This is a genomic window from bacterium (assembly GCA_024742285.1).
Classification (GTDB): domain Bacteria; phylum Myxococcota_A; class UBA9160; order UBA9160; family UBA4427; genus UBA4427.
The window spans coordinates 171771-229159 of record JANSYR010000010.1 but is presented as its reverse complement, the minus strand read 5'-3'; the positions used below and the strand labels follow the sequence as shown (position 1 = coordinate 229159).

Annotated in this window: 49 protein-coding genes and 1 pseudogene (2 of these 50 cut by a window edge); 23 read left to right on the top strand and 27 right to left on the bottom strand. The window is 69.6% G+C overall.

Translation table 11 applies throughout. The features are described 5' to 3' along the window. From NXI30_18740 to NXI30_18725, 4 genes are all read right to left on the bottom strand, one after another. Window positions 1-1913: the 5' portion of a glycoside hydrolase gene (locus tag NXI30_18740; GenBank protein MCR9096269.1), read on the bottom strand. 187 nt of this gene lie to the left of the window's left edge; only the first 1913 of its 2100 coding nucleotides appear in the window; the start codon lies at window positions 1911-1913; its stop codon lies beyond the left edge, outside the window. 129 nt (window positions 1914-2042) lie between these two features. Beyond that, entirely contained in the window at window positions 2043-2963 is a 921-nt protein-coding gene (locus NXI30_18735) for a TauD/TfdA family dioxygenase (protein ID MCR9096268.1), read from the bottom strand. Window positions 2964-3009: 46 nt separating this feature from the next. Next, window positions 3010-4011: an alpha/beta hydrolase gene (locus tag NXI30_18730; GenBank protein ID MCR9096267.1), complete on the bottom strand. Its 1002-nt coding sequence runs from the start codon at window positions 4009-4011 to the stop codon at window positions 3010-3012. Continuing rightward, window positions 4008-4856, bottom strand: a complete 849-nt coding sequence (locus NXI30_18725) for a metal-dependent hydrolase (GenBank protein ID MCR9096266.1) — start codon at window positions 4854-4856, stop codon at window positions 4008-4010. The genes NXI30_18730 and NXI30_18725 overlap by 4 nt, the downstream gene beginning before the upstream one ends. 137 nt (window positions 4857-4993) lie before the next feature. Here NXI30_18725 and NXI30_18720 point away from each other — a divergent pair, with 137 nt between their 5' ends. Beyond that, complete coding sequence (locus NXI30_18720; GenBank protein ID MCR9096265.1) at window positions 4994-5581, top strand: TetR/AcrR family transcriptional regulator; 588 nt, start codon at window positions 4994-4996, stop codon at window positions 5579-5581. Between the two features lie 21 nt (window positions 5582-5602). Here the strand turns inward: NXI30_18720 and NXI30_18715 are convergent, their stop codons facing one another. The 5 genes from NXI30_18715 to NXI30_18695 all read right to left on the bottom strand — a co-directional run bounded on the left by NXI30_18715 (window position 5603) and on the right by NXI30_18695 (window position 10633). Continuing rightward, the gene (locus NXI30_18715) at window positions 5603-6832 is read right to left on the bottom strand and encodes a hypothetical protein (protein ID MCR9096264.1); all 1230 of its coding nucleotides are present in this window, start codon (window positions 6830-6832) and stop codon (window positions 5603-5605) included. An 84-nt stretch (window positions 6833-6916) separates the two neighbouring features. Beyond that, the gene (locus NXI30_18710) at window positions 6917-7198 is read right to left on the bottom strand and encodes a hypothetical protein (protein ID MCR9096263.1); all 282 of its coding nucleotides are present in this window, start codon (window positions 7196-7198) and stop codon (window positions 6917-6919) included. 52 nt (window positions 7199-7250) lie between these two features. Next, the gene (locus NXI30_18705) at window positions 7251-7841 is read right to left on the bottom strand and encodes a TetR/AcrR family transcriptional regulator (GenBank protein ID MCR9096262.1); all 591 of its coding nucleotides are present in this window, start codon (window positions 7839-7841) and stop codon (window positions 7251-7253) included. A 19-nt stretch (window positions 7842-7860) separates the two neighbouring features. Continuing rightward, on the bottom strand, window positions 7861-10119 hold the full coding sequence (locus NXI30_18700) for a molybdopterin-dependent oxidoreductase (GenBank protein ID MCR9096261.1): 2259 nt from the start codon (window positions 10117-10119) through the stop codon (window positions 7861-7863). Beyond that, window positions 10112-10633, bottom strand: a complete 522-nt coding sequence (locus tag NXI30_18695; protein ID MCR9096260.1) for a (2Fe-2S)-binding protein — start codon at window positions 10631-10633, stop codon at window positions 10112-10114. The genes NXI30_18700 and NXI30_18695 overlap by 8 nt, the downstream gene beginning before the upstream one ends. A gap of 198 nt (window positions 10634-10831) precedes the next feature. On the opposite strand from NXI30_18695, the gene NXI30_18690 reads away from it, so the two are divergent. After that, a complete protein-coding gene (locus NXI30_18690) occupies window positions 10832-11236 on the top strand; it encodes an FHA domain-containing protein (protein ID MCR9096259.1) in 405 nt (134 codons plus the stop codon). Beyond that, the gene (locus tag NXI30_18685) at window positions 11233-12321 is read left to right on the top strand and encodes a serine/threonine protein kinase (protein MCR9096258.1); all 1089 of its coding nucleotides are present in this window, start codon (window positions 11233-11235) and stop codon (window positions 12319-12321) included. The genes NXI30_18690 and NXI30_18685 overlap by 4 nt, the downstream gene beginning before the upstream one ends. Here NXI30_18685 and NXI30_18680 read toward each other — a convergent pair. Continuing rightward, the gene (locus tag NXI30_18680; protein MCR9096257.1) at window positions 12318-13175 is read right to left on the bottom strand and encodes an LLM class F420-dependent oxidoreductase; all 858 of its coding nucleotides are present in this window, start codon (window positions 13173-13175) and stop codon (window positions 12318-12320) included. The two genes, NXI30_18685 and NXI30_18680, sit on opposite strands and share 4 nt — an antisense overlap. 69 nt (window positions 13176-13244) lie before the next feature. Between NXI30_18680 and NXI30_18675 the strand changes: the two genes are divergently transcribed. Then, a complete protein-coding gene (locus tag NXI30_18675; protein ID MCR9096256.1) occupies window positions 13245-13799 on the top strand; it encodes a hypothetical protein in 555 nt (184 codons plus the stop codon). Window positions 13800-13849: 50 nt separating this feature from the next. On the opposite strand, the gene NXI30_18670 is transcribed toward NXI30_18675, so the two are convergent. The 6 genes from NXI30_18670 to NXI30_18645 form a co-directional block, all read right to left on the bottom strand. Beyond that, window positions 13850-14488, bottom strand: coding sequence for a TetR/AcrR family transcriptional regulator (locus NXI30_18670; protein MCR9096255.1), 639 nt, complete (start codon window positions 14486-14488; stop codon window positions 13850-13852). A 47-nt stretch (window positions 14489-14535) separates the two neighbouring features. Further along, entirely contained in the window at window positions 14536-15942 is a 1407-nt protein-coding gene (locus NXI30_18665; GenBank protein ID MCR9096254.1) for a hypothetical protein, read from the bottom strand. A 164-nt stretch (window positions 15943-16106) separates the two neighbouring features. Then, window positions 16107-17144, bottom strand: coding sequence for a dihydrodipicolinate reductase (locus NXI30_18660; GenBank protein ID MCR9096253.1), 1038 nt, complete (start codon window positions 17142-17144; stop codon window positions 16107-16109). An 18-nt stretch (window positions 17145-17162) separates the two neighbouring features. After that, on the bottom strand, window positions 17163-17975 hold the full coding sequence (locus NXI30_18655; protein MCR9096252.1) for an SDR family oxidoreductase: 813 nt from the start codon (window positions 17973-17975) through the stop codon (window positions 17163-17165). A 40-nt stretch (window positions 17976-18015) separates the two neighbouring features. After that, complete coding sequence (locus NXI30_18650; protein ID MCR9096251.1) at window positions 18016-18459, bottom strand: nuclear transport factor 2 family protein; 444 nt, start codon at window positions 18457-18459, stop codon at window positions 18016-18018. A 35-nt stretch (window positions 18460-18494) separates the two neighbouring features. Beyond that, the gene (locus NXI30_18645; protein ID MCR9096250.1) at window positions 18495-19019 is read right to left on the bottom strand and encodes a nuclear transport factor 2 family protein; all 525 of its coding nucleotides are present in this window, start codon (window positions 19017-19019) and stop codon (window positions 18495-18497) included. A gap of 71 nt (window positions 19020-19090) precedes the next feature. Between NXI30_18645 and NXI30_18640 the strand changes: the two genes are divergently transcribed. The 6 genes from NXI30_18640 (at window position 19091) to NXI30_18615 (ending at window position 28337) form a co-directional block, all read left to right on the top strand. Continuing rightward, entirely contained in the window at window positions 19091-21175 is a 2085-nt protein-coding gene (locus tag NXI30_18640) for a molybdopterin-dependent oxidoreductase (protein MCR9096249.1), read from the top strand. 53 nt (window positions 21176-21228) lie between these two features. Beyond that, window positions 21229-23193, top strand: a complete 1965-nt coding sequence (locus NXI30_18635) for an NAD(P)/FAD-dependent oxidoreductase (protein MCR9096248.1) — start codon at window positions 21229-21231, stop codon at window positions 23191-23193. 139 nt (window positions 23194-23332) lie between these two features. Beyond that, window positions 23333-24553, top strand: coding sequence for a succinylglutamate desuccinylase/aspartoacylase family protein (locus NXI30_18630; protein MCR9096247.1), 1221 nt, complete (start codon window positions 23333-23335; stop codon window positions 24551-24553). Between the two features lie 9 nt (window positions 24554-24562). Further along, entirely contained in the window at window positions 24563-26137 is a 1575-nt protein-coding gene (locus NXI30_18625) for a UUP1 family membrane protein (GenBank protein MCR9096246.1), read from the top strand. Continuing rightward, complete coding sequence (locus tag NXI30_18620; protein MCR9096245.1) at window positions 26134-27081, top strand: alpha-L-glutamate ligase-like protein; 948 nt, start codon at window positions 26134-26136, stop codon at window positions 27079-27081. The genes NXI30_18625 and NXI30_18620 overlap by 4 nt, the downstream gene beginning before the upstream one ends. Next, on the top strand, window positions 27078-28337 hold the full coding sequence (locus NXI30_18615) for a hypothetical protein (protein MCR9096244.1): 1260 nt from the start codon (window positions 27078-27080) through the stop codon (window positions 28335-28337). The genes NXI30_18620 and NXI30_18615 overlap by 4 nt, the downstream gene beginning before the upstream one ends. Before the next feature lie 22 nt (window positions 28338-28359). Here the strand turns inward: NXI30_18615 and NXI30_18610 are convergent, their stop codons facing one another. From NXI30_18610 to NXI30_18580, 7 genes are all read right to left on the bottom strand, one after another. Next, window positions 28360-28722, bottom strand: coding sequence for a DUF4156 domain-containing protein (locus tag NXI30_18610; protein MCR9096243.1), 363 nt, complete (start codon window positions 28720-28722; stop codon window positions 28360-28362). A gap of 83 nt (window positions 28723-28805) precedes the next feature. Continuing rightward, the gene (locus tag NXI30_18605; protein MCR9096242.1) at window positions 28806-30146 is read right to left on the bottom strand and encodes a serine/threonine-protein kinase; all 1341 of its coding nucleotides are present in this window, start codon (window positions 30144-30146) and stop codon (window positions 28806-28808) included. Continuing rightward, window positions 30146-30949, bottom strand: coding sequence for a protein phosphatase 2C domain-containing protein (locus NXI30_18600; protein MCR9096241.1), 804 nt, complete (start codon window positions 30947-30949; stop codon window positions 30146-30148). The genes NXI30_18605 and NXI30_18600 overlap by 1 nt, the downstream gene beginning before the upstream one ends. A 10-nt stretch (window positions 30950-30959) precedes the next feature. After that, window positions 30960-32303 carry a magnesium transporter gene (mgtE, locus tag NXI30_18595; GenBank protein ID MCR9096240.1) on the bottom strand — a complete coding sequence of 448 codons (1344 nt, stop codon included), beginning with the start codon at window positions 32301-32303 and terminating at the stop codon, window positions 30960-30962. Between the two features lie 7 nt (window positions 32304-32310). Beyond that, window positions 32311-32826, bottom strand: coding sequence for a RimK/LysX family protein (locus NXI30_18590; GenBank protein ID MCR9096239.1), 516 nt, complete (start codon window positions 32824-32826; stop codon window positions 32311-32313). Window positions 32827-32902: 76 nt separating this feature from the next. After that, window positions 32903-33781 carry a protein phosphatase 2C domain-containing protein gene (locus NXI30_18585; protein MCR9096238.1) on the bottom strand — a complete coding sequence of 293 codons (879 nt, stop codon included), beginning with the start codon at window positions 33779-33781 and terminating at the stop codon, window positions 32903-32905. A gap of 500 nt (window positions 33782-34281) precedes the next feature. Further along, on the bottom strand, window positions 34282-35187 hold the full coding sequence (locus NXI30_18580) for a universal stress protein (GenBank protein ID MCR9096237.1): 906 nt from the start codon (window positions 35185-35187) through the stop codon (window positions 34282-34284). Between the two features lie 126 nt (window positions 35188-35313). Between NXI30_18580 and NXI30_18575 the strand changes: the two genes are divergently transcribed. The 4 genes from NXI30_18575 (at window position 35314) to NXI30_18560 (ending at window position 40169) form a co-directional block, all read left to right on the top strand. Beyond that, on the top strand, window positions 35314-35661 hold the full coding sequence (locus NXI30_18575) for a hypothetical protein (GenBank protein ID MCR9096236.1): 348 nt from the start codon (window positions 35314-35316) through the stop codon (window positions 35659-35661). Window positions 35662-35790: 129 nt separating this feature from the next. Further along, window positions 35791-37209 (top strand): 30S ribosomal protein S6--L-glutamate ligase, encoded by a 1419-nt coding sequence (rimK, locus tag NXI30_18570; GenBank protein MCR9096235.1) that lies wholly within the window; start codon window positions 35791-35793, stop codon window positions 37207-37209. Further along, window positions 37206-38228, top strand: a complete 1023-nt coding sequence (locus tag NXI30_18565; GenBank protein ID MCR9096234.1) for a succinylglutamate desuccinylase/aspartoacylase family protein — start codon at window positions 37206-37208, stop codon at window positions 38226-38228. Before rimK ends, NXI30_18565 begins: the two co-directional genes overlap by 4 nt. 519 nt (window positions 38229-38747) lie before the next feature. Then, the gene (locus tag NXI30_18560; protein ID MCR9096233.1) at window positions 38748-40169 is read left to right on the top strand and encodes a sigma-54 dependent transcriptional regulator; all 1422 of its coding nucleotides are present in this window, start codon (window positions 38748-38750) and stop codon (window positions 40167-40169) included. Here the strand turns inward: NXI30_18560 and NXI30_18555 are convergent, their stop codons facing one another. Continuing rightward, window positions 40170-41282 (bottom strand): DUF21 domain-containing protein, encoded by a 1113-nt coding sequence (locus NXI30_18555; GenBank protein ID MCR9096232.1) that lies wholly within the window; start codon window positions 41280-41282, stop codon window positions 40170-40172. 430 nt (window positions 41283-41712) lie between these two features. Here NXI30_18555 and NXI30_18550 point away from each other — a divergent pair, with 430 nt between their 5' ends. The 3 genes and pseudogenes from NXI30_18550 to NXI30_18540 all read left to right on the top strand — a co-directional run bounded on the left by NXI30_18550 (window position 41713) and on the right by NXI30_18540 (window position 46859). After that, window positions 41713-45021 carry a transglutaminase family protein gene (locus NXI30_18550; GenBank protein ID MCR9096231.1) on the top strand — a complete coding sequence of 1103 codons (3309 nt, stop codon included), beginning with the start codon at window positions 41713-41715 and terminating at the stop codon, window positions 45019-45021. Further along, window positions 45018-46166 (top strand): annotated as a pseudogene (locus NXI30_18545) (class II glutamine amidotransferase). The gene NXI30_18550 and the pseudogene NXI30_18545 overlap by 4 nt, the downstream one beginning before the upstream one ends. A gap of 102 nt (window positions 46167-46268) precedes the next feature. Continuing rightward, a complete protein-coding gene (locus tag NXI30_18540; protein ID MCR9096230.1) occupies window positions 46269-46859 on the top strand; it encodes a transglutaminase family protein in 591 nt (196 codons plus the stop codon). Here NXI30_18540 and NXI30_18535 read toward each other — a convergent pair. The 3 genes from NXI30_18535 to NXI30_18525 form a co-directional block, all read right to left on the bottom strand. Further along, a complete protein-coding gene (locus tag NXI30_18535; GenBank protein MCR9096229.1) occupies window positions 46838-47836 on the bottom strand; it encodes an alpha-E domain-containing protein in 999 nt (332 codons plus the stop codon). The genes NXI30_18540 and NXI30_18535 overlap by 22 nt on opposite strands. After that, window positions 47833-49332: a circularly permuted type 2 ATP-grasp protein gene (locus NXI30_18530; GenBank protein MCR9096228.1), complete on the bottom strand. Its 1500-nt coding sequence runs from the start codon at window positions 49330-49332 to the stop codon at window positions 47833-47835. Before NXI30_18530 ends, NXI30_18535 begins: the two co-directional genes overlap by 4 nt. Before the next feature lie 217 nt (window positions 49333-49549). Further along, window positions 49550-51652 carry a mechanosensitive ion channel gene (locus NXI30_18525; GenBank protein MCR9096227.1) on the bottom strand — a complete coding sequence of 701 codons (2103 nt, stop codon included), beginning with the start codon at window positions 51650-51652 and terminating at the stop codon, window positions 49550-49552. A gap of 335 nt (window positions 51653-51987) precedes the next feature. Between NXI30_18525 and NXI30_18520 the strand changes: the two genes are divergently transcribed. From NXI30_18520 to NXI30_18495, 6 genes are all read left to right on the top strand, one after another. Beyond that, window positions 51988-52800: a hypothetical protein gene (locus NXI30_18520; GenBank protein MCR9096226.1), complete on the top strand. Its 813-nt coding sequence runs from the start codon at window positions 51988-51990 to the stop codon at window positions 52798-52800. A gap of 59 nt (window positions 52801-52859) precedes the next feature. Beyond that, window positions 52860-53723, top strand: a complete 864-nt coding sequence (locus NXI30_18515) for a mechanosensitive ion channel family protein (GenBank protein ID MCR9096225.1) — start codon at window positions 52860-52862, stop codon at window positions 53721-53723. Further along, complete coding sequence (gene corA, locus NXI30_18510; GenBank protein ID MCR9096224.1) at window positions 53720-54781, top strand: magnesium/cobalt transporter CorA; 1062 nt, start codon at window positions 53720-53722, stop codon at window positions 54779-54781. Before NXI30_18515 ends, corA begins: the two co-directional genes overlap by 4 nt. A 26-nt stretch (window positions 54782-54807) precedes the next feature. Then, entirely contained in the window at window positions 54808-55821 is a 1014-nt protein-coding gene (locus NXI30_18505) for a hypothetical protein (protein ID MCR9096223.1), read from the top strand. Between the two features lie 10 nt (window positions 55822-55831). Continuing rightward, window positions 55832-57016 (top strand): diadenylate cyclase, encoded by a 1185-nt coding sequence (locus tag NXI30_18500; protein ID MCR9096222.1) that lies wholly within the window; start codon window positions 55832-55834, stop codon window positions 57014-57016. A 121-nt stretch (window positions 57017-57137) separates the two neighbouring features. Further along, on the top strand, window positions 57138-57389 hold the beginning of the coding sequence (locus NXI30_18495; GenBank protein ID MCR9096221.1) for a BamA/TamA family outer membrane protein. It continues 1668 nt past the right edge of the window; only the first 252 of its 1920 coding nucleotides appear in the window; its start codon is at window positions 57138-57140; the stop codon falls past the right edge of the window.

Here is a 57389-nt window from a genome sequence, read left to right as displayed (position 1 = left end):
GCCGGCGCGAGCGCTTGTTCCGTCGAAGCCGGCGAGTCGGGGATCAGTCGAAATACGCCGTTCGGATTGCTGATCAGGAGCGACTCGTCGTCGGCGAACCACGATCCGACGGGCGAGTCACTCGCTTCGGGGCTGGCGACCGGAGTCCACGTCGTGCCCTGGTCCGTGGACTCGAAGATCCTGTCGTCGCCCTGGTCCCGGCCGAACACGAAGAATCGTCCCGACGGCGACGCCCTGAAATCGGGGAAGTTGTCGTCGATGCCTGGGCTCACGCCGACGCCCGACCACGTCGCCCCGGAATCCAGAGAGCGGTACACGCGCTCGTCGGCTCGGTTCCAGGCGTAGAACGCACCATTCGCCCAGATCAGCTGCTCGACCCCGCCGGTCGGAACGAAGCCGCGCTCGCTGTTCCAGGTCTGACCGCCGTCGAAGGTTCCGTAGACGCCGAAGTTGGTCACGGCGAGGATCACGCCGGGGCCCGAGACCAGCTCGTCGACGTCGAGCAGGCTCGGTGTGAAGACGGGCGGGCTGGGGATCGGAGACCAGGTGTCACCGGCGTCGTCCGAACGGAGGAACGCCGCTGGCGGGATCCCCGTGAAAGACGCTGGCGGGGCCAAGGGCGTCACGTTGGTCGTTTCGACGGCCGCCACGAGTCCTCCCGCCGGATCCTCGACGAGCGCGATGACCGAAGGTGTCTCGTGGGCCGACGGTCCCCACGTCGCGCCGCCATCGACGGATCGGTACACGCCCCCGGATCCACCGGCGAAGACGTCCCCTCCGGCCAGCTGGACGATCGACGTGACCTCTGAAGAGGGGAATCCGTTGCTCGACGCGGCCCAAGGGAGTCCACTTCCCGCCGAAACGGAGACGCCCGCCGTCGTACTGACGACCCTCGTCCCGTCCGCTCGCTCGAGGAGCGCCGAAGCGCGCCAACCGTCCGGCTGATCGGCCGCGTCCGACCAGCTCGTGTCGGTGGCGGCCCGAAACTGGAGAGGCGCTCCGTCGATCGAGACGTACGCGTCGCCATTCGAGGACGGGTGGATCGCGAGGACCGCCCCCGACGGCAGCCCTGCGGAATCGGGGGACCAGGTGAGCCCCCCGTCGCTCGAGAAGAAGACGCCGGACGCGCGAGAGCCCGCGAGCAGGGACGCGTCCGCCTGGAGCGCGATCCGGGTCACCTCGACCCCGGCGAGACTCGACACCGGATCGAAGGTCCCGCCGTCGTCGGCGGACCGGAGGAGACCGTCGAGGTAGGTGGCGGCGAGGACGACACCGCCCGGAGCGACCGCGAGGTCGTGGAACCCGACCAGGAAGTTCTCGACGAGCTCCCAGGTCCAGAGCGTCGGATCCTGGACGAGCTCGGAGGCCGCGGCGCGATAGATCCGCGGCCCCATGGTCGCAACCAACGCGCCGCTGTCCGTGAATCGGATGCGGGACGGCGTCCGATGGGGATTCGTCGGGATCGCGATGGACTCCCAGCTCTGGCCCCCGTCGAGGCTCCGGGAGAACTCGGGGAATGATTCGGAGCCGAGGTAGAAGTCTCCGGCGGGCGAGACCTCGAACGCCGTCACCTCGAGCTGGAACGGCGTCGCAGCCTCCGGACGCAGGTCTTCGACCCATACGCCGGCGAGGTCGTCGAAGCGCTGGAGGCTCCGCCGCGCCCCGGGTACGGCGGCGAACATCGTGCCGTCCGGGACCTCCACGAGGTCGCGTGCGAGCGCGCCCTGCGGCCCACCTGTGCTCTGCCAGAACGATCCGAATTGCGCCTGCGCGCTGCTCCCGTCTCCCAACACGAGCAGTGCCAGGAACGCGACCGCCCATCGCAGCCGATATGACGGTTTCGCGGCGCGCACCGCCTCGGATCGGGATCCTCTATCGGTGCGACCGGTCGCGGGGGAGCTTCGCAGCTTCATGAACGGCTCCTCGAGTCGGAGCCATCCTATCACGCTTTCGACGCGCGCCGACGTCGATCTTCCATCGCTTCGCAGCGCGAGCGGCTGACATCGTCCGCCGAGCGGATTCCCGATCGGAAACGGGACGTGCTAGGCCGTCGCCGCCTCGCCCTCGAATAGCCGACCCGTCGGCTGCGGCCCGGCGAGGGTCGCGCGCTGGATCATGCGGTTGTCGTCGACCCCGAATCCCTCCGCGGTGTGGAGCGTGCGTCGGTTGTCCCAGAGGACGACGTCGTTCTCGGCCCACGAGTGCTCGTAGCAGAACTCCGGACGGGTCGTGTGGGCGACGATCGTCTCGAAGAGGTCGTCCGCCTCGTCTTCCGGGAGGCCGAGAATCGTCAGATAGCCGAGCGGGCTCAGCAGGAGCGCCCTCTTCCCGCTCTCGGGATGGGTCACCACCATCGGGTGCGCGACGTGGGGGAAGTCCGGAACCTCGACCTCGCTCTGCGGACCCTCTTCGGGGGTCGCGTAGCGCAGCTCGTGGCCGGGCATGCCCCACGTCCGACGGGGCATGTCGGTGTAGCACTGGAGCGTCTCGAGCGTCGCGATCCGCTCGGCCAGGTCCTTCGGGAGTGCCTCGTAGGCCTTCGCGGTATCGGCCCAGGTCGTTCCCCCCGCCCGCTTCGACGGCTCGATCATCCGAAGCATCGAGCCCCGGCAGATGTCGGGGGTGTAGGCCGTGTCCTGGTGCCAGTAGACCTGACCGATCCGGACGTCGCCGTCCATGACGCGTGCGCCGCCGGAGTTCTTGCCGTGGCCGCCCAGGAAGATCAGCTCGTCGTTCCCGGGAACGAGCAGCGACTTGACCGGGTGGATCTCGAGCTCGCCGAAGACCTTCGCGAGCTTCACGTGGGTCTCGGGATCGGAGGCCGCCTCGCGGAAGAGGAGCACGCCATACTCGAGCCAGGTCGCGTAGAGATCGCGCTTGACCTCGTCGGTCATGGCCTGGATGTCGAGACCGACGATCTCGGCGCCGATGTGATCGAGGGGAGAAATTTCGAATGCGCTCATGTCGAAGGGTCCTCCGGGTTGACGCTGTCGCGCTCGCAACAGGGCATCAAGGTAGCGACTCGCGTGTCGGCGCGGGACGCGAGGGGCGATTGGTGGGTCTCAGATCACTGAAGTAGAAGCGGGCCACTTCGTTCAGGACGTCCGCCCGCTCCCACTGCAGGAAATGGCCGGCCTCGGGCACGATCAGGGGGCCCGTCCGGTTCGGAAAGGCGATCTCGCACTTCTTGGCGAAGTCTTTCGGAACGACGTGGTCGTCGGGTCCGTAGAGGATCAGCGTCGGCGTCTCGGTCTTCTGCATGACGAGCGGCATCTCCTTCATCTCGCGCCCGTAGCCCAGCTGGTAGACGGCCCAGCTCGCCTCGAGATGATCGATGTCCTCGAAGGGCTCGCACATGAAGGCGTAGTCCGCTTCCTCGAAGGCGCCTTCCGACGCCCAGAGCCGCGCCTCGTAGAAGTCGCGCACGTAGCGGTGGCAGCGCGCCGGCGTGTCGAGCTCCGCGCGGAGGGCCTTCGGGTCCCTGCCCTGCCGCACGCGGTAGTCGCCGGTCGGACCGTCGTCGAGAGGCGCCATCGAGAGCCCGTTCGCGGCGTACCATTCGGCTTCTTCCGGCACGACCGGCGGCGACGTGTTGAAGAAGATCATGCGGTCGACGAAGCCGGGGTTCCGGTTCGCCAGGTCGACGATCACCATGCCGCCGACGTCGCCGGCGACGAGGCCGACGCGCTCGTGACCGAGGACGTCGTGCGCGAGCGTGTAGACGTCACGGGAGTAGTAGACGAGGTCGTACTCGTCCTTGGCGGAGAGATCCGAATCGCCGTAGCCACGAAGATCCGGCACGATCACTTCGTAGCCGGCCTCGACGAGCGGTCGGATGTTGCGCCACCAGATCCGCTTCGTCTCGGGATAGCCGTGAACCAGGACGAGCGGATAGCCGCCGACGCCCTCGCGGACGTAGGCGATCCGCAGGCCGGGCTCGACCTCGGCATGGTGGATCTCTAAGGCGTCCGCCGGCGGCGTCTCCGGTTGAGGCGGCCGCGGCGCGCTCAACCGGCTTCCCCAGCGACGACCGGCGGCTGACCGTAGAGCCGCATGACGTCGTCGCCGCTCGTGTACTTCCCGATCCACTCGTCGTAGTAGTCGGGGAGCGGCTGATGGGCCGGATCGTGCCAGGGCGTCTGGGACGCGAACACGCCGACCGCAGAGCGCAGCGTCGCCGACCGCGGCACGCTCGCGAAGGGATTCCCCTCGTAGACGTTGTGGGGCACGTCGGGCACGTGCTTCTTGAACTCCTCGATCGACATCTCGAAGAGCGCGCGCACGTGCTTGCGCATCGGCCCCGCGTTCTTGAACCGGTACCAGTAGCTCCCGACGACGTGGTCGAAGACCATGAGCGCGGAGCTGCGGTGCTCGATCTCCTCGCAGAAATGCCAGAGGAGCATCGAGGACAGCCGCTCGTCCCCGCCCTCGAAGAGGATCTCGCGGTTGTCGAGGACCATCTTGAAGAAGGGCGTGAAGATCGCCTCCATGCTTCCGGCGTAGGCGAGGTGGTATTCGAGCGACTCCGCCTCGAACTGCGCGTCGTAGCTCTCCTGGCACTTGTCGAGGATCGACTGCAGGCCCGGGTACCGGGCGATCAGGGCGCGGGCATGCTTCATGTGCGCAGCGGCGTGGACGCCCTCCTGCTGACCGAAGAGCCGCGCCTCGAGCCGGACCTCGTCGTCGGTGATCCGGGACTCCGCCTCGCGCATCGCCTTCGTGATGTACCGCTCGAAGCTGATGATCACGAAGGTGATCTGGTTCATCAGCACGGAGAATCGCGGCTGCTGGGGGTTCCAGATGAAAGGGATCCCTTCGAAATCCCAATCGAACTTTCGGACTTCCAGATTCGACATCGTCTCTTTCTTCTCTGACTCGTCAGTCGCCGGACACGGGCCGATCCGACCGATCCCGGATCCTCCGCGGATCCGTCGGTCGCTCCGCTTCCCACTATATACAACTTTACAGCCATCGTATGTTGTAAAGTCGAGCCATGAGCCGACGTGGATCCTGGAAGGGAGCGAGCCCGGAATCGAGCGCCGAGGCGCGGCAGCACCTGCTCGCCGTGGCGCAGACCTGCATCGAGCGCCACGGCTTCTCCAAGGTGACCCTCTCCGACGTCGCCGCCGCCGCCGGCGTCACCCGCCCCACGGTCTACCGCTACTTCCAGAGCGCGGAAGAGCTCTTCAACGCGGCGGCGGTCACCGCCAGCGGTGGCTTCCTCGAGCGGATGCGGGCGCGCACGGCACGCCTCGAAGACCCCATCGACCGCGTCGTCGAGACCCTCGTCATCCTGATCACCGAGGCGACGGACGATCCCTACCTGATGGAGCTCTTCCGGATGCGGGACGTGATCTCCGTCCACGCCCAGAGCCGGAACCGCTTCGTCTCGAACGAGCTGCGCCTCTATCTCGGCGACCACTGGACGGCCGATGACGACGAGCTCGAAGAGTTCGCCGAGATCCTGCTCCGGCTGCTCAAGAGCTTCGTCGACGATCCCGGCCCCGACCGCGATCTCGACGATCTCCGACGCACCCTGGCGCGCTGGCTGACGCCGCTCCTCGAACCACGACTGCGCTGAGATCGCGCGGATGATCGGCGCTCACGCCGGCGCCGATACGTGCGCGAAGAGCTCGCGCCGGACGGCGGGGTCGCGAAGCTTCCAGAGCACACCGTCGGTGATGTAGTGATGGAGGCTGAGGAACGCCGAAACCGTCGTCCCGAGTCGAAGCAGCGATTCGTTCGCGCCCAGGAGCTCGACCGCGCCGAGCGCCACCGCGGGGGCCAGGAACCAGTCGGCGATCCCACCCGCGACGAGGAGCGCAATCCCGACCGAAAGCAGGTGGACCAGCGAGAACGTCTTCTCCCCCCGTCGCGCGATCACGAAGAGCACGAGCGCCAGCGGAACCGCACACGCGGCGATCGCGGCGGGCTGGAGGCCCACCCAGAGCGGTAGCGGCGTCGGGTTGATCCAGTGCGGAAGCAGAAAGAGGCAGAGGCCGCCTGCCGCCAGGAAGGCCGCCGCCTGACCGACCGCCTTGCGCACCACCTCGGTCGGCGGCTGCGCATCCGCCCGGTTCTTCTCCACCCGGATCACGAAGGGGAGGTACTGGAGCGCATGCGCCACCTGGACCGCGGGCGCGGCGGCCGGAACGACCGCCATGAGCAGGTACCAGACGTGATTCGCGAGCCACGGCACGACGATCCTGGCCGGCGGACGGCGTCCGTGGCGACGTGCGTGCCGGACCAGCAGCCAGGCGCCCGCCGCCATCGAGATCGCGAGCCCCGCCGTCATCGCCTCGTAGATCCATTCGACGAGTGCCGACTCGTTGAGCACGGGCACGAAGTGACGCGCGACCCAACAGAGGTGCCAGGCGAGGATGTACCGAAGGCTCCACCGTAGATCCCTTCGCTCGTCCGGCGAGAACGGAACGCCTTCGAGCTGCGCGAAGGACGCCATCATCCCCCAGGTCTGACCCACGTAGTGAACCGCGAGATAGCCGACGGCGGCCAGGTGGACGACGTTCAGTGGAACGAACGACCGATTCGTCGCCGCGGCGACCGTCGCGACCACGCAGGCGATCGCGAGCAGGCCCGGAAACCAGACCGCGGCGAAGCGGTGGCGAGCCACGAGCGCCCGCGACGTGTAGAGCAAGCGGTACGAGCCCATGATGTGCGGGACGTTCACCAGGACCGTTCCGATCACGACCCACTCCAGCACGTCGTCGACGACGAACGAAGAGGCAAAGACGAGCGGCAGGAGCACCACGATCGAGAGTCCGCCCGTCAGGACGACGTCGGCGGTGGGCGTCAGGATGGCGGACCGGGGCATGGTCGGCGAAGCATGCCGCCCGAGTGCTGCGCTGTCGAATCGATCGGCAACACGCGGGGGCAACACACGGGAAGGGAACACGTCTCAGGCGAGCAGACTCTGCGCCCCCTGCCCCGTCAGGATCCGGCCGTAGTCCGCGTAGCGGGACTCGCGATCGAAGAAGACGTGGTTCGAGGCGGTCTGGATGTCGCGCAGGGCGCGCTGGATCGGACTGTCGAGGCGCGATCCGCTCGCCTTCACGGCCTCGATCACGTCGTCCGGGGCGCGACGAGCGAGCTCGGCCTCCCTCGCCTTCGCGCGGAAGAGCGGTGCGAGCTCTTCGGCCGCCTCGACCAGTTCTTCGTGGCTCATCGGATTCGCGGACATGGATCGAAACTCCGGCTGGGGCCGACGGACTGGCAGCCAAGCCAGGGACGATCTAGCCCAGCGCGTCGAATCCGGCGAGGAAGACGCGGACGAGTCGACGCGTCCGCTTGCGGTAGTCGCGCGCATTCCCGGCACCGTATTTCAGTCCGGTCGCCGAGAGTCGGAGCATCTCGGCGGCGGCCGGGGCGGACAGTCCCGACCCCGCGAGCCGAAGCTCGCCGGCCCGGACGGCCGCTGCGAGCGCGGAGGCCAGAACCTTCTGGAAGCGCTCGCTCGAGGCGAGCACGATGTCTCCGCAGAGCCGACTGCTCTCGTCCACGATCTCGTCGCCGTGTGGCGAGTCGGCGACCACGTCGAGCAGCCGCCCGACCTTCGCGACCAACGCGTCCTCCAGCCGTGAGGCCAGCGGTGCATCGCTCGCGAGCGCCGCCTCGGCCTCGTCGACCGCCTCGCCGTGCACCCGCTCGCAGAGCGCGCGGAAGATCTCTTCCTTGTTCGCGAACTGCAGGTAGAGCGACGCGCGGGACAACCCGGTTCCGCGGGCGATCTCCTCCATCGACGTCCGACGGTATCCGTAGAGGGCGAACGCCTTGTAGGCGGCTTCGAGGATCGTGGCGCGACGCGGGTCGGGAGCTTCGGGCATGGCGAACGACCGGACGGCCCTAGACGGCCGTCTCGCGATCGGCGTTCTCGAAGTCGACGCCGCTCATCGGCATCTGCCGAACGCGCAGCCCCGTCGCGTCGTAGACCGCATTCGCCAGCGCCGGCGCGATGCCGGGTGTGCCCGGCTCGCCGGCGCCTCCGATCGCCTCGCCGCTGTTGATGATGTGGGTCTCGATCTTCGGCGCCGCGGACATCCGGAGCGCGGGATAGTCGTGGAAGTTGCTCTGCTCGACGGCGCCGTCGCGGATCGTGATCTCGCCGTAGAGCGCCGCCGTCAGGCCATAGGCGATCCCGGATTCGATCTGGGCCGTGAGCCCGTCGGGAGAGACGGCGAGACCCGCATCGACCGCGGCGACGACGCGGTCGACCCGGACGTCCCCGTCCTCGACGGTGACTTCGACGACCTGCGCCACGACCGAACCGAACGACGCCTGGAGCGAGATCCCGCGACCGCGCCCCTGGCCGAGGGGCGTGCCCCAATCGGCCTTCTCGGCCGCGGTCCGGAGCACGCGCAGCAATCGCGGCTCGTCCTTCAGCCGCGCGGCCCGGAACGCGTACGGATCCTGGTTCGCGGCGACGGCCACCTCGTCGATGAACGACTCGGTGAAGAAGCCGTGCTGGGAGTGATCGACGCTTCGCCAGGCGCCGAAGGGCACGTGGGTCGGGCTGTCGACGTAGCCGATGTCCCGGGCGGCGACCGTGTACGGGATGAGCGGGGCCTCGACCGGCTCGCCCTTGTCGACGTACGTATTCTCCCAGGCGATCAGGTCACCGTTCTCGTCGAGGCCCGCACGGAAGCGGCTCAGGATCGCCGGGCGGTAGTAGTCCTGCCGGACGTCTTCTTCCCGGGACCAGATCAGCTTGACCGGTTTGCCGACCGCCGCCGAGATCTGGGCGGCCTGGACGGCGAAGTCGGCGCGCGACTTCCGCCCGAAGCCGCCGCCCATGAAGTGGTTGTGGACCGTGACGTTCTCGACCTCGAAACCGAGGGCCGTCGCGACCGCCTTGCGGAAACCGAGCGGACTCTGGGACCCGACCCACATCTCGCAGCGGCCGTTCTCGACCGCGGCCACCGCGTTCATCGGCTCCATGCACGTGTGCGCGAGATACGGGACGCGGTAGTCGGCCTCGAGAACCTGCGCGGCGTTCGCGAAGGCCGCCTCGACGTCGCCCTCGACGACGTCGGTCTGCCGTTCGACGCGTGCGTCGATGTCCCGGGCGAACTGGGCGAAGAGATCCTCGGTCGAAACTCCCTCGTTGCCCGTCTTCGTCCACTCGATCTCGAGGGCATCGAGTCCCTGCTTCGCGGGCCAGTACCCCGTCGCGACGACGGCCACCGCTTCGGCGGCCTCGTAGCCGCCGACGACCGCCGAGATCCCGCTCGAAGCGAGCGGCACGACGTCGAGCACGCCCGGGATCGCCCGCGCCTTCACGTCGTCGACCCCGGCGACCCCGCCGCCGAAGGTCGGCGCGCGACGCACGGTCGCGTAGACCATCCCCGGCACCTGGACGTCGAGCGCGAAGGTGGCGGACCCGTCGACCTTGGGCGGTATGTCGTGGCGCTCCACGTGGTGCCCCATGATCCGGAACTCGTCGGCCGACTTGAGCGTGGGCTTCGCCGGCGGCGTCCTCTCGCTCGCCGCCGTCGCGAAGCTCGCGAAAGGCTCGGATCGACCGCTCGGTTCGTGGATCAGCTGGCTGTCGCGAGCGATCACCTCGGCGACCGGCACGTCCCAGGCCTCCGCCGCCGCCGTCTGGAGCATCTCCTTCACGGCCGCGCCGGCGACCCGCATCCCGTAGACGCCGGTCGAGCGGATGCTCATGCTGCCGCCGGTGATCTGGAGATCGAGGGCCTGGGCCGCATGGATCAGGATCCCGTCGACGGTCGGCACGATCATCTCGGGCAGATCGACGCCGGCGAGGAGCAGTCCCTTGGCGATCGGATGGTTCGCGAACTCGGGGATCGCCGGGGCGTACTCGAAGCGGACGAGATCCCAGTCGGCTTCGAGCTCGTCGGCGAGCATCTGGGTGAGCGCCGTGCCCGCGCCCTGGCCCATCTCGGAGTGGGGCACGATCACGGTCACGGTGTTGTCCGCTCCGATCTTGACCCACGTCTGCACGAGGGTCTCGCCCTCGCCTTCGACGAGGGCGCCGAGCGCGCCGGCGCGGTTGCCCGGGCGTACGGCGATCCCGGCGATGAACCCGCCGCCGACGAGGGCGCCGGTCGTGAGGAAGGCGCGACGCGTCCACTTACCCATGGTTCGGCTCCTCCGTGTCGGCGCGCGGCGCGGTCGAAGTCGCCCCGGCGGCCTTCGCTGCCGTCTTGATCGCCGCCTTGATCCGGCCGTACATGCCGCAACGACAGATGTTTCCGTCCATCGCGCGGTCGATGTCCTCGTCCGTCGGATCCGGGTTCGCGTCGAGCAGCGCCGCGGCGGACATCAGCTGGCCGGACTGGCAGTAGCCGCACTGCGGAACCTGGTGCTCGATCCACGCCTGCTGGAGCGCGTGGCGGGTGTCCTTGGCGGGGGCGAGGCCTTCGATCGTCTGGATGTCCTGGCCCGAGACCGAGGAGACCGGCGTGATGCACGAACGGATGGCGCGACCATCGACGCGCACGGTGCATGCACCGCACTGCGCGATCCCGCAGCCGAACTTCGTTCCCGTCAGCTCGAGCTGCTCCCGGATCACCCAGAGCAGCGGCGTCGAGGGGTCGACCTCGACCTTCCGCTCGACGCCGTTCACCACGAGCGTTGTCCTCGAAACCGCCATGCGTCGTACTCCTTGGTCGTCGACTCGGACGGCAGGCTGACATTCTGGATGCAATCTGTCAATTCGCAGGCCACGCGACGGCTTCCAGTGGGCCGCGAGTTGCACGTTCGACGCCGTACGCCGGATCACTTTCCCTCGGTGATGCGTGGACGAAGAGAGTCCGTGCCCGTGATCACGCGGGTGGGAGGAGAGCACGAGATGCACGACGGAATGACGCGCAAGGTCGACCCCGACCCGAGCCTCGGGAGCATCGAGTTCCTCGAGACGCACGTCGCGAGCCTGACCGTCCTGAGCGGTCCCGCCGCGGGACTGGAGTTCCCGCTCGACTCGCCGCGGGTGATCGCGGGACGCTCCGAACGGGCGCGGATCCGGCTCGCCTTCGACTCGATCTCCTCCGAGCACGCCGCCTTCGAGCTCGGCGAGAAGGGCTTCGGCGTCCGCGACCTCGCGAGCACGAACGGGGTCCTCGTGAACGGCAAGGAGGTCCTCAGCCACGCTCTCGAGCACGGCGACCGCGTCCTGCTGGGCGACTGCGAGCTGCAGTACGTCGTCGAGGCGCGCGATCGCACGCCGACCGCCTGGGGGCTCGACGAGACCGGATGAGTCGCACCGACCTGACCGGGCGACGTCTCGGCGGGTATGTCGTCGAGCGCGAGATCGGCGCCGGCGGGATGGGGCTCGTCGTCCTCGCCCGACAGGAGAGCCTCGACCGCCCGGCCGTCCTGAAGCGGATGCATCCGGACCTGGTCGCCGACCCGGAGCTCGAGGCGCGCTTCGAGCGCGAGGCGAAATCCGCTTGCCGCCTCCACCACCCGAACGTGGTGTGCATCTACGACCGGTTCCAGGTCCGCGGGCAGGCCTATCTCGCGACCGAGTACGTCGAGGGCGTCGACCTCGCCGTCGTCCTCGAGAAGGTGCGCCCCCTGCCCTGGCGCCTCGCGGCGACGATCGCCCTCGAGGTCGCGCGCGGCCTCGAAGCCATCCACGCCCACGGCACGCTCCACCGGGACCTGAAGCCGCAGAACCTGCTCGTCGGGCGACACGGCGAAGTCAAGATCACCGACTTCGGCCTCGCGGTCTCGCCCTCGACGGGCGCCGCCCTGACTCGCCCGGGTATCGCCCTCGGTACCCCGCCGTACATGTCGCCGGAGCAGATGCGCGCAGACCGGACCGACCCGCGGACCGACCTCTTCTCGCTCGGCGTCGTGCTCTACGAGATGCTCGTCGGCGAGCCCCCGTTCCTCCTGCCCGCGACCGAGGACGACCCGCCGCTCCTCGAACGCCTCGAGACCGGCCGCTACCCGCGACTCCGCGCGCGACGTCGGGACGTCCCCCGCGCCCTGTCGAGGATCGTGCGCGACCTGCTTCGCCCGGACCCCACGAAGCGCACGCCGACGGCGACCGACCTCCGGGCTCGACTGGAACGAATGCTCGACCGCCCGACGCCCGCGGAATGCCGGCACGTCGTCGCGCGCTTCCTCTGGGAGCGGCGCGTGTTCGAGACGAAGGACTCGGAGACGGTCGTGCTGGTCTCCGCACCGGTCCCCCCGCCGCGCAGGGCCGTGCGCGCCGGCTTCGCCTGCGCCGCCCTCGCCGCTTCGACGGCTTTTCTCCTCTGGTCGCTCGCGACGCCCGCCGAGGTCCTCACCTGGACCGACACCCTCCACGCGTTCGTGATCCGCCCCTAGGCGAACGAGGCTTTCAGCTCGGCGAAGGACTCGAGGCTCGCGAGGTCCTCTTGCCGACTCTTGCGGGGAAGCACGAAGAGCACCCGGTCGAATCCCATGTCGACGACCTCGCGGTAGCGCTGCTCGGTGATCGGCCCCATCAGACCGAGCCCGACCGTCAGCTCGATCTCGTCCATCGAGCGTCCGACCCGACCCGCCTCCGCGCGAATCGCCGCAAGCGTCGGATCGAGCTCGTGCCCACCGTCGAGCGGGATCCAGCCATCGCCGTACTCCACGACCCGGCGCGCCACGACTTCCGGATCCATCCCCCCGCCGAGGAGGATCGGCGGCCCGGGCTTCCGGACGGGCTTCGGCCAGCACCAGATCGGATCGAAGTCGACGAAATCGCCGTGGAACTCGGCCTCCTCCGTCGTCCAGATCTCGCGCATCGCGAGGATCCGCTCCCGCGTGACCTTCCAGCGATGCTTCCAGGCGACCCCGTGGTTCTCGAGCTCGACCGTGTTCCAGCCCGTGCCGCAGCCCATCACGACGCGCCCGCCGGAGACCTGGTCCAGGGTCGCGACCATCTTGGCGAGGGTGATCGGATGATGTTCGGTCACGAGGCAGACCGCCGTCCCGACCACCAGCCGCTCGGTCGCGACCGCCGCGGCCGTCAGCGAGACGAAGGGGTCGTAGAACTTCTTGTAGTCGTCCCCCACCCCGTCGCCATAGCGATGGGGGGCCGTCGGCAGATGCGTGTGCTCCCCGACGAAGAGCGACTCGAAGCCGTGGTCCTCGAGCCAACGTGCGAGCTCGACCGGCTGAAGCGAGTCCTCGGTGAGCGTCGTGGCGATTCCGAATCGAGGCGTCGTCATTCACTCAGTCTCGCACGAGAGTCTCGGAGCGGCATCTGGTAGGTTGGAGGCGAATCGACCGGGACTTCGATGCGCGCGCTCTCCCTGCTCTGTCTCCTGCTCCTGCTCCAGGCCGCCGCGCCCGCTCCGGCCACGTCCGACGACGCGAGTCCGTTCTCGCAGCCGTCGATGGCGAATCGCGTGTTCGATCTCTACGTCGACACGGCCACCGGGCCCGACGCTCCAATGACGCCCGCCGATCTCGAGGCACGAATCGACGCGCTGCAACGAGAGCGGGACGATCTGAGCGATCGCGGCGCCGAGACGACGAGGCGCGTGTCCTCGTTCGTCGGCACGGCAGGTCTTGCCGCCGTCATCACCGGAGGACTGGTCTGCGCGGTCATGTCGGACTGCACCGACAACGCTGCGGTCAGGGGCCTGCTCTACGGTGGGGCCGGCGCGGCCGGCGCCGGCGGCATCGGGATCTACGGCAGCGCCGCCGCACTCAACTCCCACCGTGCGCGGCGCGAAGAGATCGACGAGGAGATTCGCGACCTGCGGCGGCATCGGGGTCCAGCGAGCCAGGCGGGCCTCGGCGGGAAGACGCGTCGACACCTCCGCCTCGCGTTCCGGATCACCTACTAGCTCCGCCCCGCGGAGCGCGATCGCACCGGCGAGCGCCCGCAGCTGGAGATTCAGTCCGCGTCGGCGGAGAGGACCGTCAGGTTCGCTTCGTCCGGGTTCACCAGCAGCCCGCGGAGCAGGAGCTCAATCGCGAACTCGTAGGTCTCATGGAAGGGACGATCGCGCATCCGTCGCCGCGCGCGGTTGTTGTCGTGGTCGATCAGTGTCGTCGCCAGCGTCCAGAAGGACTGCGCGGCCTTCCAGGTGTCGACGGGAATCAGCTCGCCACGCTCGACCCCGTCGTCGAGGACCTGCTCGGTCAGCCGGAGCGCGCGGGTCCAGTTCTCGGCGATCCGGTCGGTCAGACCTTCGGGCAGCTCACCGAGCTCCTCGGCGTTGTCGAAGGCCCAGAAGATCTCGAAGTCGGTCGGGTTCCGGAGCCAGTGTTTGAGGTAGTTCCCCCAGAGCTTGCGGATCCGTTCGGCGGTCGGCAGCTCCTTCGTCTGAGCGACGTGGGCCTCGGAGCCCTCGAAGAACTCGTGGCTGTTCGCCGACAGGACCGCGAAGTAGAGGGCACCCTTGCTCGGGAAGTGGCGATAGATGGAGCCTTTCGAGACCCCCGCCGCGACGGCGATCGCGTCGACGTTCGCTTCGGCATAGCCGAACTCGACGAAGTGCTCGCGCGCCGCGTCGAGGATCTTCGTCCTCATCTCGTTTCCGCGTTCTTGCTCTGCCAAGTCAGGTCCTCTGGGCCCCCTCAGAATACCCTGAATCTCTTCTGGACGTGACGCCCCCGCACACGAATCTCCTCCGCGCGCTCCGCGCGGCTCACCTTCGGCTGATCCGGCGGAAACGCCTCGACCACCTGGTCGAAGGGGATCACGCGACAGGTGATCGTCGGCCAGTCCTCCTTGTCCGGCAGCGCCGAGTAGGCCCAGCGGTGGGACAGGAAGCCCGACTCGAGGCCCGTGGTGTCGATCCAGTTCTTCACGCCGGGATCCCGGTGGGCGACGACCCAGCGCTGGACGCCGTCCTCGCCCATGTACATCTGGTGGTGGTTCAGGCTGCTCTGGGCCGTCGCGTAGTCCGGCGACTCGCCCCAGAGGTTGCCCAGATGGATGCTCGTGTAGACGGGCTCCCCGGTGAAGGTCGCCTCGATGTAGAGCGCTTCGTCGTCTTTCAGGTCGAAGATCCCGCCCGCGTAGATGTTCGTGCTCATCCCGCCGCCGGTGTCGCTCGAAGCGGCGTTCGGCGTGTTGTACGCGTTCAGCGGCATGAAGTAGGGGCGCCCGTCGTGCTCGTGGGTCTGCTTCACGTTCAGCACGACGTCGTAGAACTCGAGCCAGAAGCGCATCTGCCCGCGGATGATCCCGCCCATCCGGCGCAGGCTCGCCGCGGCCCGCTCTGCGGTCAGCGAAGGCTGGCGCGAGCCGGCGGTGTCGAGGCACTCGATCGAGAGATGGACCGGCTCCTCGTTCGCCCAGTCGTAGAAGAGCTGGCGCCCGCTCACGTAGTCAGCGAAGCGATCGCCGCCTTCCGGGTTCTTCCGGGCCGGCCCCTTCTTCGTGCAGATGAAGTTGCCGTCGAACCCTTCGGGCTTCTCGGGCCCGAGGATCAGCTCGAAGGAGCCGTCGGCTTCGATCTGGAGCTTCGAGGAGTCGAGGGTGCCGAAGCCCGTACGGTAGCCGGGCTGGAGCTCGGCGAGGTTCCCGGTGTCGCCGGCCATCGGACCGGTCGCGACCTCGAAGATCAGATACTGGGGCGCGGTCGGCTGCCCGTCGAGGCGCGGCTCGCCCCGCCAGTGGCGGCAGTCTTCGACCTGGCCGGTCACGCGATACGTCTTCCGCCCGTCGATCGGCGAGTAGAAGTAGATGGCGTCCGAGTTCTCGATCGTCGACTTGTTGAACATCGAGAGCGCGTTGCGGAAGGCGGGGTAGTCCGGGTCCTCGTGGAACGAACGTTCGATCCCGTGGTGGACGAAGCCGGCCAGATAGCGGTAGCCCTCGGCGAGGTTGCGCGGCGTCGCGGGCGGACCGAAGTACTTCGGATCATCGATCGTGTCCCGCGCCGCCTGGAGCTCCCCGATCAGATCGTCGAAGGCCGCGCGCAGCTCGTCCTTCGCCTTGCGGGTTTCTGGATCGAGGGTGTCTTCGGGGGTGCTCATCATCGTGCCTCATCGCGCGCGCAGGCGGCCGAACGCCGTCCGGAAGTCGGCTGCGGGCGGCGCGGCCCCGCTCGCAGACGACCGCGGAACTCCGCGGAGACTCAATGGATACTCGGCGAGTGGGGGGGACGTCAACACGGCCCGAAGCGGCCTGAGGGTGCCCCTCAGATCTCCGATGCGCGGGTGACCCCGCGCGCCGCCGGAAGCGGCAGCGCGCTCGCGAGCACGATTCCGGGCGGCGCCGCCACGACGTCGGCGATCGCGTGGATCGCCGGCATGACGGTGTTGATCCCGAAGTCCGGACCCTGCCCGTTCTCGGGGTGCAGGATCTCGATCCGACTTCGGACGCTCGGCAGTCCGTCGATCTCGACCACGTAGCCGTTCTCCACGGGCCACGTCGGCTCCATCGTGTAGCCGAGGGTCCAGACGATCGGCAGCTCGATCAGCGGACGCCCGTCGACGATCCCGGACCAGCACTGACGCATACCCGTGGCGCAGCCCTTCTGGATCGTCATGTAGCCGAGCTCGACGGTCTCGGTCGCGGCCGCGAACTCGACGTCGTAGGCGATCTCGTCGAGGGTCGCGTCGAGCGCCGTCGCCATCATCTCGACCGCATCCTGGAAGACCGCGGTCGTCGCCCGCGCCATCGCCGGGAGCGCCGGATCGTCGACCGGCCGGCCGAGCCCGCAGGCCTCCCAGGTCTCCGCCGAGCCGTAGTTCGTCGAATCGACGGACTCGAAGACCGAGACCCGGTCGACGCGCTGGCAGACCCCGGTCGAGAGCAGCGCGAAGGCGTTCGCGAAGCCGGGGTTGATCCCCGTGCCGTGAAGCGAAGCCCCGCCCCGCTTCGCCGCCGCGTCGAGGCGGGCGAGGTCCGTCTCCCCGTAGCTCCGCCCCGTGATGAAGTAGGACGTGGAGACGACGTCGATCCCGGCCTCGAGCATCGCGACCAGGTGATCGACGTTCGGGAACTGCGGCGTGTAGAGAACGCAATCCGGGCGGAGCGCCAGCAGTGCATCGACGTCGCGGGTCGCCTCGACCCCGAGCCGGACCGTGCCCGCCAACTCCCCGGCGTCCCGTCCGACCTTGTCGTCGCTCCACGCATAACACCCGACGAGCTCGAGGTTCGGGTGCTCGGCGATCGCGCGAACGCCGGCGGCGCCGACGATCCCGGTGTTCCACTGGACGATCCGAAGCGCCAAGGCGCGGCCCCGCCCGGCCTACTGGATGTTCATCGGGTTGTCGCGCAGCCCCATGGCGACCTCGCCGCAGTAGCCGTAGTCGACGGGCAGATTCACGCCCGAGACGAAGCTCGCGAGATCACTGGCGAGCATGACCAGCGCCTTGCCCATTTCCTCCGGCGGAGCGAAGCGTCCGTGGGCGGGGGCGAACCCGCTGATCGCCTCCTTCGGGATCGTCTTCGTCAGCTCGGTCATGAAGTTGCTGTCCGTGGGCGAGGGGCTGATGCAGTTGATCCGGATCTCCCGCTTGGCAAGCGGCCCCGCGAGCATCTGCGTGTAGACGATCAGCGCCTGCTTCGAGAAGCCGTATCCGTCGGCCGGGCAGTTGTCCCCTGCCTTCAGCCAGGCGGCGGCCGCGTCGAACGAGTCGAGTTCGAGGAACGCCTTCACGTTGTCGAGGTTGGCCTTCCAGCCCATGCCGGCGGTCGACGAGATCGAGGCGATCGCGCCGCCCTCACGAATCCGAGGAAGCAGCGCGTCCGTCAGGTGACGCAGCCCGACGAAGTTGATCAGGACCGTGTCGAGGGCCGACGTCGGCGGGCTCGGCACGCCCGCGCAGTTGAAGAGGACGTCGATCTCCGCCGGCAGCTGGTCGATCGCCGCGTCGACGGAGGCCTTGTCCATCATGTTCGTATGGATCGCCTGCTTGACCGGCGCCTTCACGTCGCCGATGTCGAGCGCGTGGACCTCCGCGCCCAGCTGGAGCAGGAGCTCCGTCGCAGCGGCGCCCATGCCGGACGCGGCCCCCGTGATCACGCATACCTTGCCCGAATAACCGAGTACGTCTGCCATCTCGTCGTTCTCCTCGCTGGGGTTCTGGGTACGACCGACGTTAGCGCGCTGGCGAGGCCGCGAGGTCGTCCGGAACGACCTCACCCGCCATGACGATCGCCCGTCGAGAGAAGCGCCAGCGATCGCCCTCGAAACGGAGCTCGTCGTAGTAGCGCCCGATCGTCGCGATCGAGATCCGACCGTCTTCTCCCGTCGCGAAGGCCGAGAAATCCGTCCAGGCGCGCGCATGCGTCTCGTCCAGCAGGTCGATCACAGGGACGAGGCACACGTGCTTCACCGGGCGATCTGGCGGCGGCTGCATCCCGCCGATCGCGGCGACGATCGCGTCGCGACCCGACCAGCGATCCGCGCCGACCCGGAAGACCGCGTCCTCCGCGAAGAGCTCTCCCCACTCGGCGAGTCGTCCGCTGTCCAGGAGCTGCGCGTAGATCGCGATCGACCTCTCTATGGCGGCGCTCGCGTCGCCGTAGCCCCGGGCTTCCATCGACTCTCCCTCCCGACGCGCTCCGCGCCGCAGACCTAACGCGGCGCCCGGCTCGGCTCGAGATGGGCCCAGGCGGCCGGGAGCGACACGTCCCGATTCGGCTTACGGGGCGGTAGGTTGAACTCCTTCGGCGGGGTCCAGCCCATGTCGCGCATCGTCTCTCCGATGTGCGTCATGTTCAGCATGTCGTGGCTGTAGCAGAAGAGGCCATCGCCCACGTAGTAGAGGATCGAGAGGCCCGCGACGGCGTAGGGGGTCCCGTCGGGCTTCTCGCCGAGGATCTGGTCCCACTGACTCACGAGACGGTGGCCCTCGGCCATCGTCCAGTGCTCGGGCGTCGACCAGCCGTACCCGGTCAGCCCGGCCATCGAACGCTCGAAGAAGACCCTGATCTCTTCGCGTCCTTCGATCCGGCCCCAGGCCGGATCGATGTAGACGGCGTCCTCGGTGAAGAAGTCGGCGAGAGAGGACCAGGTCGCGTTCCCCGCGTCGATCTCGTCGCGGAGGGCGACGAAGCGTTCGTAGGTCTGGATCGATTCCTTCTCGAGCTCGGTGGGCATGCGGCCTCCTGGCGTTCTGGGCAATTCCGGGCGATGCGGAACCGGTAGCGAGACCGGGCTAGCCTCGCACCATGAAGACATTCTGCCGGCTCTGTGAAGTGAACTGCGGCCTCGAGGCGACGGTCGACGAAACGGGACGCCTCGCCTCCCTCCGACCCGACCGCGACCACCCGATCTCGAAGGGCTTCGCCTGCCACAAGGGCCTGCTCGCCCGCGAGATCCACCATGACCCGGACCGCGCGAACCATCCCCAGCGGAAGACGGGCGCCGGCTTCGAACGCGCCAGCTGGGACGAGGCGATCGACGACATCGCCGCGCGACTCCGCGCCATCGTCGACACCCACGGCCCCGAGTCCGTCGCCCTCTACATCGGCAACCCGAGCGCGTTCAACGCCCTGGGCTCCCTGTCGGCGGGCATGTTCGCCGCCGCGATCGGCACGCCGCATCTCTTCAATGCCGGCACCCAGGACTGCTCGAACAAGTTCGCCGTGAGCGAGGTCCTCTACGGATCGGCGGAGATCCACCCGATCGCCGACCTCGATCACGCGGACCATCTGCTGCTGATCGGGACGAACCCGCGCGTCAGCAAGCTCTCCTTCCTGCAGACGGCCGACCCCGTCGGCTCCCTGCGCGAAGTCCGCGACCGCGGCGCTCGGGTCGTGTTCGTGAACCCGCTCGCCCTCGAGGATCTCGCCGACGTGGGCGAGACGATCCAGATCCGCCCCGACACCGACGCCTACCTGCTGGCGGCGATGCTCAACGAGATCGAGGGCGCTGCCGATCTGGGTTTCGACGAGAACGCCCTCGAACACGTGTCCGGGGTCGACACCCTGCGCGCGTTCGTCCGCCGCTATCCCGCCGAGCGCGTCACCGCGATCGTCGGGGTCGACGCCGAGCGGCTCCGGGCGATGGCGCGCGACTTCGCGACCGCCCCCCGCGCTGGCATCCACGTTTCGACCGGCGTGAACATGGGCCGCCAGGGCGCCCTCGCCTACTACCTGGCGCAGATGCTCGCCCTCGTGACCGGCAACCTCGACCGCGAGGGCGGGAACATCTTCGCGGGACGTGGGCTCGCGCCGATGGTCATGCCGCCGGAAGTCTCCGCGCCTCGCTCGACGCCGTTCGGGGACTACGTACCGGCGCGCGGCACGCCGCCGGGTGCTCTCCTCGCTGACATGATTCGCGATCCCGGGAATCCGATCCGGGCCTTCATCTCGATCGCGGGCAACCCGGCGCTCTCGATCGGTGGTGGCGAGGATCTGTCGGCCGCACTCGAGTCCCTCGACCTGCTCGTGACCCTCGACTTCTACCGGAACGCGACCGGCGAGCTGGCGGACTGGGTGCTCCCCGCAGCGGACTGGTTCGAGCGCGAGGATCTGAACTTCTTCGTTCAGGGCGTGCAGCGCGAGCCCTATCTGCAGTGGACCGACGCGGTCGTCCCGCCGCAGGCGGAGCGCCGGACCGACGCCTGGATCTTCTCGCGCCTCCTGCAGGGGCTCGGCCTCCCGTCGCTCCTCGACCTCCCCGGAAACGACATGCTCTCGGCGGTCTGGGACGGGCGACTCGCGGAATCCGGCCACTCGATCGCCGCGCTCCGCGAAGCCGAGGGCCACGTCGTCCGGATTCCGCGACGCGAGCCCGGCACCTTTCTCCGGGAGCTGCGCGGAGACGCGTCCTTCGATTGCTGCCCGCCCCTCCTCGAGGCCATCCTCGACCGGGCCGAGCCGATCTTCGCCTCGCTCGTCGACGAGGACGCGGCGACCCTCAAGCTGATCACCCGGCGCACGAACACGATGCTCAACTCGGGCTTCCAGAACGTGAAGGCACTCCGCGAGATGCAGGGCGCGGCGACGAACCCGCTCTACATGCATCCCCGGGACGCGCTCGAGCGCGGGCTCCGCGACGGCCAGTTCGTCGTCGTCCGGAACGAGCACGGCGAGGTCCGAACCGAGCTCACCCTGGACGAGAAGCTCCGCGAAGGTGTCGTGGCCATGACCCACGGCTTCGGCAACCAACGGACGAGCGGGATGCCCGTCGCGCAGTCGATGCCCGGCGTGAACGTGAACGTCCTCTCGCCGGTCGGTCCCGGCAGCTTCGATCCGCTCGGCGGCATGTCCTGGCTCACCGGGATCCAGGTCGAGGTCGAAGCGGTCTGAACGACCGTCCGTTCCACCCGCCGAAACGATCGCAAGGGAAGGATCTTCTGGACATGACGACGAAGGACGAGCTCCTCTCGGCCAGCGACGAGACGATCGACGACGCCGTGGAATACGCCTCGCCGATGGTCTTGCGCGGACTCCTCTATCAGCTGACGGGCGACGAGGAGGTCGTCGCGATGGAGCCGGGGGACGCCGCCAAGTTCACGACCGGGAGCGAGCTGGCGAACGAGGCCGACGAGAAGCGGATCAAGGAGAAGGCCGCTGCCTTCCTCAAGCAGTACCGCGACGGCGGTGCCGGGGAGATCGATCTCGGTCCGGAAGAGCGCCTTCGAACGAGCCTCTCGCTCACGGGCAACCAGGAGATTCCCGAGAAGGAGCTTCCGATCTGGCTCGAAGAGGCGGCCTTCGACCGCTGGGCCCGCGGCGTGCGTTGGGCCGGCGACGAGGCGCCGGAGGCCGCCCGCGACTTCCGCGTCGCGGTCATCGGCACGGGCATCGCGGGACTCAACGTGGCGGTCCAGCTGAAACGGGCGGGCATCCCCTTCGTCGTGATCGAGAAGAATCCCGAGGTCGGCGGCTCCTGGTACGAGAACCACTACCCGGGCGCGCGCGTCGACACGCCGAGCCGCGGCTACACCCACCTGTTCAGCTACGACTACCCCTTTCCCTGGGGCTACAGCCCGCGCGACGAGAACCTGAAGTACTTCCGTTGGGTGGCCGACCACTTCGGGATCCGGGAACACATCGACTTCGACACCGAGGTCGCCTCGATGACCTGGGACGACGAGACGAAGACCTGGGCGCTCGCAGCACAGGGGCCCTCCGGCCCCCACACCTACGAAGTGAACGCGGTCGTCTCGTGCGTCGGCTTCCTTTCCCGACCGAAGCTCCCCGCAATCGAGGGCATGGAGTCGTTCGAGGGCGTGTCGTGCCACACGGCGGCGTGGCCCGACGAGCTCGACGTCGAAGGCAAGCGCGTCGCGGTGGTCGGCTCGGGCGCTTCGGGATACCAGACGACCCCGGTGATCGCGAAGACGGCTGCAGAGACCTTCCTCTTCCAGAGGCAGCCCAACTGGTGCTTCGAGGACATGGCCTACCTGAAGGAGCTCCCGCCCCAGGTGCTCTGGCTCGATCGCAACTTCCCCTTCTACGCCAACTTCGTCCGCTTCCGGGTCGCCGCGCTGATCAACCCGGAGAACTCGTCGGCCGGCATCCGGATCGATCCCGACTTCGACGATCCCCATACGGTCAGCCCGGCCAACAAGGCGACGCGCGACATGTGCCTCGAGTTCATCCAGCGCAAGCTCGGCAGCCGGCCCGACCTGGTCGAAAAGATGACGCCGGATTTCCCGCCCCTGGCCTCGCGGCCGATCCGGATCGATGCCTTCGACAGCGTCTACGACGCACTCGCCCGCGACGCGGTCACGCTCGTCTCCGATCCGATCGAGCGTGTCACGCCCGACGGGATCATCGCCGGCGGCCGGGCCTACGATCTCGATCTCATCGTCTACGCCACGGGCTTCCGGGCGAACGATTTCCTCTGGCCCATGGAGGTGCGCGGTCGCAACGGGGTGCGCATCGAAGAGATCTGGGCCAAGGACGGCCCGCGGGCCTACCTCGGCGCGATGGTCCCGGAGTTTCCGAACCTGTTCATGTGCTACGGCCCCAACTCGAACAACTTCGGGGGCTTCACGGTCGTGGACCTCCTGGAGCTCACCGCACAGTTCGCCCTTCGCTGCGTCGCGGGCCTGATCGAATCGGGCAGGAAGAAAGTCGAGGTCTCGCACGACGCCTACTGGCGCTTCGCTGGGGTTCTCGACGACTCCGAGCGTACGATGGTCTACATGGATCCCCGCGCGGACAACTACTACCAGAACGGGGGTCGATCGAGCGTCAACGGACCGGTGGACATCCGGCGGATGTGGCGCTGGCTCAATGACCCGGCCGGCATGCCCTCCGCCGAGACGGATGCCGGACTGCGGCCCTGGTTCGGCGAGGATCTCCTCGTCGATTGAAGGCGCGAACCGGGCGGTCGCTCGCCGCACGGATGCACTCCGGGAGGCCCTCGCGGAATCGATGGTGGCGAAAGCGTCGACTCCGCGGGATGCTTCGAGCCGCGGGTGGCCCCCCTCCCGTCACGAGGCCTGGCGATCGATGTTCGCGTTCCACCATTGCTCCCGGTACGGATCCGCCTTCGCGGCAGGACTGGCGGGAGCGTTGCTGACGTTTCCCCACCCTGCTCTGGCCGACGCCGACGCCGACGCCGACGCCGACGCGTCGCCCGGGACGGAGATGGCCGAGTCGCCGCCCGAAGCCCCGACCGAAACCACGGCTCCCTTCGTCTTGCTGAACCAGGACATCGCCCCCGGAACGCTGCGGCGCCTCTCGGTCCAGACGACCGAATCGTTTGCCGGCGCCTACGTCCAGACGCCGGTCGCCGTCGCCCATGGCAGGGAGCCCGGAGAGACGATCTGCGTCGTGGCGGGTATCCACGGCGACGAGGTCAACGGGGTCGAAGTCGTCCGACGCCTCTTGAATCAGGTCGATCCGTCGACGCTTCGGGGAACGCTCGTCGCCGTCCCGATCGCGAATCTCTCCGCGTTTCGTCGGGGCTCCCGGTACCTCCCGGATCGCCGCGACCTGAACCGCTACTTCCCGGGTCGCGCCTTCGGGAGTGCGGCCTCCCGGGTCGCCCACGGACTCTTCGAAGGCGTCTTCCGACACTGCGAATCCCTGATCGACCTCCACACCGGCTCGTTCCAGCGATCGAACCTTCAGCAGCTGCGCGCGCATCTCGGCGACCCGGAAACGGTTCAGCTCGCGATGGACTTCGGCGCCGACGTCGTCGTCAACAAGCTCGGCCGGACGGGGACGCTCCGGCGCTCGGCGACGGACATCGGGATTCCTGCGATCACGGTCGAGGCCGGCGAGTCCACCCGTTTCGACGAGGCGCACGTCGCCTCCGCCCTCGAGGGCATCCTCCGACTGCTCCGCAAGCGGGACATGCTCCCGACGTCGGCCCCCGCCGAGCCCCCAACGGAGTCGACCGCCTACCTCAAGACGCGCTGGGTCCGGGCGGACCGCGGGGGCATCCTCGTGTCGCGCGTGCGGCTCGGCGATCCGGTGGAGCCGGGCCAGGTGCTCGGCGCGGTGTCGGACCCCCTCTCCGACGCCACGACGTTCGTCGGCAGCCCGATTTCCGGTCGCGTGATCGGCATGGCCGTCGACCAGGTCGTGATGCCAGGATTCGCCGTCTTCCACCTCGCCTACGACGCCCATCCCCTCGCCGAGAGCGCGCTGCCGCTGCCGATGATCCCGGAAGTCTCCGGAGAGGCGCTCCTCGAGGAGTTGGACCTCGACGAGCGACCCGAGTAGCGTTGCCCCATGCGCTGGCCGGTCGGAATCACCGCGCTGATTCTCGTATGCGTCGGGCTCGGCGTGTTCTTCTGGAAGTCCGTTCACCACGCGATGCCGATCGTCCCCGACGTGTCGGCGCGGGTCTGGCGCCTGGACTGGACGATTCCCTACGAGGCGACGTCGACCCGCACGCGAATCGAGTTCGCCCTTCCGGAGGCGACTGCGACCCAGTCGATCGTCGACGAGTCGTCCTTCGACGGCGGCCTCGCCTACTCGGTCACGAGCCGAAACGGCGCGCGGATCGCCGTCTGGGAAGGCAACGCGGATCGCGGCGAGCTCGACCTCGGCTACTCCGTTCGTATCCACCTGCCCGAAGCGGCCCTCACCGGGTCGGGGCCGCCGAAGGCCCGCGGCACCGACGCAGCGCTCGGCCGCGCGGCTCGCGCGCCGGCGATCGACCCGGCCATGGAGCGACAGCTCGAACGGTTGGGGGTCGACCCGGCCGACGAGCCGGAAGCGATCGTCGCGCAGCTCTTCGCGTTCGTCGCCAACGAGGTCGAGGCCGTCGCGGTCGGGCCGCGCGATCCCCGTCACGTGCTGACGAACCGAGAAGGTGACCTCGAGGGTCGACACCTTCTCCTCAGGACGCTGCTCGCGACCGCAGGCCTGGACGCGAGCGTGCGACGCGGCCTTCGCGTCGGTCACCGCGGAACGGCGGAGGTCGAGACCTTCGTCGAGGTGAGCTTCGGAGGTCGCGTCCAACGTCTCTCGATCCTCGAACGACACCCGAACGCGTTTCCCGGCGAGTTCGTCGTCCTGTCCGGCGCGAACCGGCCCCTGATCACGGCACGTGGAGCGGTCGCCGGCGACGCACGAATCGACGTCCTCCGTGAACAGCGGCCCGCCGACGAGATCGCGGCCTTCGTCGCCCCGACGAGCGCGCTCCTCCGGGCGACCTCCCTCTATCGCCTGCCCGTTTCGACCCGCGAGGTGCTGCGCGTCCTGCTCGTCGTGCCGCTCGCCGTGCTGATCGCGGCGTTCTTCCGGAACGTCATCGGCCTCCGGACCTTCGGCACGTTCATGCCGGTCCTGATCGGGCTCTCGATTCGCGACCTGGGACTCGCCGCAGGCTTCCTGCTGATCGGCGGCTGCCTGTCGGTGGGCGTGCTCGGACGCCTCGCCCTCGATCGACTCCGACTCCTCTTCGTCCCGCGCGTCTGTCTCCTTCTCTGCCTGGTGATCCTGAGCGTGACCGGCCTCGCTCAACTCGGTCACGCCTACGGACTCCGCGACCTGGGACAGGGGCTGCTCTTCCCGATCGTGATCCTGGCCATGTTGATCGAGCGGATCTCGGTCTCGACCCTCGAAGAGGGCTGGCTCTCGTCGGCGAAGCTGCTGGCCGGCTCCCTCGTGGTCGTGGGTGCGAGCTATCCCGTGTTCCGGTCCGATCTGCTCGCCTATCTCTTCTTCGGCTTTCCGGAGCTCATCCTCGTCGTGATGGGCGCCCTCGTCGTCATCGGCGGGTACACCGGCTACCGACTCGCCGAGCTCTGGCGCTTCCGTACCTTCTATCTCGCCGAGGGGTCGGGGGGAAACGCGTGACGACGCCCTGGAAGAGGCTGCGGCGCCGGGGACTGCTCGGGATCAACGCGCGCAACATCGTCTTCACGTTGGGCGAGAATCCGCGACGCCTCTATCCGCTCGTCGACGACAAGCTCCGCACGAAGGCGCTCTGTCGGTCGGCGGGGATCGCGGTCGCCGATGTGCTCGGTCGGGCGGATCACCACGCCGGCGTGCGCGCGCTCGTGGCTTCCCTCGCGTCCCGTTCCGATTTCGTGCTGAAACCGGCGAAGGGCGCGATGGGCAACGGCATCCTCGTCCTGGGGGACGCGACGGAGCGCGGCTGGCTCGACGCCGGGGGGCGGGAAGTCACCCGCGCCGAGCTGCGCTATCACGCGGAGAGCGTGATCTCGGGGCTCTACGCACTCGGCGGGCAGCCGGACGTCGCCTTCGCCGAGGAGCGGCTCACGGTCACGCCCGAATTCGAACCCATCGTCCATCGCGGTGTCCCGGACGTCAGGGTCATCGTCTATCGCGGCATCCCCGTGATGGCGATGACGAGGCTTCCGACTCAGCGATCCGGCGGCAAGGCCAATCTCCATCAAGGCGCCGTCGGGGCGGGGGTGGACCTCGACACGGGAAGGACGAATCACGCCATGATCGGCACGCGCCCCATCGAGACGCATCCAGACACGGGCAACCGCGTCGTCGACTTCCCGATTCCGCAGTTCGACGCGGCGCTTCGCACGGCGCTGCTCGCGACCGACCAGACCGGGCTCGGCTACGTCGGGGCCGACATCGTGATCGATCGCGATCACGGGCCGATGGTGCTCGAACTGAACGCGCGCCCCGGACTCGCGATCCAGCTCGCCAACCAGAGCGGCCTCCTGCTCCGTCTGGACGCCATCCGAGCGACGGCCCCGGATCCACTCGATTTCGAATCGCGCCTGGCGCTCGGCCGAGAAATCGCGCGGACGACTGCATGAAGCTCGACTCCCCGACCCTTCGACTCGCGACCTGTCTCGGCCTGCTCCTCGGCGGCGTCGCCGTGGCGGACGACGAAGCCACGACCGAGGCGCCTCTCCGGTTCGGAGCGCGCTTCGATGTCGGCATCGTCCCGAGCGAGAAGAGCGCACACGTGGAGATCCACATCAGCGACCCCGACGACGCGGTCGAGTGGCTGCGCTTCCAGTTCGACGAGAGCCGCTACCGCGCCATCGACGCCCAGGGGAGCCTCGAAGCGAGCGAAGAGGGACTCGTGTGGACACCGCCCAAGGGCGGGGGACGACTTCGCTACGTCCACGCCATCGACCACCTTCGCAGCGAGGGCGAGTACGACGCGCGCTGCGCCAAGAACTGGGCGCTCCTCCGTGGCCAGGACCTCGTTCCGCGCGTCCGGATCCGGACGAAGCCGAACGCCGAATCGGATTCGACGATGCGATTGCGTCTACCCGAAGGGTGGAGCATCGCCGTGCCCTATCGCCGGATCTCGAGAGGGCGCTATGACCTCGCGAACGACCGCACGCGCTTCGACCGACCGACGGGCTGGTTCGCCTTCGGTCGCCTCGGCGTCGTGCGCGAGCGCGTGGGCGACATGCGTCTCGCGATCGTCGGTCCGGCGGGACAGGGCGTGCGACGAATGGACGTGCTCGCCCTGACGCGCTGGGTCGCGCCGGAGCTCTCGAAGCTCTTCGGCCGTCTGCCGGACCGCTTCCAGGTCGTGATCGCGGGCGACCCGATGTGGCGCGGCGCGCTCTCGGCGCCGCGAAGCGCGTACGTCCACGTGGACCGTCCCCTGATCCAGGGCGACGGCTCGAGCCCCCTGCTCCACGAGATGATTCACAGCTTGATGCACGCGCGCTCGGGCGACGATGGCCGCTGGATCGCCGAAGGGATCGCCGAGTACTACTCGATCGCGCTGCTGCGTCGTTCGGACACGCTCTCCCCCGATCGCTTCGAATCGGCGATCGAGAAGCTCACCGATCGAGCGGCCTCCCCTTCGAAGCCGCTCGACGGTGAGATGAACGGCGCGCTCCGCGCGCGTGCCGTCGTCGTCCTGCTCGAGCTCGACGAGATGATCCGCGAGGCGACGGCGGGCGCGGGCTCCCTCGACGACGTCGTGCGCGAGCTCGTCGCGCGGGATCAACGGATCACCACCGCCGGTCTGCAGGAAGCCTCGGAGGCGACCGCGGGACGAGCGTTCGATGCGTTCTTCGACGCGCTGCCCTTCGAGGGCGGCTGATCCCGACAGCCGGGGCCGGGCCCTATTCGGGGCAGCTCCAGGCCGAATACTCGCGTGACCCCTCCGCCGTGACCGGCCCGAGCGGAACGATCACGTCCGCTCCGAGATTCACCGCGCGGTTGCGCGCGAGCCGTTCGAGCTCGACGGCGACGGTCGTTTCGTCCCGGGCGATGAAGCCGACGGACGACTTCGTCGATGCGGAGACGGTCCCCTTCCGCACGCAGGCCGCGACCTCCTCCTCGGTCTTGCGGACCTCGACCGTCCGAGCGTTCTCGTTGACCTGAACGAAGGCGCACCCGGCCACGCTCAGGAGCGCGAACAAGACGGCGACGCGCCCGACTCGGCCGCCGCGGGCCTCCTTCGTGTCTGAACTCCGAACCTTCATGACTTCCCCCTTCGCCCGCCGAGGTCCTCGCCCGGGGGCTCTTCTGGATCGTGAAACGGAAGGTCGCCTTCGTCGACGACCCGTCAACGCCCCCTGCGCTTCTTCCGTTCGATCTCGAGCGCGCGGGCATTGCGCTTCCCGCACCACCCGCAGAATCGCCAGCGTGGCGCAACCGACCAACGACAATGTGGACACGTCGCGAGCCCTTCGACCTTCCAGGGACGCGCGACGCGCGTCTTGCACGCTGGGCAATAGTGCATGAAGCGCTGGAGCGGCGCCCCGCAGCCGGGCTTCGAGCACGTCCGTTCGCTCTTCGCGCCGCGCGGAAGGGCGCGCCCGTCGGATTCGAACCGACCCGACGTGCAGGTCGGACAGGCGCTCCATTCCGACCGGACGCCCCGCTCGCAGACCGGGCAGACGATCGGGAAGCCCGTCACCTCGCGGAACGAGTTCCGCGTCGTCCCGCACCAGGGACAGCTCCGCATCGACTCGGAGACGGGACCATCGCAGGCGTGGCAGTCGAAGTGGGTCTCGAACGTGCGTCCGAAGCGCTTCCGGAACCACTCGGTCTCGAGCGTGAAGGGGTCCTCGGGCGGAGAGGGCCGCCGACGCCGAGGGCGTCGGACGGACCGCGCATCGGCCCGCCTGAGGCGCTCCTGCGCCTGCTCGACCGCGCGGCGAAACGCGATCCCGTCCGGGGTCCGGCGCTCGAGATCGACCGCCAGCGCGTCGCGGAGCACGGCCCGTATCGGCTCCGGGCAGCGGGACTCGAAGCGCTTCTCGCCCTCGAGCGGCCATTCGAAGGGCCAGCCCGGGAGGACCCCGGCGAACGCCTCGTAGATCGTGAGGGCGAGACTGAAGACGTCGGAGGCGTAGCCGGGTCGACCGTAGGCCTGCTCGGGCGCCATGTATCCGAAGGTGCCGACCTCCGTCGCGAACGCAGTATGGGCGGGAGCGAGGCGCGCGGTTCCGAAGTCGGAAAGGAGTGCACGTCCGTCGCGACCGATCAACACGTTGCCGGGCTTGATGTCCCTGTGGATCACGCCGCGCTCGTGGGCGTGCGCGAGCGCGGCGCTCAGGTCGTCGATCAACACGAGCCCGAGCGAGGGCGTGCGCTGGCGCTTCGAGAGATCCTCGAGGCTCGCCTTCGCGAGCGGCGTGGCGAGGACGAAGAGATCGTCGATCCAGTCCGCGTTGCAGAGCCGCAGGATCCGCGGATGATCGAGCCGCGCCGAGAGCCGGGCCTCGGCCTCGACCGCCTCGCGCCCGAACTCGTCGACCAGCGCGGGGAGCGCGACCTTGAGCGCCACGCTCCGCCCCTCGACGGTGTCGCGCGCCCGCCAGACGGTGGCCGAGCCGCCCTCGCCGAGCCGACCGTCCAGGCGGTACTTCCCGAGCCGACGACCGATGCGCAGGGTTCGCACTAGCCGCGCGTCCCTGGGCGATAGAGGAGGAGCGTCGCGTCGTCCGCGTGACCGACGACGGGGCCGCGGCCCTCGATCGCCGCCTGCGCCGCGTCAGCGACCTCGCGGGCGGCCTCGTCGAGGGGCCCTTTCCGAATCGCTTCGATCCGATCCTCGCGTCGGACGTTGTCCAGGATCCCGTCGCTCGCGAGGAGGACCGTATCGCGCGCGGACAGCTCGACGCGCGGCCCCACCTCGATCCGGAGCTCCGCGGAGCCGAGATGGTTCGAGACGTAGTGCCGGTCCGCGTGGTCGTGGACCTCGTCGGGCTCGAGCACCCCGGCGGCGACCGCGTACCCGGTCGGCGAGTGGGGGATCGTCTCGTGGTGGACACGACCGCGCTGCCCGACCACGAGCGCGCCGGAGTCTCCGGCGTGGTAGGTCCGTAGACGACCGGCGTCGATCTCGACCACGACGAGCGTCGTCCCGGAGCCCTTGCCGGCTGCGCAGAGCGCGTCGTTCGTCGCCTCGAACGCGTCGAGGATCGCCGGGCGGAGCGAGGCCCCGACCTTCCAACGATCCAGCCGATCGTCGAGGCAGTCCATCGCGAGCGAAGCGGCTTCGCCGCCCTCCGGCCCGCCGCCCATGCCATCCGCCAACGCAAGCACGACCACGTCCGGCGCGAGCTCCCAGACTCCGGCGGCGTCTTCGTTCTCCGCGCCCTCCCCGTCCCCGGGCACGCTGGAGAACCGGGTCTCCCCCGTCGAGGTGTCGAGTCCGGCCGGGACCGGCTCGTCGCAACCCGAGAACGTCCGCTTGAGCATCGAGACCTCCCTAGACCAGGACCGCGCTCGCGAAGCTGAGCGTCAGAAAGAAGCCACACACGTCGGTGAGCGTCGTCAGGATCGGCCCCGACGCGAGCGCGGGATCCCAGCCGAAACGCTTGATCGCCAGCGGGACGCTGCCCCCGATGGAGACGGCGAGCACGGTGTTGATCGCCAGGGCGAGTCCGACGACGAGGCCGAGGGTCGCGTCGCCCCTCCAGGCGAGGGCCACCGCGCCGAGCAGGAGACCGAGGGCCAGCCCGTTCACGAGGCCCACGGTGATCTCCTTGACGAGCACGCGCCCGATCTCCCCGGGACGGACGACGCCGAGGGAGAGCTCCCGGAGGCTCACCGCGACCGCCTGGTTTCCCGAGCAGCCGCTCATGTCCGAGATGATCGGCAGGAAGACCGCGAGGGCGATCGCCCCCTGCAACGTCTCTTCGTAGGCCGCGATCACGCTGGCCGCCATCAGGTTCAGCACGATGTTGATCGAGAGCCAGGCGAGCCGGCGGCGCGAACGCTCGAGGGGCGGCATGGAGCGCAGCTCTTCGCCGCTCGAGATGCCGAGCGACTTCATGTGGTCCGCTTCGGCGTGGTCGAGGGTCGCCTCGTCGACCGCGGACCGCTCTACGACGCCGACGAGGACCCCGTCGAAATCGACCACGGGCGCGCCCAGGAAGGCGGTCTCCTCGAAGGTCTCGTAGAGATGATCGAGATCGTCGTCGATCGAGAGCGCGAGCGGCTTCTCGATCATCACCTGCGAAACCCGCGCCGAAGGCGGCGAGAGCAGCAGCGCGCGAAGCGGCACCACCCCCTCGAGGCGTCCGTCGGCGTCGACCGCATAGAGGTACTGGATCGAGAACTTCGCGTAGACGTCCGCGGCGGAGCGGATCTCGCTCACCGCCTCGGCGACGGTCGCGCCCACCCGGATGGAGACGAACTCGGTGTGCATGAGCCCGCCGGCGGACTCCGGGTCGTACTCGAGCAGCGTGCGGATGTCGTCCGCCGTCTCGGGCGTCGACGCCTCGAGGATGGCGTCGAGCTCTTCCTCGTCGACCTCGGCCAGGACGTCCGCGCGCTCGTCGCTCGCAAGGGCCTCGAGGATCTCGGCGGCGGCGTCGGGCTCGACCTCGCCGATCGCGTCCGCGGCCTGACGATCGGGCAGGTCCTCGACCAGGTCGGCGGCCTGCTCGACGTCGAGCGCATCGAAGAGCCGCGCGAGGTCGCCGGAGGAGAGGTGGGCGGCCGCGTGCGTCCGGTCCGACTCGCTCCACTCCGCGAAGCGCTCCCGGAGATCCCCGACGTCTCCTTCGTCGAGCAGCTCGACGATCTCGTCCCAGCGTGTCTCCGACATGGCGGGCTCAGCGCTCTCGCGCCGCGCGGGCGACGGGTCGGCCGGCGGGGGGGCTCGACGAGGGCTTCTTGCTCGTCTTCGTCTTCTGCTTCGCCTTCCGCTTCGGCTTGTCGAGCACGTGTCTGCGGCTGACGTCGACGACGAAGTCGCCGCGGAGCGCGGACCGCCCGAGGAGCATGCGATGCGCCATCTTGCCGCGATCGACGAGGCTGATCTCGATCGTCTTCTCGACGGGCCCGATCCGAACCGTGGTCTCGACGAAGTACCGAACGTCGTAGTGACCGTTGCTCGAGCGGACGCGCGCGCGACGCACGACCCGGGCCGTCACGGGGAAGTGGCGATCCCGCTTCACCCTGTGGACGACCACGTCGAAGCGGATGCGGCCGCGCCCGATCGGCTCCACGTTCTCGACGTGGAGCGCGCTGGTCTGCGCGCCCGTGTCGACCTTCGCGCCGAGACGCTTGATCCCCCATTCGGGGAGGTCCACGTTCTCGTTCCATCCGACCACGGTCTTCGATCTCATCCGCACTCCGAGCGTGTGGGGGGCCGAAGGCCGAGAATAGTCCTCCGCTCGCCCTGCGTCGCGCCTGCGCTGCGACCTAGGCGGTCTCGTTTCGCCGCGAGGGGGTCGGGGCGTTCGAGATCGCAGTCCGGTCCATCAGGTTCTCGAAGGGCGCGGCCGGGCGCGACGCTCGCGCGTAGGGCCGGTGCACGCGGGCGCGCGCGTAGCCGTCGAGACCCACCGGCCCCGTGGAGCCGATTCGGGCGAATTCGAGGTCGTCGCGGATCCGCACGACGACGACCGTCGCGTCCTCGTCGGGTCGGTGACGCTGCGCAGCCGCCACGAGTCGCGAGGCGATCAGCCGCGGCGAGTAGCCGTGGATCGCTTCGAGGAGGTCGCCGATCACGACCTCGCCTTCCGCGCCGTCGGTGCAGAGGATGAACGTGTCGCCGACGCGGGTCTCGATGCTGAAGGTGTCGATCCCGCTACGGGAGGCGCCGGAACGCACGCTCTCGGTTTCCGTCCACTCGTGGTCCGTCGTCAGCTGGACCAGATCGTCGCCGCGGACGAGGTAGGCCCGGCTGTCTCCGAAGTGACCGACGAAGGCGCGGCCGCGCTGGACCAGTACGACGGTCACGGTCGTGGCCATGCCCTCGAGATCCGGCCGGTCGCTCGTGCGCTCGAGGATCGTCTCGAGCGCGTAGCGCACGGCGGCCTCGACGGTCCGACAGGAAACGTCCGCCGGGAGCGTCGCCGCCAGGCGTCCGCCGCTCTTCCCCCCTTCGAATCGGAGCAGTCCGTCGAGGTACCGCGAGACGGCATCGATCGCGAGGTAGGCGGCGACTTCACCGCCAGGCGCGTCGCCCCGCCCGTCACAGACGGCATAGAGACCGATCTCGTCCTCCACGAGGAAGGCGTCTTCGTTGTGCAGATCGTCCGAGCTCCGCGAAGAGCCGGCACCACGGGGTCCGTACATTCCGAGTCCTCCTTGCGCGACCGCGAACGCCTCACGCGGCGTCGCGGTCGCTGGGATCGGTCACGCACCACGCGGGGACGTGACCGATCGTTGACCGCGAGGAGTGCAACGGGCGTGCCAACGATGCGCGCGGCGCCGCGTGCGGGGGCCACGCCAGGTCGTCGAGTTCGGGCGTTTCCGGCCCTCTCGCGCACTGCTTCGCGGACGGCCTCGCGGTGGGCGCGGACCTCTGTCGCGGATCGGATTCGCAGCACCCGATTCGGAGGTGGCCCCCTGCCCGGCACGAGAGGAGACGACCTGGCCCCTGGGAAGTACGCCGATGAACGCGGAAGCGCCGTCGAAGATGCGTTCTTCCACGACGAGAAGACGCGGCGACTCGAGTCGATCCGCGCTCGACGGGACCGCGCCACGCAGAAGGCCGCGCCGGCGCCCACGAGCGGCGTCTCCGACGACGCGCTGCTCGTGCGGCTCCCGCTGGCCCGCGGTCCGCGGTCCGCGTCTCAGTCGATGGCTTCGCGGTCCGGTGCGGTGCGGCCGGGCACGACGAGCACGGGCCGGTCGGCGAGCTCGAGCACGCTTCGGGTGGTCGTCCCCATGAGGAACGTGGCCAGCGCGGTGCGCCCCTGAAGCCCGACGGCGATCCAGTCCGCCTCGTGCGCTCGTGCCGTCGCGACGAGCTGCTCTTCCACGGCGCCCGCGACGGACACGAGCTCGACATGGCTCGCCTCCGGCAGCGTGCGTTCCACCCAGTGCGCCAGGTCGTACCCGTCGGGGCGCGACAGCCCCACCCGCCCGGTCTCGCTCCAGCTCGCGAGCCACTCCGCCCGCTCGTCCTGGTAGGCATGGACGAGCACCGGGGGCCCACAGCCGAGCTCGGCGGTGAAGCGCAGGGCGGCATCGACCGCTTCGCGCGCGGCCCCGGAGAAGTCCACGCCGACGAGCAGCCGCCGGGGGACCGGCGCCACCTCCGCACCGTCGGGGACGACCAGGACGGGGCGATCCGCGATGCGAGCGACGCGCTCGCTCACGCTGCCGAGCAGGACGTGCGCGAGCCCGGCGCTGCCGCGTCGTCCCATCACGACGAGCTCGGCGTCGAGCGCGCGACCGAGCTCGGCGAGGGCGCGCGAAGCCGCCCCTTCGATCAGATGCGGGCGGACTTCGCCCCCGCTCGTTCGGACCCGCTCGACTTCCTCGTCGAGGGCCTGGCGGGCGCCGTCGCGCGCCGCCGTCATGACCGGCGCGAGGTCGATCTCGCCCGAGAAGGGCACGTTGGCCAGGGCATTCGGGTTCCAGACGTGGGCGACCACGAGCGGACGGCCGAGGCGGGCGGCCAGCGCCGCCGCGAGGTCGGTCGCCCGCTTCGACGACGAAGAGAAATCCGTTCCGACGAGCACGGGACCGTTCATGTCCATCGTCCCTCCTGGGCTGACCGACTCGGCGTGACCGGGTCTGGGAAGCCAGAGAGCAATCGCCGTGCCATGATGCGGCGGACTCACCGATCATCGGGAGCACGCGGCCCGGGACGGATCGCCATGGCGCAGGACGACGCACGTTCGAGGGAGGCAGACGCACGGGCGCAGCGGGAGCGGGCCCGGCGGACCTGGGAGCTCGTGATCTCCGCGAGCGCGGAGGCGATCGCACCGACCCAGCGATCGGCCCTCTTCCGGGTCCTTCGCGTCAAGCGCTTCGAACGGGAGGCCTGGCTGGCGCGGCTTCCCGGCCCGGTTCGGAGCGGGGCCCGGGTCGATCTCGACCCGCTCCGGGCGGCGCTCGAAGCGGCGGATGTCCCCTGCCGGCTGACGCGGCGCGCGCGGGGGGACGGGGCCGGCGAACCGGGCGGGGCCGAGCCGATCGGAGCCGAGCCGCCCGATCGGGTGTAGGTTGTCACCCGCCCGAGCGCGGTGGCGCGTCCCGGATCACCTCCGCCGACCTCGCCCCCGGTTCGATCCCGCCGAACGCTGGCACGCGACTTGCTCCTCGGTCGCGCTCCCCTCTCTCGAAGGATCCACATGAAGATCGCCATCCTCTCCCGCGGCCGGAACCTCTACAGCACGCGCCGGCTCCACGAAGCCGCGAAGCTGCGCGGCCACCAGCCGCGCGTGCTTGACACCCTCAAGTTCGCGATCGACAACGAGGAGGGCGAGCCGGACCTCACGTTCCGCGGCAAGTCGGTCTCCCACTACGACGCCGTGATCCCGCGCATCGGCGCGTCCATCACCCTCTACGGCACGGCGGTCGTCCGACAGTTCGAGCAGATGGGCGTCTTCTGCCTGAACAGCTCGCAGGCCATCAGCGTCTCGCGGGACAAGCTGCGGTCCATGCAGATCCTTTCCCGCCACAAGATCGGCATCCCGAAGACCGCCTTCGTCCACGAGCTCGATCAGATCGTGCCCACGATCGATGCCATGGGCGGCCCGCCCGTCGTCATCAAGCTGCTCGAGGGCACGCAGGGCATCGGCGTGATCCTCGCCGACACGGCCTCGGTCGCGAAGTCGATCATCGAGGTCCTCCAGGGCGCCGCCAACCAGAACGTCCTGATCCAGGAATTCGTGAAGGAGAGCCGCGGCCGCGACATTCGCGCGTTCGTCGTCGGCAACCGCGTCGTCGCCGCGATGCGCCGGGTCGCCCAGGGCGACGAGTTCCGCAGCAACGTCCACCGCGGCGGGATCGCCGAGCCCGTCGACCTCGATCCCGAGTTCGAGCGGACGGCCCTCCACGCGGCCCAGATCATGGGTCTGCGCGTCGCCGGCGTGGACATGCTCGAGGGCAAGGACGGCCCCAAGCTGATGGAGATCAACTCCTCGCCGGGGCTCGAGGGAATCGAGGCGGCGACCGGCGTCGACGTGGCGGGCGCGGTCATCGAGCTCATCGAGGAAGAGGTCCTGTTCCCGGAGATCGACATCCGGCAGCGCCTGACCCTGCAGAGCGGCTACGGCGTCCTGGAGGTCCCCGTCGACGAGAAGTCGGAGCTCGCCAACCGCGCCATCACCGACACCGGCCTGCGAGACCGGGACGTGGTCGTGCTCAGCATCCACCGCGGCCCCGTCTCGATTCCGAACCCGAAGGGCAGCCGCGAGATCCTGCCCGGCGACACGCTCCTCTGCTTCGGCAAGACGCTGACGCTCAAGAGCCTCGCGCCCCGCGGCCCGAAGCGGCGCCGGAAGAAGAAGCGCTCGACGTCGCTCCCCGCGAGCGGAGCCGACGCGGTCGCCGAGTCGGCCCCGGCCGTCGCCGCCTCCGTTCCGATCGCGAGTGAGGAGGAAACCCCGTCGGCGCTCATGGGGGACGAGCCCGTCGCCGTCGTCGCGCCCGCACCGGGGGTGGCGCCCGTGCCGCCGCCGGAGCTCGGCGGGTCCGAGGCGGCGGGGGCCGAAGACGGGACCCGCGAGGAGAGCAGCGCCCGCCCGATCGGATCCGAGAGCGAATGAGCGAGCCGATCACGATCGCGGGCGAGACGATCGCCCCCGGCGAGCGACGCAAGGTCTCCGTCAAGGTCGCCCAGCGCATCACGACCGGCGACGTCGAGATCCCCGCCGTGGTCCTCCACGGGCGGAAGCCCGGTCCGCGCCTGTTCGTCTCGGCGGCCCTCCACGGCGACGAGATCAACGGCGTCGAGATCCTTCGGCGGCTGCTCGCGCGCCCGATGCTGAAGCAGCTGCGGGGCACGCTCGTCGCCGTGCCCGTCGTGAACGTCTACGGCTTCGTCTCGCACCAGCGCTATCTGCCCGACCGACGCGACCTGAACCGATGCTTCCCGGGATCCGAGCGGGGCTCTCTCGCCGGACGGGTCGCGGACGCGTTCCTCTCGAACTTCGTCCAGGGATCCACCCACGGCATCGACCTGCACACGGGGGCGATCCATCGCACCAACCTGCCGCAGATCCGTGCCCGCCTGAAGGGGCCGGTCGTCGAGAACATGGCGCGCGCCTTCGCCGCCCCCGTGATCCTCAACTCCTCGTTCCGACCGGGATCGCTGCGCGCTTCCGCGAACGACCTCGGCATCCCGGTCCTCGTGTACGAAGCGGGCGAGGCGCTTCGCTTCGACGAGGTCTCGATTCGCGCCGGCGTTCGCGGGATCACGGCCGTGATGCGCCACCTCGGGATGCTCCCGGCCCGAACGTCCACCCCGCCGAAGGCGCCGACCGACGTGATCGCGCACAAGAGCGTCTGGGTCCGCGCGCCCGAAACGGGGATTCTCGCGACGAAGCTCCGGCTCGGCGCGACGATCGAACGCAAGCAGGTGCTCGGGCAGATCACGGACCCGCTCGGCGAGTCGGCCTACGAGATCAAGTCCCCGGTGGCCGGCATCCTGATCGGCCGCACGAACCTGCCTCTCGCGAACGAGGGAGACGCCCTCTTCCACGTCGCCACCTTCGACGCGCTCGAGAGCGTCGTCGAGGAGCTCGACGCGTTCCGAGAGGACCTCGAGGTGGACGCGCTCATCTGAGCGTCTCCACCTCGCGCCGCGTGCCCGCCTCGACTCGCCTCCACTCGCCTCCCATCGCCTCGAAGGGACGGGCCCGCCCGAGGAGACCTCGAGCGGGCCCTGAGCAGACCGCCGTGTTCAGCGTTTGGGCCGCGGGGGCCGCGTCGGTCGCGGCAGCCCCGTCGACGCGGTTGCGTCTTCGGGCTTCGGCGCCACGGGGGGTGGCCTGCTCGAATCGACCTCGTGAGGCGAACTCTCCATGTTGGGACTCCGGCAGCATCGATCGGACCCGACGTCGCTGCATCGCCTTGGCTGCGGGGAAGAGAGCAACCTGCGTGCCAAGCGAAACCCGCGTCGTCGCGCCGTCCTCGCGCGGATCGGGCCTCGTCGCTCCGATCCCGACCCGCGTCGGCTTCGCACGCTCCGATTCCGGCTTCCCCGGCGAATGCGCGCCGGCCGCTGCCCCTCGGGCGACGCGTTTGCGGGGCACTCGCGATCACGCGACACTCCGCCGCTCTCCGACGTCGAGAGGCCCCGCGCGTGCTGCTCAGAACCCTGATCGCAACCTCGTCCGCCCCGCGCACGCCGATCCAGAACGCCCTCGACAACGTCGATGCGCTGGTGCGCGGAGCCGGCTCGCTCGAGGAGGTCCATCGCAAGCTGGCCGCCGAGCCCTTCGATCTCGTGATCCTCGAGCACGAGCTCGCGCCGAAGTCGACGACGCAGCTGATCCGGTCTCTGCGGGACCTCCCCGACCACCCCGAGATCATCGTCCTGATCGACGAGGACGACGCAGCCCTCCGCGCGGAGCTGGTGGCGGCGGGTGCCTACGGCGTGGTCGTCGCCGACCTTCCCGGCGACCTCTTCGGCGAGTCCCTCGCCGCCGTCGCCGAACGCCGCCTCGAGGAGAGCCGGTCGAGCCTGCTCGCGGTCCCCGACGAGGACTATCGCCTGAGCGACTATGTGACGCGCAGCGAGACGATGAAGCGGCTGCTCGTGTCGGCCAAGCGCGTCGCCGCCGTCGACGCGAACGTGCTCGTGCTCGGCGAGACCGGTGTCGGCAAGGGCCTCCTGGCGCGCTCGATCCACAACGAGAGCCCGCGCGCGAAGGGGCCCTTCATCGCGGTGAACTGTGGCGCGCTGACCGAGTCGCTCCTCGAAGCGGAACTCTTCGGCCACGAGCGCGGCGCCTTCACGGGCGCCGACCGGGCGCGGCGCGGCTACTTCGAGCTGGCGCACAAGGGCACGCTCTTCCTCGACGAGATCGGAGAGATGCCGCTCCACCTCCAGGTCAAGCTCCTCCAGGTCCTCGAAGACCGGAAGGTGCGCCCCGTCGGTTCGGAGAAGCGGATTCCGGTGGACGTGCGGCTGATCGCGGCGACGAACAAGAACCTCCTCGAGGAGGTCAAGGAGAAGCGCTTCCGAGAGGATCTCTACTATCGCCTGAACGTCGTCTCGATCACGCTGCCCGCACTCCGGGACCGCGCCGAGGATCTCGCCGAGATCGCCCAGAGCTACGTCGACCACTACCGGGTGGCGATCGGCAGCCCCGCCGAGCGGATCGCGGAGCCGGCCCTCGAAGCGATCCGCCGCTATCCGTGGCCGGGCAACGTCCGCGAGCTCGCCAACGCGATCGAGCGCGCCGTGATCATGTGTCCCGGGCCGGAGATCCAGGTCGAGGACCTCGCGGTCGACATCCAGCTGATGGCGGCGCGGGACGCGTCCCTCGATCCGCAGCAGGTCGCGGGCCCGATCCAGCCGGATGCCTCGTGGAACGAGCGGACGTGGGCCGAAGTCCGCCGGACCGTCCTCGAGGAGGCGGAGATCCGCTATCTGCGCGGGGTGCTCGAGGCGACCGGGGGTCGGATCGGCGAGACCGCGACCCGCGCCGGCATGGATCCGAGATCCCTCCACCAGAAGATGAAGAAATACGAGCTCCGCAAGGAGGACTTCCGCGCCTGATCAGTCGGGCGGCGTCCCCTCCTCGTCCTGGGCGACGACGCGTCCCGACGTGACGGCCTTCGACGCCTCGCGTCGCCGCGCGATCCCGCGCATGAGACGACCGAGGAGATCGGCGCCCGTGATGATCCGCCGCTCTTCGCCCCACACGAGGATCACGTCGGCATCGATCACGTCGTCGCCCTTGAACTGAGGCTCGACGGTCAGCCTTCGCATGACGGTCCCGAGTGGCGTGTCGACGTCGGTGATCACGAGTGGGCGGTGGCAGAACTGGTACGGATCCGGTGGCTCGGCGGCGAACATCGTCTCACGCAAGAAGGCATCGGCGTCGAGGACCAGGCGCGGCTCTCCTTCGCTGTCCGTCACGATCACCCATTTCCTTCCGCTCGCCTGCACCGCCGTGACGAACACGTCGTCCGGGCCCGCCTCGAAGTCGGGGAAGACCGGGAGATCGACCGCGACCGGCAGGGAGAGCACGCTCAGCGGATCGACCAGCTCGCCTTCCTCACGGACCGGCAGGTCGTCGAGGACGAGGAAGTTGAGGACGCCGCGTCCTTCGGTCTTCTCGAGATCCGCGTCGTCGGCCTCCATGTGGTGCCGGATGACCTCGCGGAGCTCGCGCTCCCGGAAATACGAGACTTCCTCTTCTCCGAGCCACCGGTCGAGCACCATCGCCGTCGGCTTCGCGACCGGGAAGAGGATCTTCTGGTAGAGCTGGATGAAGGGCACGAGCGCCGCGCCGATCTTCATCGCGTTCCGGGAGAAGTAGGCCTGCGGTGCGATCTCGCCGACGATCGTGATCCCGACCGTCGAGAAGAGGAAGGCCCCGACGCCAGCGAGGACGCTGTCCGAGAGGAGCGTCAGCAGACAGTTCACGCCCACGTTGCCCCAGAGCACGGTCGTCAGGAGGAAATTCGAGTCGGAGCGGATCGCCAGGATCCGCTCGGCTTCCGCGCTCCCGGCCTTGGCTTCCACCTCGAGCTGTAGCCGACTGAGACCGAGCAGGGCGAGATTGAGTCCCGAGAAGAGGCCCGACTGGATGAGGCAGAGACCGATGCCCGCCCAGATGAAGGGCGCCCAGGCGATCTCGGCAGGAATCAAGGCTTCGAAATCCATCGTCGTACGTCACCCCACCGGACGAAGGTCCGTCGTCACGCTGCGCCCGGCCTCGAACGTGCGGTGGTCGCCCTGACCATCGCGAAGACGACGGACACGGTCCAGGCCGACCCGGGAACCGCGTCGATCATGCCTTCCGTGGCCTTCCGGACCCGCCGCTCCCGCCTCGCGCGAACGCAACGCCCGCAGGGTTAGCAAGTCGCATGCCCGCTCGAAACGTGATCGGGGTGTCGAGCGACGATCCGGTCGGGTGCAGCGACTCCGATCCTCGACCCCGGGCTCCGAATCGCGCGCCAGAGACCGCCCCAGGCGCCGCCTGGCGTCGCAGAGTTGGTCCCCGGCTTGCAATCGAGCGAGGCCCAGCACGACCCCGGGCGCGCTCGACGCGGCCCCCGACCCACGCGCTCCCGCGCCGACCAGGAACGACGCCTTGGCCATCCGAGTCGCCCTCCATCACGAGACTCGCTACCGCTACGACCGACCGGTCCGACTCGGTGCCCAGAGCATCCGCCTGCGGCCGGCCGTGCACGCGCGCACGCCGATCCACGCCTACTCCCTTCGGATCGAGCCCGAGTCCCACTTCCTGAACTGGCAGCAGGATCCCCAGGGCAACTTCCTCGCGCGCGTCGTCGTGCCGGAGCCGACGACGTCCTTCCGCGTGGTGGTCGACCTCGTCGCCGAGCTCGCCATCCGGAACCCCTTCGACTTCTTCCTCGAGGAGAGCGCCGGGCACCACCCCTTCGACTACGAGGCGGCGCTCGAAAAGGAGCTCGCGCCCTTCCTCGAGAAGGAGCCCGCCCCGCCCGTCCTCCGCCGCTGGCTTCGGGGCGTGCCGACCGCGAAGCGACCGACCGTCGACTTCCTCGTGGACCTGAACCAGCGGCTGGAACGCGAGATCCGATACCTGATCCGCATGGAGCCGGGCGTCCAGAGCCCCGAAGAGACGCTCACGACGAAGAGCGGCTCCTGTCGCGACAGCGCCTGGCTGCTCGTCCAGATCCTGCGTCACCTCGGTCTCGCCGCCCGCTTCACGTCCGGATACCTCATCCAGCTGACGCCCGACGTGCGCTCGCTCGACGGCCCCTCCGGAACCGATCACGACTTCACCGACCTCCACGCCTGGGCCGAGGTCTACCTCCCGGGCGCCGGCTGGATCGGGCTCGATCCGACCTCCGGCCTGCTCGCCGGCGAGGGGCACATCCCCGTCGCCTGCAGCCCCTTTCCCGGCTCCGCCGCGCCGATCTCGGGCGGACTCGAGCCCTGCGAGGTCGAGTTCGAACACGCGATGCACGTCGAGCGGATCGCCGAGACGCCGCGGGTCACCAAGCCCTACTCGGACGACGCGTGGGAAGCCGTCGACGCCCTCGGGCGCGCCGTCGATGCACGCCTCGACGCAGGCGACGTCCGCCTCACGATGGGCGGAGAGCCCACCTTCGTCTCGATCGACGACATGCAGGGCGAAGAGTGGAACACCGAGGCCATCGGACCGAACAAGCGCGCGCTCGCCGAGGACCTGACGAGACGTCTCCGTTCGCGCTTCGCGCCCGGCGCGCTCCTCCACTGTGGCCAGGGCAAGTGGTACCCGGGTGAAGCGCTTCCGCGCTGGGCCTTCTCGGTCTACTGGCGCGAGGACGGCGTCCCGCTCTGGCGGAACGAAGCCCTGCTCGGCGACGAACGTGCTCCGCGCCCGCCGACCCTCGATCAGACCGAAGCCTTCGCGCGCCAGGCGGCGGAGGAGCTCGGGATCGAACCGGACTTCGCGGTCCCGGCTTTCGAGGATCCGCTCGTCCTCCTCGAGACCGAAGCGGGACTGCCGGTGGGTCTCGATCCGAGCCGGGCCGACCTCGATGCGCCGGCGGAGCGCGCGCGGCTCGCGCGCACGCTGTCCGAAGGGGCGCAGACCCCCGCGGCCTTCGTCCTCCCGGTGCAGGCCTGGAATGCCCGTGACCAGGGGCGGGCCTGGCGGAGCGAGGCGTGGCCGACGCGCCGAGGCCGACTCTTCCTCGTGAGCGGCGACTCGCCGGCGGGGTTCCGCCTGCCCCTCGACGCGCTGCCCTTCCTTCCGGAGAGCCGCTACCCGCACGTGATGGCCGCCGACCCCACCCGGCATCTCGCGGCGCTGCCGGTCCCGCTACGGCAGCGCCCGACGCGCGGCGGTCGCGGAGGGAGCCCGGCGCCCCCGCCGAACGGGCCTTCGACGGCGGCCGGCGGCAGTCCGGTCCGGACCGCCCTCGTCTTCGAGTCGCGAGACGGACACCTGAACGCCTTCCTGCCCCCGGTGGAGAGCGGCGACGACTTCGTCCTGCTCGTGGCGGCGCTCGAGCGGGCGGCGGAGAAGATCGACGTCCCCGTTCGGATCGAGGGCTATCCCCCGCCCCCCGACGCGCGCATCGAACACTTCAAGATCACGCCGGACCCCGGCGTGATCGAAGTGAACGTCCATCCGTCGGCGAGCTGGACGGAGCTGGTCGATCGCACCCAGGTCCTCTACGAGGAGGCGCGCGCGGCGCGGCTGGGAACCGAGAAGTTCCTGCTGGACGGACGCCACTCGGGAACCGGCGGCGGCAACCACGTGGTGGTCGGGGGCCCGACGCCCCTCGACAGCCCGTTCCTGCGGAGGCCCGACCTGCTGGCCAGCCTGCTCGGAGCCTGGATCGACCATCCTTCGCTCTCCTATCTCTTCTCGGGACTCTTCATCGGCCCGACCAGCCAGGCCCCGCGCGTCGACGAGGCCCGGCACGATGCGCTCTACGAGCTGGACATCGCGCTCGCCCAGCTGCATGCGGCGGCCCCCGCCCCGCCCCCCTGGCTGGTCGACCGGTGTCTGCGCAACCTGCTCGTCGACGTGACCGGCAACACCCACCGCGCCGAGATCTGCATCGACAAGCTCTACTCGCCCGACTCCTCGATGGGGCGCCTCGGCCTCGTGGAGTTCCGGGCCTTCGAGATGCCCCCGCACGCGCGGATGAGTCTGGTGCAGCAGCTCCTGCTGCGTGCGCTGATCGCGCGCTTCTGGGAAGCCCCGCGGCCCTCGCCGCTCACGCGATGGGGGACGGCCCTGCACGATCGCTTCATGCTCCCGCACTTCGTCTGGGTCGACTTCCTCCACGTCCTCGAGGACCTGCGCGAGCACGGCTTCGACTTCGACCCCGAGTGGTTCCGGGCGCATTTCGAGTTCCGGTTCCCGCGCTTCGGCTCGTTCCGCTACGACGACGTCGAAGTCGAGGTCCGGCAGGCGCTCGAGCCGTGGCACGTGCTCGGCGAAGAGGGCACGACCGGCGGTACCGCCCGCTTCGTCGACTCCTCCCTCGAGCGGCTCCAGCTGCGTACGACCGGCCTGATCGGCGACCGCTGGGTGCTCGCCTGCAACGGAATCCGGGTCCCGCTCCACCGGACGGCCCGGCAGGACGAAGCGGTCGCCGGCGTGCGCTACCGGGCGTGGCAGCCCGCCCACTGCCTGCATCCGACGATTCCCGTCCACTCCCCGCTCACCTTCGACCTCGTCGACACCTGGTCCGGACGTGCCGTGGCCGGCGCGCGCTATCACGTCGGTCATCCCGGCGGACGCAACCACGAACGCTTCCCGGTCAACGCATTCGAAGCCGAGGGTCGGCGACTCGCGCGCTTCGAGAGCGGCGGACACACCCCGGGCGCGATGCAACCCGCGCCGTGGGAGCCCGACCCGGAGTTTCCGATGACCCTCGATCTGCGCCGTGTCGCGACGGGACGGGGCCGATGAGCGAGCTCGTCGGGCTCTGCTTCGACGCCGACGCGTCGCCCTCGATCCGCTTCGACGCCCCCCTCGCCCCGAACGGGAACGAGAACCTTCCGACGCCCGGCGAGCTCTTCGGCTGGGGGGTGGGCTGGTACCCTTCGAGCGAACGGGGCGCGTCGGTCATCAAGGACCCGACCTCCTCGGGCGGCGCAGCGGTGGGCCCCGTGCTGGGGGACTGGCACCGCTTCCGCTCGACCCTCTTCCTCGCCCACCTGCGCGGTCACCGCCGACCTCGCAAGCAGGAGGATGCCCAGCCCTTCGTGCGGAGCTACGGCGGGCGGCAGTGGATCTTCGCGCACGACGGAGACCTCGCGTCCGAGTGGTCGACGCGCTTCCCGCTCCGCGACGATCCCGCGTTCGACCCGCTCGGCATGACGGACAGCGAGCACGCCTTCTGCCTGATCCTGTCGCGACTCCACGAGAAGCGGTAGCGCTCCCTCGCCGACGTGCCGCCGGAGTCGCTGCACGCGTGGTTCCGGGAGCTGAACGCCGATGGCCAGCTGAACGCGATCCTCACCGATGGGGTCGACGTCGCCGTGTACCACGACGCGCATCGAACGGGCGAGCTCTTCTGGACGCGCCGCATCCCGCCGCACGGGCGGACCGACTTCGCCGCTGCCGGGCTGGTGATCTCCCACGACGCGCCGGAGGACCCGAACCGGACGCTGCTCGCCTTCGCGAGCACCCCCATGAGCCTCGACCCGTGGCAAGCCCTGACGCCGGGGGAGCTCGTGATCGCGCGGCGAGGCTCGATCCGCTGGTCGAGCGCACCGACCGAGGCCGGCTCCCCCTCCGAACCGCCCGGCACGAGCCCGAACGACCGCGTGGCGCTCGCGGACGGTCGGGTCGCGAGCGACCCGACGGACGCGCCAGGAGAGACGCAGCGTCTCCTCCGCGTCGTCCACGACACCCGCTACGAATACGAGCAGCCGGTGGAGCGCAGCTCGCATCGTCTGCTCCTGCGGCCGCTCTCCGATCGCACCCAGCAGGTCCTCGACCATCGCCTCGTCGTCGAGCCGGACGTGCCGCGCATCGCGTACGAGGACGTCTTCGGCAACGCCGCCCTCGGGCTCGAGATCGACGAGCCCTTCGACCGCCTTTCGATCCGGAGCGAGGCGACGATCCTCGTCTCGGCGGCGCCCTCCCTGGAGTCGCGGGCCGGGCGCCAGCCGCTCTCCCTGCCGATGTCGTGGATGCCCTGGCAGCGCCAGATGCTGTCGGCCTATCTGCTCCCGCCGGAGCTCCCCGAATCGCAGCTGCGCGAGCTCACGTCCTTCGCCACCGCCCTGTCCGAGCGCAACGATCGGGACCTGGTGGCGACGCTGCTCGACCTGAACCGGACCCTCTTTCGCGACTTCGAGTACGTCAGCGGATCCACCACCCACGCGACGACGCCCTTCGAGGTCTACGAGTCACGGCGTGGCGTCTGCCAGGACTTCGCGAACCTGATGATCTGCCTCGCCCGCCTGCTCCAGGTCCCGGCGCGCTATCGCATGGGATACGTCCATACGGGCGCGGACTACGTGAACACCGCGCAGTCCGACGCGTCCCACGCCTGGGTCGAGACCTACGTGCCGCAGGTCGGCTGGCAGGGCCTGGATCCGACCAACGGCGTCCAGATCGGCCTCGATCACGTCCGCGTCGCATGCGGCCGGAACTACCGGGACGCGACCCCGACCTCGGGCACGATCTACCGCGGCGGCGGGACCGAGACCCTCGCGATCGACGTCCGCGTCGAACGCCTCGACGCCTCGGCCCTGCCGGACGCGAGCGCGCTCGCTCAGGCCGGCGATTCGGCCTGAATCACCGCCTCGACCGGCACCGGGTCGAGGAAGTCGCGGTAGATCGCGTCCGAGAGCTCCGCCGACTGTTCGACGAGCTGCGTCAGCACCTCGTGGAGCCCCTGCTCGAGCACCGAATCCATCGTCGCGCGTTCGAGCCCCCGCTGGATCTCGTGCGCGAGCGAGAGCGCGCGAACCCCGACCCCCTCGTCGGCGTCGATCGCGAGCAGTCCGAGCAGCTCGCAGAGCTGATCGACGTTGTGGCGGACCGATCGCGCGAAGGCGGGGTCGAAGAGCATGAACTCCGCGACCGCGCGACCCGACGGCGCCGCGTTGTGACGCTTCAGGAAGGGCTCGACGCCCGAGCAGAACCGGAGGATCGCCAGCCACTGCGCGATCTCCTCGGCCGACTCCTCGACGTGGTGCACCTCCGCGACGCCGTGGTGCTTGATGTCGAGGACCCGCGCGACCTGTCCCATTCGCTCGAGCGCCGTCCCGAGCCGCATGAACTCGAAGGGATCCTCGTGGAGCATCGTGTTGCGCGCCACGCCGTGGTAGAGGAGGCACTGGTTGCGCAGGCGCAGGTAGAACGCGGCCCGGTCCTTCTGGTAGAGCTTCCACGCCTCGCGCTCCCCGAGCCAGACCCAGAGATCGTTCAGGGTCTCCCACATCTCGAGGCTGATCGTCTCGCGAATGGTCCGGGCGTTCTCACGCGCCAGGCGGAGCGACGACCGGAGGGAGCTCGGGTTGTCGTCGTCCCACGTGAGATAGTCCTGGACGATCTCGCCCTCGGACCCGTCCGCGAGCGTTGGCGCGACCCGCTCGAGATAGTCCTTCTCCTGCCCGACGACGATCACGACGGGGCGCCAACACGCTTCGTCGTCGAGACCGGAATCGAGCTGGAACGCGGCGTTCACGCCGAGGATCCGCGCGAGGACCTCGACGCGCTCGACGTATCGGTTGAGCCAGAAGCAGCTTTCCGCCACCCGCGAGATCATCGTGCCTCCTCCCCTTCGGGCGGGCGCGCGTCCGCGCCGCGCAGCACCCACGTGTCCTTCGAGCCGCCGCCCTGGCTCGAGTTCACGACGTAGCTGCCTTCGACCAGGGCGACGCGGGTCAGGCCGCCGGGCAGCACCCAGGTTCCGTTGGCGCCCGTCAGGACGTAGGGCCGGAGATCCACGCGGCGAGGAGCGATCCCCTTGCGGGTCCAGGTCGGGCAGGTGGAGAGCTCGATGCGGGGCTGCGCGATGTAGTTGCGCGGGTCCGCGTCGATCTTCGCCCGAAACTCGGCGAGCTCGCGTCGAGACGCCTGCGGACCGATCAGCATGCCGTAGCCGCCCGCCTCGTTGACCGACTTCACGACGAGGGAGGAGAGGTTCTCCTGCACGTAGCGGCGGTCCTCCTCCCTCGCGCACACGTAGGTCTCGACCTGTCGCAGGATCGGCTCCTCGCTCAGGTAGAAGCGGATCATGTCCGGCACGAAGGGATAGATCCCCTTGTCGTCGGCCACGCCGTTCCCGATCGCGTTCGCCAGCGCGACGTTCCCCTTCGCATAGGCACGGACGAGTCCCGGGACGCCGAGCAGGCTGTCCTTGCGGAAGGCCTCCGGGTCGAGGAAGGGATCGTCGAGCCGACGGTAGAGGACGTCGATCCGACGGGGCCCGAGGGTGGTCTTGGCGTACACGTGGTCGTCGTCGACGAAGAGGTCACGGCCCTCGACGAGCGGCACGCCCATCCGGCGGGCCAGGAAGCTGTGCTCGAAGTAGGCCGAATTGAACACGCCGGGCGTGAGCACGGCGATGCTCTCGTGGTCCGCTCCGTCCGGCCCGAGCGAGCCCAGCGATTCGACGAGTCGGAGCGGGTACTCCTCGACGCTCTGCACGTTCGAGTCGGCGAAGACGCCGGGGAAGACCTTCTTCATGACGGCGCGGTTCTCGAGCACGTACGACACGCCGGAGGGCGTGCGGGCGTTGTCCTCGAGGACGACGTACTCCCCATCCGGTCCCTGGATCAGGTCGATCCCGGCGATCGCGACGCGCACGCCGCCGGGTGCGCGCACGCCCCGCATCTCCTTCAGATAGCCCTTCGCGCCGAGCACGAAGTCGGCGGGGACGACGCCCTCGGCGAGGATGCGCTGCTCGTCGTACACGTCGGCCAGGAAGGCGTTGAGGGCCTGGACGCGCTGGGTCAGGCCGCGCTCGACGCGCTCCCACGCCGCGGCGTCGATCACCCGCGGAATCAGGTCGAAGGGGAAGATCCGTTCGGCGCCGCGGCGATCCGAGTAGACCGAGAACGTGATACCGCCGCGCAGGAAGGTCGCGTCGGCCAGGCGCTGCCGTGCGCGGAACTCGCGCCGACCCAGGCGTTCGAGTTGCTCGACCACGGTACCGGCGTGTGGATGCGGTGTGCCGTCGGGCGTGAAGAACTCGTCCCACGTGTCGACGAGCGGTGTGTAGCCCCCGAAGAGCGGGGCGTCCGAGAGGTCTCGGGCCATTGGGTCTCCTCGCCTGCGGTCGCGAGGCAGGCGACCGTCGGCGTGAGCCGGAATTGCAATCCACATACCAGTACCAGGACGGCACGTGCTGCGCAGCGGCCGGAGAGACGCGCCGAGAGGCCCGCGCGGAGCGCCCCCTCCGTCGCCCGGGGGCCCCATCGGAGGCTGGGAGTCCGATCGACCGGGGCGCACGCCCGCCGAGCGAGCCGCGCTTCGCCTACCCCTCGTGTGACTCCGCCTCGCCCGGCACGAGGCGGACGTCGAGCGGCCGCGGCGCATCCAGGTGGACGTCGCGCTGCGGGAACGCAATGACGATCCCGTGCTCCCGGAAGGCGTCGTCGATCGCGAAACGCACGCGACTCTCGACCTGGCTGAGGCGCATCGGCGCCCGCGCCTGTACCCAGAAATAGATCTCGAAGATGAGCGCGTCGTTGCCGAACTCGTCGAAGAGGAGGATCGGCGGCGGCTGCTCGAGCGCGTCAGGCTCGTTCCGGACCACCTCCGAGATCAGGTCCGCGACGAGGCGCGTGGGCGAACCGTAGGCCACGCCGACGACGACCTTCGTTCGGATCAGGTCGTCCGACAGCGTCCAGTTCACCACGTTCGATTCGAGGAAGAAGCTGTTCGGGACGATCAGCTGCCGACCGTCGTTCGCACGGATCCGGGTGCTTCGCGCGCCGATCTGCTCGATCGAGCCGTAGGTTCCGTCGATCTCGACCGTGTCGCGCGCGCGGACCGGGCGCTCGAGCATCAGGATGAGCCCGCTGATGAAGTTGTTCATCACGTTCTGGCTGCCGAAGCCGAGACCGATCGCGAGCGCACCGCCGGCGACCGTGAAGGCGGTCAGCGGAAAGTGGACGAAGCGGAGGGCGAAGAGCGCGAAGCTCGCGACCAGGAGATAGAACGCGAGCGTCTCGATCGCGTGCGCCGCACCGGCATCGATCCGCAGGCGGCGGGCGATCGCGCCCGCCAGGAAGCGCGACAACCGGCGCGAGACGAAGACTCCGACCCACAGCATCGCCAGCGCGGTGATCAGCGCGCCGAGCGTGATGGGACTCTCCTGGACGGTCGCCAGCTCGTAGCGCCAGATCGCCCGTCCACGCTCGAGCGCCGTTCGCGCAATCCGCGCCGGATCGAGCTGATCGCCTTCGAGCGCCTCGAGGCACGCCTGGCCCAGCGAACGCTCGTCCTCGAGTTCGGACATCGCTGCGACCTCGGCGCGCTGCAGCGCACGCGCGCTCGCGCGCTGGACGAGGAGCGCCTCGGCGACGACGGGCGAAGGCGTGCTCTCCTCGATCCGCCGGTCGAGCGCGTCGAGCGCCCGCTGCCGAGCCTCGATCCGGACCTCGAGGCGACTCGCGGTCTGGGCGATCACCGCGAGGCGGGACCGCACGTTCGCGAGTGCCTCGTCCTGCTCGTCGCTCGAGAGCGCACCCCGCAGCATCCGCTCCCACGGCGCGAGGAGCGTCGGGCGGTCTCGAAGCCGCTCGAGGCGCGCGTCGAGCACCTCGAGCGCGCCCTGCAGGCCGTCCCGGGCTGCGCGAAGTGCGTCCGCTGCCGAGAGGAGCGAAGCGTCGCTCCCGCCACCGGACGCGAATCGCGACTCGACGGCCTCGATCCGGAGCGCGAGACCAGCGAGCTCTCGGGCACGAAGCTCCCGCTCGCGCACGAGCGCCGTCTCGAGCGCCACGGTGCTCCGTTCCGTCCCCTGCTCGACCGCCTCCCCACGCCGAAGCGAAGCGGTCACTTCGGCGATCCGTGAGTCGATCGCCTCGAGCCGCGCCGGCTGCGGGCGGTTCGCGCGCAGACTCCTCAGCGTGAGCGTTCGCTCGTGGACGCGTTCGCGGGCGAGTCTGATCGCCAGCCGGGCGAGCCGGATCTCCTTCGCTTCGCTCGCGCCGGACTCGGAGGAAATCCGTTCGCGAAGCGTCCCCAGCTGCCGTTCGAGCGCCTCGGCCTCCTCGGTCGCGAGCGATCGCTCTCGCTCGGCCTCGGCGAGCGCCGCCTCGCCGAGCGAGGCTTCCTCGCGAAGCGCGACGCGCTCGAGATGGAGAGCGGCGAGCGTGCCGATCGACGGCGCCGCTTCGGCGAATGCGGACGGCGCCTCGGCCTGCGAAGCGTCGCTCAGACGCTCGGCGAGCTCCTTCTCCTCCAACAGCAGCGTTTCGAGGGCGAGCAGGGATTCCCGGATCTCGCCTGTGGCCGTGGTCGCCTCGCGTTCCGCCCGGACTTCGGCGAGCCGTGACTCGATCGCGTCGAGGGCAAGCGGGTCCGCCGTGTCGTGGTCCGACGACTTCGCGCCGCTCGCGGCGATCGCCACGAAGAGCGTCGCCAGCCCGAGCCAGAACCGAACCGATCTTCCGCCACGCCGTTCACGCGGACGCCGAATCGACTTCCCGCCACGCCGTTCACGCGGACTCCGACTCGTTCGACCCCTCACGGCACCGGCCTCGCCGGTCGACTCTCGCATGCCCCGCCCTCCTCCCGGGCGACGTCCATGAGGACGTGCCGCAGCGCGAAGCGCCCTGCTCGAAGAGGCGCACCTCGCTGCTGCTCGTATACGGCAGATCCGTCGCGCACGCCCGTTCGTACCACGCCCGCGGCGAGCGGCGCCGGACGGCAGCACTTCACCGAAGCGTTCGCTATACGAGCGACGTGTCTGTCGACCCCGAATCGAGCTCGGCCCGGCCGTCGGAAGCGGATCCCTGGTGGGGTCCGATGCAGGTGGACGTCGACTGCTGCCGGACGCTGGCCCTGGGCCCGAGCGAGCTCGCCGCGGAGCGTCGATCGCACGAGTGGCGACTCCGTCATCGTGAGGTCCCGACCGCGGCCGAGGACCGATGCACGCTCTCCGAGGGGACCGCACCCGACGAGGGGGACGGCTGGTCCACGGTCAAGCGGATCGGCGGATCGTCCCACGCCGATGGGCTCGCCGTGCTCCCGCGAACCGCCGACCGACCGATCGTCAGCCTGCCCGCGGACCCGTTCGTCGTCCCGCAATCGACGACCGTCACGCTCTTCGTGAGCACGCCGCTCTGGCTCGACGTCCGCATCGACGGCGAGACCGCGCTCGAGGTCCCGACGCTCCGGCCGCGCGACATCTGGATCGGCCCGACGACCGGGCCGGGCGAGGCCGGCTATGCGAATCGGACCCAGTGTCGACAACAGCTCGACGAGATTCCCGTCCGCCCCCATCGGGTCCTGACGCCCGTGGTCGTGCACAACCGCAGCCGGGAGCCGCGCGCGCTCGAGCGGCTCATGCTCGCCGTCCCCTACCTGGCGGTCTTCGCGACCGGCACGAATCGACTGTGGACCGAGCGGATCGAGCTCACGATCCGGACCGACGAGTCGGAATCGCGGATCGTACCGGGCGCACCGGAGGACGCCGTCGACGGACGGGTCGTCGCGGCGGCGCGAGAGACGGCGCCGGCCGGCGGCCTCGGGCGCCTGCTCGCGGACGTATTCTAGGCACGACCTCTCGGCACCCCGAACTCCGCGCCCCATCGAGGGCGTGAACGCAGGCGGCGATGGACCCGGAAGCGATCACTCAGGAAACCGACCCCGGCCTCGTCTCGGACCCCGGGACGCTGCTGCTCGCCCTCGGTCTGCTCCTGCTCGGCTTCGTGCTCGCGCGGCTCGCGAGCGTCACCCTCGCCCGCGCGCTGAGCGACCCGCTCGGGAACCACCGGACGCTCGTTCTCCAGCGGGTCGTGACCTACGGGATCGCCGGTCTCTTCGCGATGAGCGCGCTCCACCAGGTCGGGATCGAGCTCTCGGTCCTGCTCGGGGCCGCGGGCCTCCTGACGGTCGCGATCGGCTTTGCGGCGCAGACGGCGGCGTCGAATTTCGTGAGCGGCGTCTTCCTGCTGGGCGAGCGCCCCTTCGAAGTCGGGGAGACGATCCAGATCGCCGGCACGACCGGCGTCGTCCTGTCGATCGACACCCTCTCGATCCGCCTCCGGACCTTCGACAACCTGCTCGTGCGGATCCCGAACGAGTCCGTCATGAAGTCCGAGGTCGTCAACTACACGCGGTTCCCGATCCGGCGCCATGACCTCCGGTTCCGCGTCGACCCGGTCGTCGACCTCGAGACGCTCGAGACCGTCCTGCTCGGCGCCGCCGAAGCACCGATCGTCCTGAGCGAGCCGGCCCCCGTGGTGATCTTCCACGGCTGGAGCGAAGCGGGCCTCGAGGTCCAGCTCTCGGCCTGGGCGCTCCGCGAGAACTTCCTCGAGATGAGGAATCGACTCCACCGCGACGTCGCCCTCGCCCTCCAACGCGCTCGGATTCCGCTCGGCTATCCGAATCGGATCGTCGAGCTCCGCGACGATGCCCTTCCACACTCCCCTGCCACGCGATCGGACGCCGCCGATCCAGGAGAAAACTCATGAACCCGATCGATCCGACCGTCGAGTCCCTCGCCGTTCGCGAGCTCAACGTTCCGAAGGGCTCGCCGCCGCCGAAGATCCGGCTGATGGAGTTCAGCGGCGAAACGCTCATCGAGAGCGAAGTCGAGGACCCGACCGAGCTCGAGCCCTACACGCACACCGACAACACCACCTGGATCGACATCCAGGGCCTGGGGAACGAGGAACGGCTACGCGCGGTCGCGCACATCCTCGGGATCCACGATCTGGCGCTCGGCGACGCGGTCCACATCCCCCAGCGCGCGAAGACCCACGAATATCCCGAGCACATCCTTACCGTCCTCCGCGCGCCGCTCTGTCCCTTCGCCGTCGCGGACGGCATCCCGCAGGTCTGCATCCTCGTCTCCGAGCGCTACATCGTCACCTTCCAGGAGCGCTACTTCGCGTTCTTCGACGGCGTGCGCGAGCGGATCCGGAACCCGCGGAGCCTCGAACGCAGCGGGGGCCCTGCCCAGCTGACCTACGCCCTCGCGAATGCGCTCGTCGATCAGTACTACCCGATCGTCGACGCCATCGCGGACGACCTGGACGGCCTCGAAGAGAAGATCCTCGACGACCCGACGCCCGACCTCGTCGCCGAGCTCCACGGCCTGCAACGGCAGATCACGGCTCTCCGGCGCGTGGCGCGCCCCCAGGTCGACGCGTTGTACAGGCTCTCCCACCTCGATTCGGCGATCGTTCCCGAGGCCGCCGCCGTCTTCCTGAAGGACGCCGAAGACCACGCGCGCCAGATCCTCGGTCGCCTCGACGCCGCCCGGGACGTCGCGACCGATCTCATGAGCGCCGTCCTCGCGACCCTCGGCCACCGACAGAACGAAGTCATGAAGCTCCTCACGCTCGTCGGCGCGATCTTCATCCCCCTCACGTTCATGGCGGGGATCTACGGGATGAACTTCGAGTACATGCCGGAGCTCAAGATCCGCATGGGCTACCCCACGTTGATGGGCTCCATGGCGATCGTGGCCATCGGCATGGTCTTGTACTTCCGCAAGCGCGGATGGCTCGGAAGCGGGCCTCGCTAGGCGACGAGGTCGCGAGGAGACCCCGGATGGTCCGCAGGACTCCGGCGAGGCGATCCCGATCGGTCGGATTGGCGACGATCGGTCTCTCGGTCGTCCTCGCTTGCCCCGGGCTCGTCGCCGCGCAGGATCGCGGCCCGTCCCGCGCGCAGGTCACGGAGCGGACCGAAGGACTGACGGGCCTCTGGGAGTTGCTGCGCGCGCGCGCCGCCGGCCTCCGTGTCCGGCTGCGGCAGGATCTGCTCTCGACGGGCGAATTCGAGGGATCCCGTCTCGCCTGGACGCGGACCGAAGTCGGACTGGAAGCCGGCGCGCCGCTCTTCGATGGACGGGTCAGCCTGGGCATCTCGCCGAGCTTCGCCTGGGAGCGTCTCAGCGTGAGCGGCAACGATGCGTTCCTCGTCTCCCGATCCGGTCGCGAGGAAGACTTCACCGATTTCTACGACTCCGGGCTCCGTCTCGGGACGCGCTTCGACCTGCCGCGCGGCTTCGGGCTCGAGGCGCTCGCGGGGTGGAGTGCGCGGCACGAGCGGGGTGCGAACGTGTTGGACGGTTCGCAGATCGGGGGCAGTCTCTCCGCGACGTATCGCCGTGGGCGCTGGCTGCGCCTGCGTCTGGGCCTCGGCCTGGGCGCCGATCTCGACGATCGACGCGCGCGCTTCTCTCCCGTCTACCGGATCGTCGTGCGCCCCCATCCGCGGGTTGCCGTCGAGTCCAGCGGTCTGGGCGCGACGATCGAGTGGGACGCGACGGACACCACGCAGCTTTCGATCGGGGGGCACGCCGACAGCACGCAGTACCGGCTGGACAAACGCGGCAATCCTCCCGCGGGTGCGGGCGACGGAACGCTGCAGCGAAGACAGACCCGGATCGATCTCGGCCTCCTCCACCGCATCGGACCGCACCTGCGCCTGCGCGGTCGGGTCGGGGTCGTCGTCGACGAGGAGATCGAGCTGTCCGACGGGGACGGCATCACGACCGAGCGGCGACGAAATCGAGACCCCAGCGCCCAGCTGATGGTCGGCGTCGACCTGCGGCTCTAGCATCCGGCGGATGGTCCTTCCCAGCCCCCTCGACCTCCTGGACATCCTGCTCGTCGCCGGCGTGCTCTGGCTGCTCTATCGGACGGTCGTCCGTACGCGCGCACGGAAGGCACTGATCGGCGGCGCCATTCTGGCCGCCCTCTTCCTGCTGGTCCGGGCGCTGGACCTCACGCTGATGGCTCTCCTCCTGCAGGGCTTCGCCGCCGTCGCCATCCTCGTCCTCGTCGTCGTCTTCCAGGAGGATCTCCGGCGACTCTTCGAGGATCTCGGGAGCTTCCGACCCGACCGCCGCGGCCGGTCCGCTCCCGTGCCCGCCACCGACGTCCTCGTCCGGACCGTCGCTCGACTGGCCTCCGCGCGCACGGGCGCGCTGATCGTCGTCCCGGGCCTCGACCCCGTCGACCTCCATCTCACCGGCGGCGTCCCCCTCGGCGGTCGCGCGAGCGAACCGCTGCTCCTCTCGCTCTTCGACAGCAGCTCTCCCGGACACGACGGCGCATTGGTGCTGCGGGGTGACACGATCGAACGATTCGCTGCGCATCTCCCGCTCTCGGCGAACCACTCGGAGGTCGGACCGGGCGGAACACGCCATGCCGCGGGTCTCGGTCTCTCGGAACGTTGCGACGCGACGATCGTCATCGTTTCCGAGGAGCGCGGGACGATCTCGGTCGCGAAAGGAGGGGTCCTGCGAAGGCTGCCCGGGGCCGAGGCGTTGCTCGAGGAGCTCACCGTCGAGACCAGGGAAGACGATCCGCTCCCGCTCCACCATCGCCGCGAGGTGCGCGAGATCGCCGTCGCGCTGGCCGCGGCACTGCTCCTCTGGGGCTTCGTCGTGCCCGGCGCAGAGATCGTCGAGCGGACCATCCCCGGACGGATCGTCGTCCACAACCTGCCCCCGGATCTGCGGTTCGTCGCGAGCGATCCCACCGAGGCGACGCTCGTCGTGCGCGGGCCGCGCCGAGCCCTCCTGCTCGCCGAGCGAGGCGGACTCGAGGTCCAGATCGACGCCTACCTCGCGCGGATGGGCCGACGCACGTTCAACCTCGAGACGGCGATGGTCCAGGACGTGGACGGCGTGGGGGTTGCTTCGATCCAGCCCGATCGCGTCCGAATCGATCTCGAGCCCGTCCCTGCCCCCCTCTCCGCGCCCGGCGCTTCCGAGGACGAGAACGAACCGGGCGACGCCGCTCGGTGACGAATCGCGCCGCGACGGCATGATCATGGGCAGGGCACGAAACGAGAAGGGGAGAGCGGACCATCCAGCGGCCGTTCGCGACGAGGACCGTCGCCCCGGTGACCCGGTCGAGGAGTCCAGGATGGGCGGCGGCCCCACGCCCGCGGCGGTCGGAATCCGAGCGAGGAAGCAAGTCCTGTCCCTCGTGACGGTGCTCGTCGTGATCCTGCTCCCGCAGGGGGCGCCTGCACAGACCGGGGGCACCGATGATTCCGCGCCGTCCGGCCCGATCATCGAGCACCTCCGCTTCGACGGGCTGACCCTCTTCGAGGAGTCCGAGATCGCCGAGCAGATCGTCACCTCGGAACGCGCCGCGCTCGACCCGCGGTTCTGG

Bases quoted from the DNA above. Each gene is read 5' to 3' on its own strand.
- NXI30_18735 (MCR9096268.1), bottom strand. From the start codon at position 2,963: ATGAGCGCATTCGAAATTTCTCCCCTCGATCACATCGGCGCCGAGATC.
- NXI30_18725 (MCR9096266.1), bottom strand. From the start codon at position 4,856: ATGTCGAATCTGGAAGTCCGAAAGTTCGATTGGGATTTCGAAGGGATC.
- NXI30_18720 (MCR9096265.1), top strand. From the start codon at position 4,994: ATGAGCCGACGTGGATCCTGGAAGGGAGCGAGCCCGGAATCGAGCGCC.
- NXI30_18715 (MCR9096264.1), bottom strand. From the start codon at position 6,832: ATGCCCCGGTCCGCCATCCTGACGCCCACCGCCGACGTCGTCCTGACG.
- NXI30_18710 (MCR9096263.1), bottom strand. From the start codon at position 7,198: ATGTCCGCGAATCCGATGAGCCACGAAGAACTGGTCGAGGCGGCCGAA.
- NXI30_18705 (MCR9096262.1), bottom strand. From the start codon at position 7,841: ATGCCCGAAGCTCCCGACCCGCGTCGCGCCACGATCCTCGAAGCCGCC.
- NXI30_18700 (MCR9096261.1), bottom strand. From the start codon at position 10,119: ATGGGTAAGTGGACGCGTCGCGCCTTCCTCACGACCGGCGCCCTCGTC.
- NXI30_18695 (MCR9096260.1), bottom strand. From the start codon at position 10,633: ATGGCGGTTTCGAGGACAACGCTCGTGGTGAACGGCGTCGAGCGGAAG.
- NXI30_18690 (MCR9096259.1), top strand. From the start codon at position 10,832: ATGCACGACGGAATGACGCGCAAGGTCGACCCCGACCCGAGCCTCGGG.
- NXI30_18685 (MCR9096258.1), top strand. From the start codon at position 11,233: ATGAGTCGCACCGACCTGACCGGGCGACGTCTCGGCGGGTATGTCGTC.
- NXI30_18680 (MCR9096257.1), bottom strand. From the start codon at position 13,175: ATGACGACGCCTCGATTCGGAATCGCCACGACGCTCACCGAGGACTCG.
- NXI30_18675 (MCR9096256.1), top strand. From the start codon at position 13,245: ATGCGCGCGCTCTCCCTGCTCTGTCTCCTGCTCCTGCTCCAGGCCGCC.
- NXI30_18670 (MCR9096255.1), bottom strand. From the start codon at position 14,488: ATGAGGACGAAGATCCTCGACGCGGCGCGCGAGCACTTCGTCGAGTTC.
- NXI30_18665 (MCR9096254.1), bottom strand. From the start codon at position 15,942: ATGAGCACCCCCGAAGACACCCTCGATCCAGAAACCCGCAAGGCGAAG.
- NXI30_18655 (MCR9096252.1), bottom strand. From the start codon at position 17,975: ATGGCAGACGTACTCGGTTATTCGGGCAAGGTATGCGTGATCACGGGG.
- NXI30_18650 (MCR9096251.1), bottom strand. From the start codon at position 18,459: ATGGAAGCCCGGGGCTACGGCGACGCGAGCGCCGCCATAGAGAGGTCG.
- NXI30_18645 (MCR9096250.1), bottom strand. From the start codon at position 19,019: ATGCCCACCGAGCTCGAGAAGGAATCGATCCAGACCTACGAACGCTTC.
- NXI30_18640 (MCR9096249.1), top strand. From the start codon at position 19,091: ATGAAGACATTCTGCCGGCTCTGTGAAGTGAACTGCGGCCTCGAGGCG.
- NXI30_18635 (MCR9096248.1), top strand. From the start codon at position 21,229: ATGACGACGAAGGACGAGCTCCTCTCGGCCAGCGACGAGACGATCGAC.
- NXI30_18630 (MCR9096247.1), top strand. From the start codon at position 23,333: ATGTTCGCGTTCCACCATTGCTCCCGGTACGGATCCGCCTTCGCGGCA.
- NXI30_18625 (MCR9096246.1), top strand. From the start codon at position 24,563: ATGCGCTGGCCGGTCGGAATCACCGCGCTGATTCTCGTATGCGTCGGG.
- NXI30_18615 (MCR9096244.1), top strand. From the start codon at position 27,078: ATGAAGCTCGACTCCCCGACCCTTCGACTCGCGACCTGTCTCGGCCTG.
- NXI30_18610 (MCR9096243.1), bottom strand. From the start codon at position 28,722: ATGAAGGTTCGGAGTTCAGACACGAAGGAGGCCCGCGGCGGCCGAGTC.
- NXI30_18600 (MCR9096241.1), bottom strand. From the start codon at position 30,949: ATGCTCAAGCGGACGTTCTCGGGTTGCGACGAGCCGGTCCCGGCCGGA.
- mgtE (MCR9096240.1), bottom strand. From the start codon at position 32,303: ATGTCGGAGACACGCTGGGACGAGATCGTCGAGCTGCTCGACGAAGGA.
- NXI30_18590 (MCR9096239.1), bottom strand. From the start codon at position 32,826: ATGAGATCGAAGACCGTGGTCGGATGGAACGAGAACGTGGACCTCCCC.
- NXI30_18585 (MCR9096238.1), bottom strand. From the start codon at position 33,781: ATGTACGGACCCCGTGGTGCCGGCTCTTCGCGGAGCTCGGACGATCTG.
- NXI30_18580 (MCR9096237.1), bottom strand. From the start codon at position 35,187: ATGAACGGTCCCGTGCTCGTCGGAACGGATTTCTCTTCGTCGTCGAAG.
- NXI30_18575 (MCR9096236.1), top strand. From the start codon at position 35,314: ATGGCGCAGGACGACGCACGTTCGAGGGAGGCAGACGCACGGGCGCAG.
- rimK (MCR9096235.1), top strand. From the start codon at position 35,791: ATGAAGATCGCCATCCTCTCCCGCGGCCGGAACCTCTACAGCACGCGC.
- NXI30_18565 (MCR9096234.1), top strand. From the start codon at position 37,206: ATGAGCGAGCCGATCACGATCGCGGGCGAGACGATCGCCCCCGGCGAG.
- NXI30_18555 (MCR9096232.1), bottom strand. From the start codon at position 41,282: ATGGATTTCGAAGCCTTGATTCCTGCCGAGATCGCCTGGGCGCCCTTC.
- NXI30_18540 (MCR9096230.1), top strand. From the start codon at position 46,269: ATGCTGTCGGCCTATCTGCTCCCGCCGGAGCTCCCCGAATCGCAGCTG.
- NXI30_18535 (MCR9096229.1), bottom strand. From the start codon at position 47,836: ATGATCTCGCGGGTGGCGGAAAGCTGCTTCTGGCTCAACCGATACGTC.
- NXI30_18530 (MCR9096228.1), bottom strand. From the start codon at position 49,332: ATGGCCCGAGACCTCTCGGACGCCCCGCTCTTCGGGGGCTACACACCG.
- NXI30_18515 (MCR9096225.1), top strand. From the start codon at position 52,860: ATGGACCCGGAAGCGATCACTCAGGAAACCGACCCCGGCCTCGTCTCG.
- corA (MCR9096224.1), top strand. From the start codon at position 53,720: ATGAACCCGATCGATCCGACCGTCGAGTCCCTCGCCGTTCGCGAGCTC.
- NXI30_18505 (MCR9096223.1), top strand. From the start codon at position 54,808: ATGGTCCGCAGGACTCCGGCGAGGCGATCCCGATCGGTCGGATTGGCG.
- NXI30_18500 (MCR9096222.1), top strand. From the start codon at position 55,832: ATGGTCCTTCCCAGCCCCCTCGACCTCCTGGACATCCTGCTCGTCGCC.